Below are 56,736 nucleotides of genomic sequence, written 5' to 3'. Positions count from 1 at the left end.
CACCGCAGGGTTGGCAAACGACGTGGAAGCCGTGAACCAATAGGCGGCCGTGATGTAAAGGCCGACCAGCCAGGGGATGGCCGTCCGCTGAAACCGGATGCCGGCCAGGATCGTCGCGACCAGCCCGAACGCAGCGACCGCTTCGGCGAACCATTGCGGCCCTCCGGTTCGGACCTTCGTCGAGAGGTCGAGCAGCGGCAGGCCGAACATCAGATGCGCCGCCAGCGTTCCCGCGATGCCGCCAGCGATCTGCGCGATCACGTAAAGCGCGGCCTCGTTGACCGGCAGCTCGCGCTTGCCGGTGAAGACGAGCGTCACTGCGGGATTGAAATGTGCGCCGGAGATCGGACCGAGCACCGTGATCAGGACAACCAGAATGGCCCCGGTCGGCAAGGTGTTGCAGAGCAGCGCAAGGGCGACGTCCTTGGTCAGCGTTTCCGCCATGATGCCGGAGCCGACCACGGTGGCGACCAGAATACCCGTGCCGAGCGCTTCAGCCGCGAGGCGCCGCGGGAGATCGAAACTGTCCATCAGCCGGCCTTCGGCGCCAAATCGGTTGCACCTTCGGAGCGGCCGATTTCGCGCAGCTTGATGCCGAGCGAAAGCTTGTCGATGCTCCTCAGCGGGAGGTTCACGAATGTAGCGATGCGGTTTCTCAGATAGCGAAACGCGGTGACGAATGCCGCCTGTTTCTCCAGTTCTGAACCCTCTGCCGCGGCAGGATCCTCGATGCCCCAATGTGCCGTCATCGGCTGGCCCGGCCAGATCGGACAGGACTCGCCCGCTGCGTTGTCGCAGACGGTGAAGACGAAATCCATCACCGGTGCATCCGGAGCGGCAAACTCCAGCCAGCTTTTCGAGCGCATTCCGTCGGTGGGATAGCCCGTCTGTTCCAGCGTGCGCAACGCCAGCGGATGAACTGCGCCTTTCGGGGCGCTGCCGGCGGAGAAGGACTGAAAGCGGCCGCCGCCGTCCTTGCGCAGGATCGACTCAGCCAAGATCGATCGCGCCGAGTTGCCGGTGCATAGGAACAAGACGTTAAACCTGTGATCAGACACGGCTTCGCTCCTTTCGTTTTGGCGAGCAGCACGATTGCAAGGTCTCGACGACGGGCTCGCAAACCTCCGGCCGTCCGCCGCAGCAATCGCGCAGCAGGAAGAGCGCGACGTCGCGGAATTCGCCGAGATTGGCGCGGTAGACGATCGAGCGACTGTGCCGCTCGGAGGACACGAGGCGGGCGCGGCTCAGAATCGACAGATGCGCCGACAGCGTGTTTTGCGGGACTTCCAACAGGCGGGCGAGATCGCCGGCCGCAAGACCGTCAGGCTCGTGCCTGACCAGCGTCCGGAACGCCTCCAGACGGGTCGGTTGAGACAGCGCGGCGAGCGCCAGGACGGCTTGCTCTGTTTCCATATATCCAGATTTATGGAAATTTCCGGCAACATGTCAACCCGAAATCCAGGCGACCTCGTATTTCCAATATTCTGGAATTATCGTTTGACAGCGGGGCTGCACAGGCGCATCATGTCGCGCATGAAGATCGACGACGCAGCAGCACGCTTGGAAGCCCTGGGGAATCGGACCCGCCTGCAGATTTACCGGGCGCTGGTCCGGGCCGGGCACGCGGGCATGCCGGTCGGCCGCCTGCAGGACAAGCTGAAGATTCCGGCGTCGACCTTGTCGCACCACATCAAGACGCTGGTCTCGGTCGGATTGGTCAGTCAGATCAGGGAATCGACGACCCTGATCTGCCGCGCCAATTTTGACGCCATGCGCGGGCTGGTCGATTTCCTGGCCGCGGAGTGCTGTGCGGAAGAAGCGGGATGCAAGGCTGCGCAGACCGCAGCCTGATTGATTTGGCCAGTTATTCCATAATTCTAGAAAGATGGAGGATTCGGAATGGACAAGACGGTAGCCATCATCGGGGCGGGGCCAGTCGGCCTCGCGGCCGCCGCTCATGTGCGCGAACGCGGCATGTCCCCTGTCGTGCTCGAAGCCGGGCCCGAGGCCGGGCATGCCGTGCGGCAATGGCAGCACGTCCAGCTCTTCTCGCCGTGGGAATACAATGTCGACAAGGCCGCAGCGCGCCTGCTTGCGCCGACGGGATGGAATTCGCCGGACCCAAGCTCCTATCCCACCGGCGGCGAGCTGATCGAGCGCTATCTCGCGCCGCTGGCCACGCGAACGCCGCTGCGCGAGACGATCCGGACCTCGAGCCGCGTCACGGCGATCAGCCGCGCCGGCTTCGACAAGGCGAAGACGAAGGGGCGGGACCAGGCGCCGTTCGAAATCCGCTACCAGAACGGCAAAGGCGACGAAGTGCTGCGCGCCGATGCCGTCATCGACGTCTCCGGCACGTGGTTCTCGCCCAATCCCGCCGGCAGCAACGGTCTGCCGGCGCTCGGCGAACGCGAATGCGCCGGCCGCATCGCCTATGGCATGCCGGCTGTGCGCGGCTCCGCTCGCAGCAGATACGCCGGTAAGACCGTCGCCGTGCTCGGTGCGGGCCATTCCGCGCTGGGCACGCTGATTGATCTCGCGCAGCTCGCCGAGTGGGCGCCCGGCACCAGGCCCGTTTGGCTGTTGCGCGGGGACGATCCGGCAAAGGCCTTTGGCGGCGGCCGCAACGACAAGCTTGCCGCGCGCGGCGAGCTGGGCTCAGCCTTCGCCGCGCTCGTGACTGCCGGAAAGATCGCGGTCGAGACCGGCTTCGCTGTCACTCACATTTCGGAGATCGAAGGCCGCCTCAGGATTTCGGCAGGCGCCGGCTCGGCTGCGCGGAGTGTGATTGCGGATGAGCTGGTGGTGTCGACCGGCTTCCGGCCTGATCTCTCGTTTCTGTCCGAGCTGCGGCTGCGGCTCGATCCGGCGATCGAGGCGCCCCTCGCGCTCGCGCCGCTCATCGACCCCAACGAGCATAGCTGCGGAACGGTGCGGCCTCACGGCGCGCGCGAGCTGGCGCATGATGAGCCGGGCTTTTATCTCGCCGGCATGAAATCCTACGGACGTGCGCCGACCTTCCTGATGATGACGGGATACGAGCAGGTCCGATCGATCGCCGCCGACATCGCCGGCGACAAGAAGGCCGCGGCACGGGTCGAGCTCGTGCTGCCGGAGACCGGCGTCTGCACCCGCGGCAGCGTGGCGTCCGCCGCCGCGGCGGGATGCTGCGGCGGTCCGGCCAAGGCCGAACCTTCGGCCTGCTGTGCCGCCGATGAATCCGTCAAGAAGGCGGGCGGTGCGGGGTGCGGCTGCTCATGAGTCGAGGCACTGCAGGCCCGCTCACCGTCGTCATCGCCCTCGGCACCGCGCAGACCATCGCGTGGGCGTCGAGCTACTATCTTCCTGCCATCCTGGCAGCGCCGATCGCGGGCGATCTCGGTCTTGCGCCGACTTACGTGTTCGGCGCGCTATCGGGAGCGCTCGTCATCTCCGGCCTGCTTGGTCCGCGCGTTGGGCACGCCATCGATACGTTCGGTGGGCGCGGCCTGCTTGCCGTCTCGAACCTCGTTTTCGCGGCGGGCTTGCTGCTGCTGTCCGTGGCCTATGGCGTAGCGGTGCTGATCGCAGCCTGGATCCTGCTCGGCATCGGCATGGGCATGGGCCTCTATGAGGCCGCGTTCGCGACGCTTGCGCGCATTTACGGCGCCAATGCGCGACGAACGATCACCGGCATCACCCTGATCGCCGGTTTCGCCAGCACACTCGGCTGGCCTCTCACGACATGGCTCGCCACGGAGTACGGCTGGCGCGCGGCCTGCCAGCTTTGGGCGGTGATCCACATCGGCCTTGCCTTGCCGCTCAACCTTGCGCTGCCCCGTGCCGCTCCGTTGCATCAGGAGGCTGGACCGAGCACGGGCGCAAGCCAGCAATCCGGCGGACAGAGCGAAACCTTCGCAATGATATTGCTGGCGTACATGTTTGCGGCCGCAAGTTTTGTCAGCTCCGGAGTCTCGGCCATCCTGCCAACCATGCTGGTTGCGTTCGGCGCCACGCCGGCACAGGCGTTGCTGGCGGGAGCACTGGTCGGACCGGCACAGGTCGGCGCCCGCCTTCTGGAAGCAGGATGGCTTGGCCGGTTTCATCCGCTGCTGTCGGCGCGGCTCGCCATGCTCATGAATCCGATCGGGGTGCTTGCGCTGGTCGCGGGCGGCCCTTTGCTCGCACCGCTCTTCACGGTGCTGTATGGCGCGGGCAACGGCATCATCACCATTGCCCGTGGTACGCTGCCGTTGGCGCTGTTTGGGCCGGTCGGGTTCGGTAGACGGGTCGGGATGATTTCGCTGCCTTCGAGGGCAACGGGCGCCTTCGCGCCGCTTGCGCTGGGACTGATGGTGGAGCATCTCGGCAGCAGCGCGCTCTGGATCGGCGCGCTGGCCTCGGTCTCTGCATTCTTCGCGCTTCTGCTGCTTCGTGGGGATCACACGACATGAGTCGCTGTCCGATGGGAGGAGAACATTCGTAGCTTGCGCGGCTGGCCGCTGATTGCGGTGATGTGTATCGGCCAGCTCGGCAATCTGCTGCCGCACGTGACCTTGTCCGCGAATTTGGCCCAGCATCTGATGCCGGTGTGGGGATTGTCCGCCGCCGAGGGCGGGATGATGGCGAGCGGCTACGCGTTTGGCTACATGCTGGCGGTGCCCGTGCTGACGACACTGACCGATCGCATCGACGCACGGCTCGTGCTCCTCGGCGGCTCTGTCGTCAGCGGACTTGCGACCGTCGCCTTTGGCATCTTCGCGCAAGGCTTCTGGTCGGGGACCATCATCTGGTCGCTGGCCGGCCTTGGTTTTGCCGGTGCCTACATGCCGGGGCTCAAGGCACTGACCGACCGGTTGCCCGCCGGCGACACCTCGCGGGCGGTCACGCTCTACACGTCGAGCTTCTCGGTGGGGGTCGGCCTGTCGTTCCTGATCGCCCAAGTCCTCGCCGACGGCTGGGGATGGCGGACCGCGTTCTACGTGACCGGCATCGGTCCCATCGCGATGGTGGTCGCGTGTCTCTTGATCGAGAGCCGCAGTCCCGCTCCAAGATCAGGACGCCTTTTGAACTTTGCGCCCGTCTTCGCCAACCGGGAGGCGCTCGGTTACATCTTCGGCTACGGCGCGCACTGCTTCGAGCTCTACGGCATTCGCACCTGGCTGGTCGGGTTCTGGACCTACGTCGTCGCGCATCAGGGTGCGCCCTCATGGCTGAGCCCGGTCCTGATGAGCTTCTGCTTTGCAGTGATCTCCATGCCGGCCAGCATCCTCGGCAACGAGGCCGCACTGAAATTCGGGCGACATCGGGCGATCACGGTGGTGATGATCGCCTCGGCTTGCGTTGCCCTCGTCATCGGCCTGAATGCGACGGCTCCGGCATGGGTGCTTGCGCTGCTGCTGATGATCTATGGCCTGACGGTGCCGGCAGATTCCGGTGCGTTGACGGCCGGCATGTCGGCTGCGGCTGTCTCCGAGCATCGCGGGGCGACTCTGGCCCTGCATTCGACCGCCGGGTTCGGCCTATCGGCGATCGGAGCCTGGGGAACCGGGGTTGCCCTCGATGCCGCTGGCGGCCCCCAGAGTGCAGAGGGCTGGCTGCTGGCCTTCATCGTGCTCGCGGCCGGGATCGCGCTCGGCCCGCTCGCGCTGCTATGGTCGCGGACGGCGCGGTCCGACGAGCTGGTATCGAAGTCGCGATAGGCGAGGCAGGATGCGGGCGGTCGGCCTGACAGGCCTCGGAGCCTCGGTCACGAATGCTTGACTTTGATCAAAGAATGCATTCGGCCGCAGACTATGGTACTCAGGCAACGTTGCGGTTCCCAAAGGTATCCAAAAGGTTAAAAGCACGTTTCATGCGGATCGTTCGGACCATCCTGGCATTCGCCATCGCCATCTCCCTGGCGATGCTGCCGGCTGGCGCGTCCGCTTCCGGCCTCGCGATGTCGTCGGGTGACATGAAGGCGGCCATGCAGGTCGGCGGCGACGACGATATGTCGGTGCACGATTGTTGTCCCGACATGAAGGGAACGGGCTCCGACACCGGCTACCAATGCGGGATGGGCTTCTGCTGTGTCGGCGGCACCGTCGCACTGGCGGACATTCGTCCCCTGGCGTTCGAATTCCTTGCCGTCGCGGCAGCGGAAACCGCTATTCCTGCCGATCAGGTCGTCGACTCGCGCGGCGGCAGTCCTCCCTTCCGGCCTCCTCGAATCTGATCTCTCAAGACGCGCGCGGGCACGCCCCGCGCGGCGATGACTGATGTGCGCATTCATGCGTCGCGGTCGAGATCAATTCATGAGGACAGGACAATGCTTTCCAAGTTCAGCACCGCGGCTGTTGCCGCCACCCTTTCGCTCGCCGCTTCAGTCGCCTTGGCGGGTGCCGGCGATTACGCTTTCGAGCCGGTCAATCCCGAGATGAAGAAGGGCGACGACGTCACGCTCGCCGTTCGCCTGACCAACAAGCAGACCGGCAAGCCAGTGCTTGATGCCGTCATCTTCAAGACGCGCGTCGACATGGCTCCGGACGGCATGGCCGAGATGGAATCGGCGGTCGCGCCACTGCCCTCCAAGGAGCCGGGCGTCTACGCCTTCAGGACGGACCTGCCGATGGCCGGCCGCTATCAGGTCACGCTCTCGGCGAAGGTGCAGGGCGAGCCTGAGACGGTCACCGGCAAGGTCATCGTCAAGGCGATCAAGTGAGCTTTCGGGCGCCGTCGGACGGTGCCCGAACTTCTCTTTCCCATTCACATGGACGCGCGCTCCGAGCGCGCGAAACAACCATGAAGACGTTGCGTCTCTTGACGACTCTCGCGCTCGGCAGTGGCCTCGCCCTTGGCGCGTACTGGTTCTCGAACGAAGGGCGCTGGTCGGTCCATGCCGAGGTGACCCCGGCTGCAGCGCCAGCGGACCGGACTCCGCTCTACTATCGCGATCCGAGCGGCGCGCCGCTTTGGTCCGCCGGGCCAAAGAAGGACGACCGCGGGCGGGACTATCTGCCGGTCTACGATGACGACAAGGCCGCCCAGGCAGAGCCGAAGCCACCGCAGGCGGCTTCATCGCGAAAAATCCTCTACTACCGCAATCCGATGGGGTTGCCCGACACCTCGCCGGTGCCGAAGAAGGATCCGATGGGGATGAACTATGTCCCCGTCTACGAAGGCGACGACGCCGATGACGGCACGGTGAAACTGTCGCCCGGCAAGATCCAGCGCAGCGGCGTGAAGTCCGAGCCGGTGGCGCGGCGATCGGTCCAAGTCCTGGTCAAGGCGCCCGGTACGATCCAATTGGACGAGCGCCGCGTCTCGGTGATCGCGATGCGGGCCGAGAGCTTCGTGCAGAAGATCGCGGACGTCACCACCGGCTCCCGCGTCAAGGCGGGCCAGCCGCTGATGGAGATCTACAGCTCGGCGGTCGCCTCCGCGGCGGCCGACTATCTCGCGACCATCACCTCCAAGACCGTCGGCGGGGTCGAGATCTACGGCCGCGGCTCGCGGCAACGGCTGATCAATCTCGACGTCCCCGAGCGGGTGATCGCCGAGATGGAGAGAACGCGTGTCGCGCCCGTCACCATCCATTGGTCGGCGCCGCGCGACGGGATCGTGCTCGAGCGCAACGCGATCGAAGGCATGCGCGCCAATCCCGGCGACGTGCTGTTCCGCATCGCCGACACCTCGCTGGTCTGGGCGCTGGTCGACGTCGCCGAGCGCGATCTCGGCAACATCGCGGTCGGGCAGTCTGTCGCGGTGCGCGCGCGCAGCTTCCCCGGCCGAAGCTTCACCGGCAAGATCGCGGTGATCTATCCGCAGGTGAACCGCGAAACCCGGACGGTTCGCGTCCGCATCGAGCTCGCCAATCTAGATGCGATGCTGCTGCCGGACATGTATGTCGATGCCGACGTCGACACGGCCGATAGCGCGCTTGTCCTGGCGATCCAGGACAGCGCGGTGCTCGACACCGGCACGCGGCAGGCCGTCCTCGTCGACAAGGGGGACGGGCGCTTCGAGCCGCGGGAAGTGAAGCTCGGCCGGCGCGGCGGCGGCTTTATCGAGGTGCGCGACGGCCTTGCCGAAGGCGAAGCGGTGGTCACATCCGCCAACTTCCTGATCGATGCGGAAAGCAATCTGAAGGCCGCGCTCAAAGGCTTTGCCGAGGCTGCGCCTCAAGCCTCCGACGCCGGCCATGCGACGGGAGAGCACAAATGATCGCCCGCATCATCGCCTGGTCGGCGCGCAACCTGCTGCTGGTGCTGTTCGGCACCGGCTTTGCGGCGGCCGCCGGCTTCTACGCGCTGCTTCATCTCCCGCTGGATGCGATCCCCGACCTCTCGGACACCCAGGTCATCGTCTACACCGAATATCCCGGCCAGGCGCCGCAGGTGATCGAGGACCAGGTCACCTATCCCTTGACGACGGCGATGCTGACCGTGCCGAAATCGAAGGTGGTGCGCGGCTTCTCCTTCTTCGGCGTGTCGTTCGTCTACGTGATCTTCGAGGACGGCACCGACATCTATTGGGCGCGCTCGCGCGTGATGGAGTTCCTGAACGGCGCCACGTCTCGGCTTCCCGTCGGCGTCACCCCGACCATCGGGCCCGATGCGACCGGCGTCGGCTGGGTCTATCAATACGCCGTGATGTCGAAAGAATTGAACCTCGCCGACACGCGCACGATTCAGGACTGGAATCTGAAATTCGCGCTCGCCAAGGCCGAAGGCGTGGCCGAGGTCGCCAGCATCGGCGGCTTCGTCAAGCAGTACAACGTGGTGCTCGACCCGCAGCGCATGCGCGACCGCGGCATCAGCATGCAGAAGATCCGGGAGGCGATCCGTGCCAGCAATGCCGACGTCGGCGGCCGCACGGTCGAGCTGTCGGAGTTCGAATACGTCATTCGCGGCAAGGGCTACATCAAGAGCATCAACGATCTCGGCAACATCGTCCTGAAGACCAGCAACGGCACGCCGGTGCTGCTGCGGGACGTCGCCAATGTCGAGCTCGGACCCGACGAGCGGCGCGGCATTGCGGAGCTGAACGGCGAGGGCGAGGTCGCAAGCGGCATCGTGCTGCAGCGCTTCGGCGTCAACGCGCTCGACGTCATCGAAAACGTCAGGAAGCGTTTCAAGGAGATTGCGAGCAGCCTGCCGAAATCGGTCGAGATCGTCCCGGTCTACGACCGCTCGGGCCTGATCTATTCGGCGATCGACACGCTCAAGCACACGCTGTTCGAGGAGAGTATCGTCGTCGCGCTCGTCTGCATCGTGTTCCTGCTCCATGTCCGCAGCGCGCTGGTCGCGATCTTGATGCTGCCGGTCGGCGTGCTGATGGCGTTCGGCGCCATGAAGCTGCTGGGCCTGGGATCCAACATCATGAGCCTCGGCGGTATCGCGATCGCGATCGGCGCCATGGTGGATGCCGCGATCGTCATGATCGAGAACGCGCACAAGCACCTTGAGCGCGCCGAGCCCGGTCAGTCGCGTGTCCAGATCCTGATCGACGCGGCATCCGAAGTCGGCCCGGCGCTGTTCTTCAGCCTCCTCATCATCACCGTGTCGTTCATGCCGATCTTCACGCTGGAATCGCAGGAGGGGCGGCTGTTTAGCCCGCTGGCGTTCACGAAGACCTTCGCGATGGCGGCCGCGGCCCTGTTGTCCGTCACGCTGGTGCCGGCGCTGATGGTGATCTTCGTCCGCGGCAGGATCGTGCCGGAGAGGAAAAACGTCATCAACCGCTTCCTGATCTTTATCTACCGCCCGGTCATCAAGGGCGTGCTGCGCGCCAAGACGCCGGTGATCCTGGCTTCGCTGGTCGTGCTCGCCGTTACGATCTGGCCGGCGCGGCAGCTCGGCACCGAGTTCATGCCGACGCTGAACGAGGGCACGCTGCTCTACATGCCGACGACGCTGCCCGGCATCTCCGTCACCAAGGCGGCCGAGCTGATGCAGACGCAGGACCGCATCATCAAGTCTTTTCCGGAGGTCGAATCGGTCTACGGCAAGGCGGGACGGGCGGCGACCGCGACCGATCCGGCCCCGACCGAGATGTTCGAGACGGTGGTCAGCCTGAAGCCAAAGGAGCTTTGGCGGGAAGGCGTCACCATCGACGGCCTGATCGCGGAAATGGACAAGGCACTGCAGTTTCCGGGCGTCTCCAACGCCTGGACTATGCCGATCAAGGCGCGCATCGACATGCTGTCCACCGGCATCCGCACCCCCGTTGGCGTCAAGGTGATGGGCACCGACCTCGTCGAGATCGACCGGCTGGCGAAGCAGGTCGAACGGGTGATCAAGACGGTGCCGGGCACCTCATCGGCCTATGCCGAGCGCGGCATCGGCGGCTACTATCTCGAGATCGTCCCGGATCGCGAGGCGCTCGCCCGCTATGGCATCCTGATCCAGGATGTTCAGGACACCATCGCGGCGGCGCTCGGCGGCCAGACCGTCACGACGACGGTGGAGGGGCGGCAGCGGTTCACGGTGAACATGCGCTATCCGCGCGACCTGCGCGACAATCCCAAGGCGATCGCCAGCGATATCCTGGTGCCGATGCCCGCAGGCGGCGCGGTGCCGCTCGGCGAGGTCGCGAAGGTCGAGCCGGCGCGGGGGCCGACCTCGATCCGGACCGAGAACGGCCAGCTCGCGACCTACGTCTACGTCGACATCCGCGATCGCGACATCGGCAGCTACGTCGCCGATGCGCAACGCGCCGTGACTGACAGCATCCAGTTCCCATCAGGATATTACGTGGTCTGGAGCGGTCAGTACGAATATCTCCAGCGCGCCGCGGCGCGCCTGAAGATCGTGGTGCCGGTGACGCTGACGATCATTTTCCTGCTGCTGTACCTGAATTTCAGGGCCATGACCGAAACCCTGATCGTGATGCTGTCGCTGCCCTTCGCGCTGGTCGGCGGCATCTGGATGATGTGGTGGCTCGGCTTCAACATGTCGGTCGCCGTCGCCGTCGGCTTCATCGCGCTTGCCGGCGTCGCCGCCGAGACCGGCGTCGTGATGCTGATCTATCTCGAGCATGCACTGGCCGAGATCAAGGCGACGTGCAGCGCCGAGGGCAGGGGCCTCACCCGGCAGGATCTCCACGAGGCGATCATGGTGGGCGCGGTCGAGCGCGTCCGTCCCAAGATGATGACGGTCGTCGCCATCATGGCGGGCCTGCTGCCGATCATGTGGAGCACCGGAACCGGGTCGGAGATCATGCAACGAATCGCGGTGCCGATGATTGGCGGCATGATATCGTCGACGCTGCTGACGCTGATCGTGATCCCGGCGATCTTCGGGTTGGTGAAGGGTGTCCGCCTGCCGCCCACGCGCGAGGACAGAGAACAACCGGCTGAGATGCCCAAGCCGATCGGCGCCAGATTGCGCGTCGTGGAGCCGGCCGGATGAGGCGAGCCGTGACGCACGATCATATGTCAGGGCGACGGAGTGACAGAAGAGGAAGCCGAAGATGAAGCAACGCGCATACCTGATGACCCGCCGGTCCCTTGTCGGGCTGATGGCCGCGGCAGCTTTTGCAAGGCCCGCCGCGGCAGCATCCGACGCAGCCGCGCTCACGGTGCACCGGGATCCGAGCTGCGGCTGCTGCGCCGGCTGGGTGCAGCATCTGCGGGACGCAGGATTTACCGCCCAGGTGGAGGAGACTCCCGACCTCGAGCCGATCCGGGCGCGTCTCGGCGTCCCCTCGAACCTGGTCGCGTGTCACACGGCAGAGGTCGCTGGCTATGTCGTCGAGGGGCACGTGCCGGCTGCGGCCGTGCGACGCCTCCTCGCGGAGCGTCCGAACGCGAAGGGAATAGCCGTGCCGGGCATGCCGGTCGGATCGCCGGGCATGGAAGGCGGCAAGTCGCAGCGTTACGAGGTCGTGCTGTTCGGTGCCGACGGTCAGAAGCCGTTCATGCGCTTCATCGGCGCGCAGGAAATTGATTGAGAGTGCTGCGCGAGGCTAGAGTGCGATGACATGAGCCCTGATCGCGCAATGACGGAGGTGCGCTCCCTCTCCCGCTCGCGGGAGAGGGTTGGGGAGAGGGTGCTTCCGCAATGGGACAATCCCCAAGAGGAGAAAGCCCTCACCCGGCGCTTCGCGCCGACCTCTCCCGCAAGCGGGAGAGGTTGCACCGAGCCCGTGGCAATCGATTCAACCTAAGGTCATTCTGCCTAGCCACCACTACGGCTGCGGCGGATAGCGCTCGAAGGTCGGCAATTCATGCGCATGCTCCATCCAGCGCAGGCGCTCGGCGACCTGGATCTGCATCGTGGCAGGCACGGCCTCGGGATCGTCGTAGGTCGCGCTCTGGATGTCGATGACCCCCGGCAGCATGCTGGCATTGACGTAGAACAGTCCGGTTCCGCACGCGCTGCAAAAGTGCCGCCGCCCGTGTTCCGAGGAGCGGTAAACCTTCGATTCGCCCTTGGTCACCTTGACCGCGCCGTCCGGGTACATCGTCCAGCCGACGACCGGAGCCCCGGCGTGTAGCCGGCAATCGCGGCAGTGGCAAAGCGCGTGCACGATCGCCTCGCCTTCGACCTCGTAACGGATTGCACCGCAGTGACAGCCGCCCGTGATTGTGCTCATGCGTTCCTCCGATCGAAGATGACTTCAGATCGATAGCTCTCGAGCCTTTTGGCTTCAACAACGCAACCAATTCGAGATTGCGTCCTACTGTCGCCTGACAGCTGCTGCCATTGCGCAGTTCGTCGGCTGCCGTTCCCGGAAACCGCGGTGATTCAAGCCGAGCGGCCGGCCGCAAGCTCGCGCGTGATCCACTCGGCGAACACGCGGATGGGACGGCGCTGCTGGCCTGCGCGCGGAAACACGAGATGGTGGCCGACATAGCGGATATCGACCGAACGTCGGGCGAGCGGCGCGACCAGCCGCCTGGTCGCGATCTCGCGTTCGGCCAGCAGGGTTGATTCCAGCGTCACGCCGAGGCCGCTCGAGGCCATCGCGATCGCCAGGAAGCTGCGATCGAAGCGCATGCCGTGAATGGCCGGCGCTTCGAGGCCGTTTGCGCTGAACCATTGATGCCACTGCACCTGCTTGACTTCAGAGCGGATCAGCACCTGATCGAATAGGTCCTTCGGCTTGCGGATCTTCTTCGCGAGCTCGGGCGTGCAGAGCGGCGTCACCGTCTCCTCGCCCAGCGGAATGATCTCGACCCCTTCGGCCCTCGGCTTGCCATAGACGATGTCGATGTCGAAATCGTCGTTGCTGAACCTTGCATATTCGGTATTGGCCGCCAGGCGGACCTCGAGTTTGGGTTCGGCGGCCATGAAGCGGGCAAGGCGCGGGGCGAGCCACTGCGCGGCAAAGCTCGGTGCGCAATGCACCCGTAGCAATTGCGGGCCGCGGCCTGCGACCTCCTCGATGCCGCGGCGCAGATTGTCGAAGGCGGCGCCAGCATGACGCATCAGGTTGGCGCCCGCCGGCGTCAGGCGGATCGCCCGGGCGCTGCGTTCGAACAGGATCGTGCCCATCGCGCTTTCGAGCTTGCGAATGGCGTGGCTGACCGCGCTCGGGGTGAGGTGAAGCTCGTTCGCGGCATCCCGGAACGAGCCGGTGCGCGCGGCCGCCTCGAAGGCGCGGATGGAGGATATCGGGATACTCGACAGCAGCATCCGATGAGTGAACCAAATTCACCTATGCAAGACAACAGCGCGTTTGCGAGGGAAGCAGCAGCGGCTTAATCAACGGGATCAAGACCGGGCCCTGCGGCGCCCGGCAAGAGCGAGCCAGGGAGGAGCCAATGCTGCTACGCGGCAAGACTGCCATCATCACCGGCGCGGCCTCGCCGCGGGGGATCGGCCTTGCGACCGCGCGCCGCTTTGCAGCCGAAGGCGCCCGGGTCGCCATTCTCGATATCGACGGCCCGGCGGCGGAAGCTGCCGCCCGCGGCCTCGAGCCGGTCACCGGCGAGCCGCATCTCGGGCTGGCCCTGGACGTCACCGACAAGCAGGCCTGCATCAAGGCCGCCGAAGCGGTCGCCGCGGCATTCGGCCAGATCGACATCCTCATCAACAATGCCGGCGTGACCCAGCCCGTGAAGCTTCTCGACATCACGCCGGAAGATTGGGGCCGCATCCAGGACGTCAACCTTAAGGGCATCCTGTTCCTGTCGCAGGCCGTGATCCCCTACATGCGAAAGCGCAAGAGCGGATCGATCGCCTGCATGTCGTCGGTCTCCGCCCAGCGCGGCGGCGGCATCGTCGGTGGCCCGCATTATTCGGCGGCCAAGGCCGGCGTACTCGGGCTGGCCAAGGCGATGGCCCGCGAATTCGGACCCGACGGCATCCGCGTCAATTGTGTGACGCCGGGCCTGATCGGCACCGACATCACGGCGGGCAAGTTCACCGACGAGATGCGGGCGAAGATCCTCGAGGGCATCCCGCTCGGCCGGCTCGGCGAAGCCGCCGATGTCGCCGGCATCTACACCTTCCTCGCCTCGGACCTGTCGGCCTACGTCACCGGCGCCGTCATCGACGTCAACGGCGGCATGCTGATCCACTGAGCGGGAAGGGGAGACACATGGCGACACCGACACTCGAAAACGCGCCGACGCTGGCGCAGCGCGCCCGCTACATCCGCCGCAACGCCCTGTTGATGGGCGAGGTCCAGGGCCAGGGCTATATCGCCCAGGCGCTCGACATCGCCGACGTGCTGGCGGTGGCCTATTTCCACGCGATGCGTTTTCGCGCCGAAGATCCCGCCTGGGAAGGCCGCGACCGCTTCCTGCTGTCGAACGGACATTATGCGATCGCGCTCTATGCGGCGCTGATCGAGGCCGGGATCATTCCCGAGGCGGAGCTCGAAACCTACGGCTTCGATGAGAGCCGCCTGCCGATGTCGGGCATGGCCTCCTATACCCCGGGCATGGAGATGTCCGGCGGCTCGCTCGGTCTTGGCCTCGGCATCGCCGTCGGCATGGCGCTCGGGCTGAAGCGGAAAAAATCGGCCGCGCGCATCTTCACGCTGTTCTCCGACGGCGAGCTCGACGAAGGCTCCAAATGGGAAGCCATCATGTCGGCATCCCATCACAAGCTCGACAACCTCATCGCGATCGTCGACGTCAACAATCAGCAGGCGGACGGTCCCTCCAAGCAGATGCTCGGCTTCGAGCCGCTGGTGGACAAGCTCGAGGCGTTCGGCTGGTTCGTGCAGCGCGTCGACGGCAACGATCTCGACGCGGTCGTCGCCGCCTTCGATGCCGCGATGACACATGGCGAGCCGAAGCCGCGCATGATCGTCGCCGACACCCTGATGGGCAAGGGCGTTCCCTTTCTGGAGCAGCGCGAGAAGAACCATTTCATCCGCGTCGAGCCGCATGAATGGCAGCTCGCGCTCTCGGCCCTGAACGCGGGAGAGCAGCCATGAAGTCCGCCGGATCGACCCCATGGGCCAAGCCGCGCCTGACGACCTCGGCCATGATCGCCTCGATCGCGGCGGAAGGCCAGCGCACCCGGCCGGCTCCGTTCGGGCACGCGCTCGTCGAGCTCGCCCGCGGACGCGAGGACGTCGTCGGCATGACCGCCGATCTCGGCAAATACACCGACCTGCACATCTTCGCGCAGGCCTTCCCCGATCGTTATTACCAGATGGGCATGGCCGAGCAGCTGCTGTTCGCCGCAGCCTCGGGGCTCGCGGCCGAAGGCTTTATGCCCTTCGCAACGACCTACGCGGTGTTCGCCTCGCGCCGGGCCTACGACTTCATCCATCAGACCATCGCCGAGGAAGACCGCAACGTGAAGATCGCCTGTGCGTTGCCCGGCCTGACCTCCGGCTACGGCCCGAGCCATCAGGCGGTCGAGGACCTCGCGCTGTTCCGCGCGATGCCCAACATGACGGTGATCGATCCCTGCGACGCGCATGAGATCGAGCAGATCGTGCCGGTCATCGCCGCGCATCGCGGACCGGTCTATATGCGGGTGCTGCGCGGACAAGTGCCGCTGGTGCTCGACGAGTACAATTACCGCTTCGAGCTCGGCAAGGCTGCGCTGCTGCGCGACGGCACCGATGTCCTGATCATTTCCTCGGGCATCATGACCATGCGCGCGCTGGAGGCGGCCCAGGCCTTGTCTGACGACCGCGTCAGCGCTGCCGTCCTGCACGTGCCCACGATCAAGCCGCTCGATACCGCGGCGATCCTGCACGAAGCGGGCAAGCCCGGCCGCCTCGTCGTCGTCGCCGAGAACCACACCGTGATCGGCGGCCTCGGCGAAGCGGTGGCGACGCTGTTGATGCGCTCCGGCGTCCATCCCCCATTCCGGCAGATCGGGCTGCCGGACGAGTTTCTCGCCGCCGGCGCGCTGCCGACGCTGCACGACCGCTACGGCATCTCGACCGCGGAAGTGAAGCGACAGATCAAGGCCTGGCTGCGCTAGCAGCCACCTCTTTACAATCGAAGCGACCGACATGCTTCGCAGCATTGCTGCGGAGAACGAGGGCTGCTGTCCAAACGCCCGGCGAGGCTATGTTCGGGCCTCTGTGCGTTCAGTCCGCATCAGCCGTTGCTTCACCGTCCGCGCGATCGCAGCCGGCGCCTCCTCGGGGATCGCAAAGCACGAGCTCGCGTTGATCTCGCAGAGCACGTAGGTGTCTGCGCCGGCCGCATCTTTCGGCCCGTACAGGAAGTCCGCATCCCAGATCACCGGCAATGACGACTCATCGATGCCGAGCGTTGCCATCATCTGCGGCGTCCATTCGTCCTCCATCGCTCCGCGCAGCGCCTGGAATGGCGGAGCATCAGGCCCGTGCATGATACGCGGCCCGGGCTGCGCCTCAGGCGCCTCCGGTCCCTCCGGCGGCGGCGGGATCAGCGCCTTGATCTTCTGGTGTCCGAAGCCTGCGACTTTGGCGCCGCTCATGTAGCAGCGGATCATGCCGTCGGGCAGGCGCGGATGAAACGCCTGGTCGATGATGCAGCCGCCCCAACCGAAATAGGGCTCGCACCGTGCGAGCAGCGCATCGATCGGCATGTCCTCCGGCGTGCTGCCGCGCTGCGCATGCAGCACGCGAACCATGCCTTCGGTATCGGGCAGGGCCTCAACCTTCCAGACCCCCTGGCCGCCATTGCCGCGGTTCTGCTTCAGCACGCGCGGGCCGCTGGCACGAAGGCGCGCCGGAAACTGGCTGCGGAAGCTTATGGCGGTGTCATAGCGGTGCGTGTCGGCGCCCCAGCCCAGATGCCGTGTCCGGTAGAGCACCTCCTTGACGCCCATCTTCAGAATGATGTCCGGATGCGCGCTCACCCATGGCCCTTGCGCCGCGACGTCGCGCAGCAGGGCGTCGAGCTCGGCGCGGGTCTTGCCCTGCTGGATCGGATCGACCCAGACCAGCACGCCGTCGGCTGCAAGCAATTGGTCGCGGACCGCGCCCGCAAAGCTCTCGTCATAGATCACTGGGAAGGCGTCGATGCCAGCGGCGGCGAGCGCTTCGAAGACGCGGACGAAGCGGCTGTTCTGCGCCGTCGCCTCGCGCCGCGCGGCCGCGTCGCCGCGCGAGAGGATGGCTATAGTCTGGCGGGGAGAGGGGTGACGTTCGGTGTCCATGCGCAAGCTCCACGGATTTGCGTGCTGCGCAGAGCTTGGACCTGGGTCTCACGGGGAGTCTGCATCGTCCCCACGCCGACAATGTATGTGAAACCGCCTCGTCGTTTCAAGATGGCGGCTGGCGGGTTCCTTCAAAGGGTGAACTCTTCGTGACGTGACGCGGCCGTGCGCCGGTTGACAGTTCTGCCCTGCGGGTTTTTAGTCAGCGCGACGGGGATGTGCGATCTCCCCGCGAGGCGACATGCCCAAGCATCGCGTCCTGATCACCAAGGGCGCAGCATGTTCACACACCGCAACTCCATTCCACGACCCTCTCGGCTTGCCGGCATCCGAACCGCCATGGCATGCGCCTCCGCGGCGAGTCCGCTGTGTGTGGCGGAACGGCCGGAGCGGCCTCACTTATCCGATTGGGGCAGGGACACACCCAGAGCTCAAGGGAGCTGATCCATGCATAAGACGGTTTCGGCACTGATCGGCGTCGCTGCCTGCTTCATCACGAACGCTCACGCGCAGGGCATCGACTGGCAAAAGGTCGATGAGGCACTGGGCCGCAAGCCAACCGTTGCGGACGATGTCCATCGCTACGGCTTCCCGCGCACCGATCTCACCGTGACGTTGGATGGCGTCACGATCAAGCCGGCGCTGGCGCTTGGCGGCTGGCTGGCGTTCAAGCCTGCGCATGGCGGAACCATGGTCATGGGTGACCTCGTGCTGCTTGAGACCGAGATCAATCCAGTGATGGCTAAGATGATGGCGAGCGGTCTCGAGATTACCGCCGTGCACAACCATCTGCTGCGCGCAAGCCCGGCGACATTCTACATGCACGTCGCCGGACACGGCGACCCTATCAAGCTGGCGTCGGCAATCCGTGATGCGCTCGCCGAAAGCAAGACGCCCCTGACGGTCGCCGCAGCCGGGAATCCGCCCTCTATCGATCTCGACACCGCAAAGCTCGATCAGATCATCGGCGTCAAGGGGCAGGGCAATGGCGGCGTCTACCAGTTCAATGTGAAACGGCGCGACCCGATCACGGAGAACGGCATGCTGCTAACCCCCGTCGGTCCAATGGGCGTCGCGACCGCCATCAATTTCCAGCCGACCGGCGGCGGCAAGGCCGCCATCACCGGCGATTTCGTGCTGACCAGCGACGAGGTGAATCCAGTCATCGCGGCGCTGCGGACGCATGGCATCGAGGTGACGGCGCTGCACAGCCATATGCTGAACGAACAGCCGCGACTCTTCTTCATGCACTTCTGGGCCAATGACGACGCGATCAAGCTTGCTGAAGGCTTGCGCGCGGCGATCGACAAGACCGCCAGCACCAAGAGCTGATCCAAGGCACAGAAAATGCACCGTGAGGCGTTTCAATGATTGAATGTCTGACGTGTTGGGGCAGCCGACGATGCGCGCCGCTTTGGCCTTTGCGTCGCGGGCGTCGGCACGGGCCGGTCTCGTCCTGGCCGCCTATGCTGGCTGTGCTGATGGGAGGAAACGCCATGGCCGAGAGCCTGAATTTTGACGACGCTCCTGCAGGAACAGCGCCGGCAGGGTCCGAAATTTCCGGCCTTCTGTCGATGGCGGGACCCATGGAGAGCCAGCCGGCGATACAGAAGCTGCGCGCCATCCTGCCGCCGCAAGAGCCCATCGCACATGCCCGCGAGTGGGCGAAGTCGCACCGCCCGAGATATTGACCAAGGCCTGATCCGGCTTGCAGGGCGAGGACAATCTCGGTGATTGTGGACGACGTTCGAGCAGCATCAGCTTGCCGACACGGCTTCGCTTACGCCGTCCTCATTGTCCGCGAGGATCGTCTCCGATAGCAGCGCAGCAGCCTTCTGCAGGGGAGCTATGAACCGATCCAGCTCGGTGAAGCTCACCCGTGCCACGGGAACAGACACACCCAGGCACGCGATCAGCTCGCGATCCGGTGAGAGGATGGGAACGGCACAGCCGACCACGCCTCGCACATATTCTTCATTGGTCTTGGCCCAGCCGCGCTTGCGGGTCTCATCGAGCACCTTCATCAGGTGCTCGACGTCCACGATCGTGGTTTCGGTGTATCGCGTCAGCGTGAGCGCGTGGCACAGCTTCTCGCGCGCGCGTTCCGGCAGCCGGCTCATGTAGATCTTGCCGGTCGACGTGCAGTGGAGCGGGGCCGCTTCGCCGGGATTGAATTGCAGGCCTTGAGGTTGCGATACGCGGACGCTGTCGACGTAAGCAACGACGTTGTCCCGCACGACGCCGATCTCGCATTGCTCGCCGATTTCGGCGGCGACGGCGCGGAGCACCGCGTGCCGGCGGGCGGTACGGAAAGCTGCGCCGATGACGCGGGCCGACAGCGTGACCATTTGATTGCCGACCACGTACCGCTTCGTTCCCACGGCTTTCTGAAGCAGCCCGCGCTGCTCCAGATTTCCGATGAGCCGATGCGCAGTCGGCAGCGGCAGGGACAGCGCAGCGGCGATGTCCGCGACCGAGGCTGCTCTGGTCTGGCTGGCGACATAGCCAATGATCGCGAAGGCGCGGTCCAATGGCCCGTCGGTACTCGGCTGCTGCATTTCGCCAGTCTCCACCCGAAGTACAAATTATCATTTTTCGGAATGAAATATACTGGAATATGAAAATTTGTATAGGCACTTTTGTGTCGTGCCCATATCGTTGGCGCTGCTCGGTGGTGAACAGGATTTGTGCAGTGCGAGCCACCGGGGAAGTGCTTCAGGAGATCGGGATGTCAGGCCATTACGACGTCGATGCCGTGCGGAGGGAGTTTCCGGCTGCCGAGCGGATCACCTATCTCGATTCCGGCTTCCAGACGCCGCTTGCGCGCCCCGTCAAAGCGGCGATCGATCGTTTTCTGAGCGAAGGTCTCGAGACCGCCGGCCCGAAGAGCGTCTGGCTCGATCGCGTCGAGCAGACGCGCGAAAAGCTGGCGCGGTTTCTCGGCGTATCGGGCGACGGGATCGCCTTCACCAAGAACACCTCGGAAAGCATGAACATCGCCGCGAATGCGCTGCCGCTGCGCGCCGGTGACAAGGTCCTGATGATCCACGGCGATCATCCGAACAACGCCTACGCGTTCCTCAATCTGCGGCGCAAGGGTGTGACCGTCGCATTCGTGCCGATGACGGAGATCGTGAACGCCGACAGTCTTCGTCCCTACATCGATGCGAGCACGAGGGCGATCTCGATCTCGCAGGTGACATTCCATGCCGGCCATCGTTTCGACATCGAAAGCATCGGCGCCCTCTGCGCGGAGAAGGGGCTCCATTTCGTCGTCGACGTGATGCAGGCGATCGGTGTCGTGCCAATCGATGCGAAAGCCATGCGCGCGACCTTCATCGGTTCGGGCAGCCATAAGGGGCTGCTCGTGCCGCAAGGGCTGGGCCTGCTCTATTGGGACAAGTCGAGGGCTGAGCTCGAGCCGACCTATCTTGCGGCTGCGAGCCTCGCTGAAGTCCCGGCCGATCTGATCGCCCGGCCTGACAGGCTCGATCCGGCCCCGAGCGCGCGCCGCTTCGAGCTCGGCAATTTCAATCTTCCGGCGATCCATGCCCTCGATGCCTCGCTCGACATGATCGAAGCGCTGGGCGTCGAGAACATCCAGAACCATTGTTTCGATCTCGGCGATCATCTCATCGCCCGGCTCGATGTGCTGGGCGTTCGCCTGGTCGGCCCTCGCGCGCGGCAGCATCGCGCGCCGCACATCTACGTCATTGCGCTGCCCGCGGCCGAATGGCTCGGCCATTTCGAGGAGAATAACGTCCGCGTGTCTCCGGAGCGGGACGGCATTCGCGTGTCGTTCGGGATGTTCAACACGATTGCCGACGTAGACCGCCTGATCGAGGTCATCCAGCGGCGCGGCGTGAAGCCATCATCGAGAGCCGCATAGGCTGTCCAGCAAGGAGACGTACATGACGAAGTTTGCATGTGTCTTGAGCATTCTGTCGGTCATTGGCGGCCTCGGCAGCGCCGCTTCTGCCGCCGACAGCCCCACGCTGGCCAGGATCAAGTCGAACGGCGCCATCACCATCGGTCATCGCGAGGCCTCGATCCCGTTCTCCTATCTCGGTCCCGACCAGAAGCCGATCGGGTTCTCGCTCGACCTCTGCGCGGCCATCGTCGAGCGCATCAAGGCGGAGACCGCCTTACCCAATCTCAAAGTCAATTACGTTCCGGTGAACTCGTCCAATCGCATCCCGCTGATCCAGAGCGGCACCGTCGACATCGAGTGCGGCGGCACGGCCAACGACAGGAAGCGGCAGGAGCAGGTCTCGTTTTCCGTCGCCACCTTCGTCAGTCAGCCGCGCTGGCTGGTCAAAGCGGATAGCGGCCTGAAGACGGCCGGCGATCTCAAGGGCAAAACCATCGTCGTCACCCAGGGCTCGAATGCCGTCGGCTTCGCGCAAGGCGTGAATGCGAAGGAGCAGCTCGGCTTCAACATCGTCCAGGCAAAGGACCATGCCGAATCCTTCCTGATGCTGAACACCGGCCGCGCGGCCGCGTTCATGGAGGACGACATTCTGCTCGCCGGCCTCAAGGCCGCAGCTCCGAAGCCGGATGCGCTGATATTTCTCCCCGAGGGTTACGCCAAGATCTATTATGGCCTGATGTTCACGAAGGGCGATACCGGCTTCAAGGCGCTGGTCGACGACGTTCTGTCGAAGCAGATGGCATCGGGCCAGTTCGAAAAGACCTACGCCAAATGGTTCACCAGGCCAATTCCGCCCAAGAACGAGAACCTGGCGTTTCCGCTGACGGTCGAGCTCACGGAACGGATCGCGCGTCCCAGCGACGCGGTGGACTAATTGCGACGTCGGCGGAGAGTGTCCCGCAAACCGAGCCCTGAGGTTCGCCATGTTTGCAGTGCTTCTTGAACAGACCGCAGACGGCCAGCGCTATATCGACTGGCTCGTGTCGGGCCTCGGCTGGACCCTCGCGCTGGCGTTCTTCGGCTGGTGGATTGCCTTCGCGGTCGGGATCGTCGTCGGCATCGGCCGCACTGTGCAGAACCGAGCCGTCGCGGCACTTGCCCGCCTCTATGTGGAGATCTTCCGCAACATCCCCGTGCTGGTGCAGATGTTTCTCTGGTACTTCGTCCTGCCGGAGATTCTTCCCGCCTCGCTCGGGAACGCCATCAAGCAGATTCCGCCACCCTGGGGATCGTTCTTTCCGGCACTGGTGTGCCTCGGTCTCTACACCGCCGCCCGGATCGCCGAACAGGTGCGTGCCGGGATCGAGGCCCTGCCGAAAGGTCAGGTCGAAGCGGCAAGCGCGCTCGGGCTCAGCAGGTATCCGACCTATCGCTACGTCATCGTGCCGCAGGCGCTGCGCCTGATCATTCCGAGCCTGACCAGCGAGGTGATGGGCATCTACAAGAACACCTCGGTCGCGCTCACGATCGGGCTGATGGAGCTGACGGCGCAGGCCCGCCAGATCAGCGAAGCGACATTCCAGACCTTCACCGCTTTCGGCGCCGCGACGCTTGTCTACCTCGCGCTGGCGCTCATCGCCTATCAGGGGATGGCGTTGATCGACAGGGCCGTGCGCATTCCGGGGACGAGCCCTGCGGACGATGCAGTCAAGCCCGGCGCGACGCACGCCATCCAACCGCTTGATTCCCTGCCTGACGCGATGGAGGTCGTGAAGTGACCAGCCTCGATTTCTCCGTTGTGCTTCAGGCGTGGCCTTACCTCTGGTCGGGCCTGCTGTTTTCCCTGGCGCTGACCGCCGTTGCTTTCGTGGTCGGCCTGGTCCTCGGCACCTGCCTGGCCCTCGTGCAGCACTTCGAAGTGCCCGTGCTCGGCAAGCTCGTGCGCGGCTATGTCGCCCTGATGCGCTCGATCCCGCTGATCCTGGTCCTGTTCTGGTTCTTCTTCCTGGTGCCGATCGTGCTCGGTCATCTCGGCGGAAGCGGGCGACCGGTCCCGATCGGCGCCACCTGGACCGCCTTCATCACCTTCGGCCTTTTCGAGGCGGCCTATTACTCGGAGATCATCCGCGTCGGATTGCGCGCCGTGAACCGGGGTCAGTTCGAGGCCTGTCAGGCCCTCGCATTGTCGACCTTCGATACCTATCGCGCCGTGATCCTGCCGCAGGTGCTTCGCGTCGCCAGCCCGATCATCCTGAGCCAGACCATCATCCTGTTCCAGGATACCTCGCTGGTCTACGTGCTCTCGCTCACCGATCTGCTTGGCGCAGCCTCGAAGCTGGCGCAGCTCAATGGCCGTCTGGTCGAGATGTATCTGGTGATTGCGGTGGTCTACCTCGCGATCAGTTCGGCGGCATCGCAATGCGTAGCGTCCTTGCGCAAGCGATATGCGATCGCGGGACTACGCCGCTAGCGCTGCGCACGGTCATCCCAGTCTTTGGAGAGGAAAAATGCTTGAGTTCGCTGAGGGGAATCGGGCGTCCATCGTCACCGTTGAAAATTTGGTGAAGCGGTTCGGCCATTTCACGGCCCTGAACGACGTCAATCTCACGGTCGCGGTCGGCGAGAAGATCGTGCTGTGCGGCCCCTCCGGCTCGGGCAAGTCGACCTTGATCCGCTGCATCAACCACATCGAAAAGCACGATGCGGGGCGCATCGTCGTCGACGGCATCGAGCTGTCGGACCGGATGACCGACGTCAACGGCGTTCGTCGCGAGGTCGGCATGGTGTTCCAGAGCTTCAACCTGTTTCCGCACCTCTCGGTCGTCGAGAATTGCATGCTGGCGCCGATGAAGGTGCGGGGCCTGTCCCGCACTGATGCGCATGAGCGCGCGATCGGTCTGCTCCGCAAGGTGCGCATCCACGACCAGGCGAACAAATATCCGGGGCAGCTCTCCGGCGGCCAGCAGCAGCGCGTCGCCATCGCGCGGGCGCTGTGCATGCAGCCGAAGATCATGCTGTTCGACGAGCCGACCTCGGCGCTCGACCCGGAGATGGTCAAGGAGGTGCTCGACACCATGGTGGAGCTCGCGAAAGACGGCATGACCATGGTCTGCGTCACGCACGAGATGGGCTTTGCCCGCGAGATCGCGGACCGGGTGGTGTTCATGGATCGCGGCTCGATCGTCGAGGAAGCCGATCCCGAAACCTTCTTCCGCGCGCCGAGGACGGAGCGGGCGAGGGATTTCCTCGGCCAGATCATCCATTAAAGCGCGATGCGATTAGGATGAATCGTCATCGCGCATTAGGTTATTGTTTTGAAGCATGATCTTTTCGGAAAACCGCTTCACACTTTTCCGGATCATGCTCTAGCGATCCGTCTCGATCTGCGAACCGATCGAGGGCGCATCGCCGGTTGCGGCATTGTTTCGAACCAGCCTACTCATGCCGCCAGATTCTCACCGCCGAAATGACCAGGATCACGGCCAATCCCGGCAGAAGAATCGAATTCGGGACGACGCCGAGAAGCAGGCCGCCTATGAATGTCCCGACGACCGACCCGATGGCCATTGCAAGCATGAACTGCCAATTCGCGCGGAGCACCGAAAAGCTCTGGTCGCGACTATAGCGCGCAAATCCCACCAGCATGGTCGGCAGGCTCACCGCGAGCGAGAGGCTGCCCGCGAGCTTCACGTCCGCGCCGAACAACAAGATCAGGGTGGGGATCAGGAATTCCCCTCCGGCAACGCCGAGCAACGATGCCACGATCCCGATCGCAAAGCCCGCTGCTATGCCCGCGACGATCAGGCTCACGCCTGTCAGCGCCGGTGGGGTTGCCGCCTCGTTGCCATGTGCGAACAGAAGCATGCCGGCGATCAGGAGCAGCAGGACGGCAATGATCCTGTACAGCGTCCCGGACTCCAGACGCGTCGCCCAGGATGCCCCCGCATAGGCGCCGACGAGGCTGCCCGCCAGCAGGTTCAGGATGATCGGCCAATGGGCATGTATCTCCGCGAACGGAACGGCGCGTGCGCGAAACGGCAGTGCGCTCGCCACCACGATCAGGCTCGTCGCCTTGTTCAGAATCACGGCCTCGAGGCCGCGAAATCCGAACAGGCTGATGAGCAGGGGCAGCCGAAATTCTGCACCGCCGAGACCGATCAAGCCGCCCAGAGTGCCGATGATTGTGCCCGAGCCGAACGCGGCAGGATTGTTTCGCATGGACACGGAAAGATGCGCCAAAGACAACACCCGCGACGGACGGCTCCGTGCGGGTGTGATCAACTCTCGATGATGCCAGTATGCCCCTGTTTTGCCCGACGAGTCAAAGGTACGCACGCGTCCCCGGCGGTATCGTTGCGGTCGGCGGAAGAGCGTAATGATTTCAACGCCCCGCTACTGTGCATGGGGTTGTTTTCGCACTTTTTGTTGGCGGCCGCGCTCACCGCCGGCTGCGCGGTGCCTCGGCCTTGGCCGGCGGCTCGGTCTGCGGGGCGCAGGTCGCAGCCTGGAGCGAGCCTTGCGCCTGCTGCATCAAGCCGGGCTCGGGCGCGAGCGCCTTCATCAGGATCAGGCCGGTCGTGGTCGGGGAATCGATGATCAGGCGGTCGGCCGCGGTGACCTCTTCGTCCTCCGGCAGCTCGCTATGCTGCGCTTCCGTCATCAGGTCGAGCTCGATCACCTTGCGGCCCGCGGAGCGGTCGTTGATGGCGTAATAGGCGATCTCGTTGCGGGTGTAGAACGACACCGAGGTGTAGGCCTGGCTCACCGGCACGGTGAGCTTGATCGGCCCGCCAGACAGATCATAACGACAGATCGCCAGCGCGAAGGCCGGATCCATGAACGGCATCGGCGAATTGTTGGGATCGGCGAGCGGAAGCTGGGTGACGGCGTTCACCCTGGTCATCGGCGTCAGCCGCGAATAGGCATCCTGCGTGGCAATCCGCGGCAGCGCCAGCACGCTGACGAGATGGACCACGAGGCCCAGCACCACGCCGGCGACGACGGTGAAGACGAGCCGGATCATGAGCAGCCCACCGTAGTGATGCTCGGCATCGGCGCATCGCGCTGGGTGCGCGTTCCAACGCCGACCGGCGTGTCGTAGAGACGCAGCATCAAGGCGTAGCGCTCGATGCCGCCGGTCGGCAGCCAATTGCCGGCGCGCGAGCGCGAGGCGATCCGGATCTCGAACGAGCCGTCGGAGGAGCGCACGATCTCCTGGCTGGTGAAGCCGTAGCGCTGCAGCGAATTGGCGACGAGATGGCCCTTGCGGTCGTAGAGCGTCAGCGTCCAGAACCGCGCCGGCGGCGTCACGCCGGAGACGACCACGTCGCAGCGGCCGTCGAGCGCCTTCTTCCTGTCGTCGGTGGTGGCGGTGAAGGCGACACCGTCGCCGGTGCCGATCGGCAGCTCGCCGTTGCGGACGATGGTGGCGCGCGAATAGGGATCGACGTCGGCGGTGCCGGTGCGCGGCCGTGCGGTCCAGGGGCCGATGGTCAGCGCGCCGATCTCGGTGCCGCGCGTCGTGGTCATCCACGTCGCGCCGACGCCGACGACCGTCGCGAGAAGAAGCGCCGTCAATGTGGTCAGGATCAGCCGCACTTGCTTTCGATCAGTTCTTGCGCGGGGCAGAGGTGTTGGCGTTGTCTTCCGCATAGTTCTGCGGGAAGGCGAGCGCGCTCGTCGACGAGGACGGCCTGGCCGGCTTGCTGTCATTCGCCGTCGATTTGTTCGCGGCCTTGGCCGCATCATCCAGCAGCTTCTCGACCCGCACCAGGATGTCCGCGCCGCGCTTGGTCAGCACCGGCGGCGGACCGGGCTTGGTCTCCAGCACCTTCGGCGCCGCGTTGGCCTGCGCGTTGCTCACATGCTGCGGCGGCAGCTTCTGGCCCATGCCGATGCCGGGAATCTCCCGGACCTCCACGCCCTGATGCGCCACGAGCATGATGTCGTGCCAGGTCTGCGCCGGCAGCGAGCCGCCGGTCATGCGGTTGGTCGGCGAGTAATCGTCGTTGCCGTACCACACCGCGCAGGTGAAATTGCCGGTGAAGCCGACGAACCAGGCGTCGCGATAGGCATTGGTCGTGCCGGTCTTGCCCGCGGTCGGAATGCCGTCCAGCGCGGCGCGCCGTGCGGTGCCTTCGCTGACGACGTGGCTCATCATGCCGGACATGTCGGCGGCGACGGAAGCCGGGATCGCCTGCCGCGGCTTCGGGCCGTCGCGGTCCCAGCGCCAGACCAGGTCGCCCGCGCCGGTGCGCACTTCCAGCACCGCATGCGGCGTCACCGCCTTGCCGCGATTGGGGAAGGTCGCGTATGCGACCGCGTGCTCGAGCACGTTGACCTCGTCCGAGCCGATCGGCAGCGACGGCGTGTCGGGCAGCGGCGCCTTGATGCCGAAGCGGCGCGCGACCTCGACGATCTTGGCGCGGCCGACCTTGGCGGGGTTCTGCGTCTTGGGCTCGTTCTTCCGGCCGATCTCGATCGACAGCTTCACCGGCACGACGTTGATCGAACGGGTGATCGCCTGCGTCAGCGTCACCGAGCCGGAATAGGAATGGCCATAATTCTGCGGGCACCAATTGCCGATGCAGACCGGGCCGTCGACCACGATCGAGTTGGGCGTGTAGCCGTTCAGCAGCGCGGTGGTGTAGACGTAGGGCTTGAACGAGGAGCCGGGCTGGCGATAGGCGTCGGTGGCGCGGTTGAACTGGCTGGCGCCGTAGTCGCGGCCGCCGACCATCGCGCGGATGCCGCCGTCGAGATCGGCGACGACGGTCGCGGCCTGCGTCGCGTGATAGTCGCGGCCGAACTGGCGCAGCTGGTTCTCGACAGCGTCTTCGGCCGCCTTCTGCACGTTGGCATCGATCGCGGTGCGCACCACGAAGACGCGCTCGGTGTAGGACTTCGGGAAGGTATCGACCAGCTTGCGCATCTCGTCGAAGGCGTAGTCGAGATAATAGTTCGGCGAGGCCTCGTCGCGGCGGTCGACCGCGAAGGCCGGGTTGCGGCGGGCGCCGAACACCTGGCCCTCGGTCATGAAGCCGGCATCGACGAGGTTGTCCAGCACGACGTTGGCGCGCGCGCGGGCGGCGGGCAGGTTGATGTGCGGGGCGTACTTGGTCGGCGCCTTGAACAGGCCGGCGAGCATCGCCGCTTCCGCCAGCGTCACGTCGCGCGCGGACTTGTTGAAGTAGAAATGCGCCGCGCCGTCGACGCCGAAGGTGCCGCCGCCCATATAGGCGCGGTCGAGATAGAGCTTGAGGATCTCGTTCTTGGTCAGGCGCCATTCCAGCCAGATCGCGAGGAAGGCCTCGTTGACCTTGCGTTCGATGGTGCGCTCGTTGCTCAGGAACAGGTTCTTGGCGAGCTGCTGGGTGATCGAGGAGCCGCCCTGGCGCACGCCGCCGGCTTGCGCGTTGGTGACGAGCGCGCGCGCGGTGCCGGCGATGTCGATGCCGAAATGCTCGTAGAAGCGGCGGTCCTCGGTCGCCAGCGTCGCCTTGATCAGCACGTCCGGAAAGTCTTCCAGCGGAATGGAGTCGTTGTGCTTGATGCCGCGGCTGCCGATCGGGTTGCCGTAGCGGTCGAGGAAGCTCACCGCGAGGTCGGACTTCTTCAGCCAGTCCTCGTCCGCGGTCTCGCGGAAGGCCGGGATGGCGAGGGCGAGCATCACGACGAGGCCGCCAAGCCCGAGGGTTGCGGCCTCCGAGAATGGCTCGATGAACACCCAGCGCTTCCACCGCCCGACATAGAAGCGGTCCATGAAGGTCGAGTAGCGCTCGTAGAGCTCGCGGATGCCCTTGGCCGAGGAGAACAGCGAGGAGTCGATGCGCGCATCGAGATCCAGGAAGAAATTCCGGATCCTCTGCTTCCAATGCGGTGGTATGATCTGGCGCACCTAGAACCCTTGCGGCTTGCTTCGAAAGCGTTCAAGCACCCGGCCGGGGCGGCATCGAGACGTCTTGCGGGTATGTTGCGGCAAACCCAAGGCGCCCGGCCAGCATCCGAGGGACTTGCTGTTCCTTCTAGCCGAGCGGGGCTCATAAACCAATGGCCACGCTCGCTATTTTGAACAACAGGCCTAATTGACCCCCGGTTCATTACGGGCCTCAAAGGGGCCTCGCTTGCACCATTGCCGCCGCGCGCCCTAGATGGCGTTGCCGTAGCTCTTTCGAACTGTTGTTGAGGCGCATGACCGCAGCTCCCAAACGATCTCAAGGCCAGGAAGGATTCTTCTGGAAAACCAAGACGTTGGAACAGATGTCGGAGCGCGAGTGGGAAAGCCTGTGCGACGGCTGCGGCCGCTGCTGCCTGAACAAGCTCGAAGACGAGGATACCGGGCAGATCTACTTCACCCATATCGGCTGCAAGCTGCTCGACGGGACGAGCTGCGCCTGCAAGGACTATCCGAATCGTTCCGACAAGGTTCCGGACTGCGTCCGCCTGACCCCGGCCAATGTCCGCACCCTGAACTGGCTGCCGCCGAGCTGCGGCTACAAGCTCGTCGCCGAAGGGCGCGACCTCTATTGGTGGCATCCGCTGGTTTCGGGTGACCCCAACACCGTGCACGAAGCCGGCGTCTCCGTGCGCGGCCGCGTCGAGGGCAGCGAGGAGGAGGTCCCGGACGAGGAGCTCGAGGACCACATCGTGCAATGGCCGGCGACCTTGCCGAAGCGAGCGCGCCTGAAGAAGCGACCTTGAACAGCTGTGCGCAGCGGTCGCATGCAGATGCGCTTCACATTCAGGGGTTGAGGTGCTAAGCTGGTTGTAGATTCTGCTATGGCTATATTCAGGTTGTTTTGAATTGCTGAAGGTACCCTAGGATTTTCGGGGGCCCCATGATTACCGATCCGGTTCACCCGATACCGACCGACGACGAGAACAAGCCGCTGAAACCAACCACTGCGCTCTGCCTTTCCGGCGGAGGATATCGCGCGATGGTGTTTCATGTCGGCGTCCTGTGGCGCCTATATGAAACAGGACTGCTGAAGAACGTCAGGCGCATATCGAGCGTTTCCGGCGGGTCGATCACTGCCGGCATGTTGGCGCTGGCATGGCCGGGCCTCAGCTTCACACCCGACAGCGTCGACAGCGATTTCATTCCGAAATTCGTCGCGCCGTTGCGCGCCTTCGCCGGCATCACAATCGATGCCGAGTCGGTCATCCTGGGCGCGCTGTTACCAGGCAGCATCGGCGATCGGATTGCCGAGGCGTATGACGATCACCTGTTTCGCGGCAAGACTCTGCAGGATATGCCTGACGAGCCGCGCTTCGTGATCAATGCGACGAACGTGCAGTCAGGCGCGCTCTGGCGCTTCATGAAGCCCTATATGCGCGACTACCGCGTCGGCGAGGTGAAGAATCCAGAAATTCTGCTGGCGCAAGCCGTGGCGGCGTCCTCAGCTTTTCCTCCGGTCCTCTCTCCCTTCGAATTGCGCCTCAAGGACAGCGATTTCGTGCCCGGTACCGGGCTCGACCTGCAGCGGCCTCCATTTACAACGCGCGTCGTTCTCAGCGATGGCGGCGTCTACGACAATCTCGGCCTTGAGACCGCATGGAAGCGCCACCAGACCGTTCTGGTCAGCGACGCCGGCGGCAAGATCGAGGCTGAGGAGGAGCCGGAGACGGATTGGCCGCGGCATTCCTACCGGATCCTCAATCTGATCGACAATCAGGTGCGTTCGCTGCGCAAGCGCCAGGTCATCGACTCCTTCAAATCGGGAACGCGCAAGGGCGCCTACTGGGGCATCCGCACCGACATCGCGAATTACGGGCTGGCCGATGCTCTGCCGTGTCCTTTCGAGCGTACATTGCAACTTGCGGAAGTGCCGACACGTCTGAAGCGGTTGGACGCGACGACGCAGGAAAGACTGATCAACTGGGGCTACGCCGTGTGTGATGCAGCCCTGCGCAAGCATCTCGCGGCGGTCGGGCCGCCGCCCGCCTTTCCCTATCCGCAGTCTGGTGTCTGAGGAAGACGACAATGGCGGACGACAAGGGGCGTAAGCGGCGTGCAAAACCGCAAAGCGGCACACCCAAGAGCCGCGGGCCGACTTGGCCGGTCTCGGCCGACGGAAGACCCAAGCAGTTCTCTGTTCCGCCCGAAGTGGTCGAACATATCCTCCTGGGTCCCCGCGACGACAGGCGCGTGCTGCAGGACTCGCCGCTGCTCGGCGATGTCTGGGCGGCTTACGCTCTCGATCCGGGCATCGCCCAGGACGTTCTGATTACGCCGCACAAGAATGCGACCGCGGTGAGCGTGGCCCGTACCATCGCAGGCGCGCTGAAAGTGCCGGTCGAATCTGCGCCGCCTGGCCGGCCTCCAACAAAGGCCAAGGTCGCCTATTTGCAGGGGCTCGTCGGTGCGCGGCTCTATTTCGACCAAGTGCTGCGCATCCTCGTGCCGCGGACACAATGGTGGCGCGAGCCGAAGGTGGCCGAAAGGATCGAAGGCGTGGATGCCGGCGATAATGAGGGGACGATCAAAAAGCTGCTCCAGCAAGGGCCGAAGAGATCCAACGCGCTGCGCGAACGCACATTGGACAATGCCACGTCGCTCCAAAGGTATATCGCGCTCGCCGGATTGATCTACTGGATTTGCAAGCTGGAACGTCCCGTCGGTTGGGACGAACCACTGGAGCCACTGACCTTTGAGCAGGCATTGGAACGATACCGGGACTATGCTGACGAGATTCTCTCCGGCATGTTCGCACTTTATGAAGTAGTCAAAGCGGACGAGAATGCTCGGCAGCAGAACGACGGCGTCGATACCAGGAGCGAGCCGGCGGAAGAGAGACCAACTTGTATTTTCCAGGTATCGCTCAACCGATCGGCCGTTCCCGCGCTCGATCGGTCGGTGCCAGCGGTCAAGGCCGACGCTGCGAGGTCGCTGTTCAACGTCCAGTGCAAGAACATCGTTTGGGCAGTTCTTGATTCCGGTATTCAAAACAATCACGACGCGTTCATGACGTCCGGCGAGAAGCCGACGTCGCGTGTCAGGAAAATCTTCGACTTCACGAATATTCGCGAGATCGTTAGCAGTGAGACGGGTGACGTCGATGCTCAAACCCGCGAAAAGCTGATCCGAACGTCCGGGCTCGCTGAAGCCGAGGTGGACGTCAATCTAGAGAAGATTGCCGAAGACTTCGAGAAGGAGCGCCCCATCAACTGGGCGACCGTCGAAAGGCTAATCACGGTCAAGAGGCCGGATCCAAACGACAAGTCTGAAAAGCTGCCCAGTTCGCACGGGACCCACGTTGCCGGAATCATCGGAGCGGACCAGAAGGACGGCAAATACGCTGGCGGCATGTGCCCGGACATCGGACTGTACGATTTCCGCGTGCTGGGTGCGAGCCTGGAGGAGACCGAGTTCGCCGTTATCGCTGCCATGCAGTACATCCGTTACGTCAACGAGCGGCACAACTACATCATGATTCACGGCGCGAATCTCAGCCTCTCAATTCCCCATAACGTGCGCAATTTTGCATGTGGGCGGACGCCGATTTGCAACGAATGCGAGCGTTTGGTCGAAAGCGGAGTGGTGGTCGTGGCCGCAGCGGGCAATCGCGGCTTTCAGAAATTCGAAACGAAGGACGGTCCGTTCGAAAATTACGCCGCCTTCAGTATTACCGATCCAGGAAACGCCGAGGGCGTCATCACGGTTGGATCGACCCACGGGAATTGGCCGCATACATACGGAATCAGCTTCTTCTCGAGCCGCGGTCCAACCGGCGATGGCCGCGCGAAGCCGGATCTCGTCGCGCCCGGTGAGCGAATTCTATCGACCGTTCCGAATGATGATTGGGCTCCGGAATCGGGCACCAGCATGGCGGCTCCCATGGTCAGTGGAGCCGCGGCGATGCTGCTCGCCCGATACGAAGAGCTGATCGGGCAGCCGCGTCGGGTCAAACGCATCCTGTGCGAGAGCGCGACGGATCTTGGCCGCGAGCGCAGCTTTCAGGGGCACGGCATGCTCGACGTGTTGCGGGCTCTTCAATCGATCTGAGGAGGAATGCGATGCATTTTAGCCTTGACGTCTTGCGTGCCCGCAAGGGCGATTGCCTGATCCTTCATTTCGGAACAGCTGACGATCCGCATCTGATGCTGATCGATGGAGGACCTGCCAAGGTCTATAAGCCACATCTGGCGCCGAGAATCGTGCAGATTCACCGTTCGCGCGAATTGGAGCCGAATGATCCCTTGCCGATAGACGTTGTGATGATCAGTCATATCGACGACGATCACATCAGGGGCATTCTCGAACTAACGGCGGATCAGCTGGGCAACAGTCCCGATCTCCGTCTCAAGGTCGCCAGCCTGTGGCACAACAGCTTTGACGATCTGCTTACGACTGCGCCTGAAGAACTGTTGTCCGGATTTGGGCCGGCGCCATTCGAGGCAGGCACTGCGCGCAGGCCGGATTTTGACGCAATTGAGCCCGACGAAGAGTCCGACGAGGAAGAGGTGCATCAGACGGTGGATGTTCTCGCCGGCATTTCGCAAGGCCGTCAATTGCGTGATGATCGGGAAGTCTTGCAACGTCGGTCGCCGGCACGTCGGCAATGGAAACTGAACCACAAATTCGACGGCGAGCTGATCGTCGCAACCGAGGATACGGAAGCGGTGACGTTGGATGGCGGCCTCAAGATGACCGTGGCCGGACCGATGCAGCCGGAATTGATGGCCCTTCAGGAGGCCCACGATAAATGGCTGCGGGAGCAAAAGCAGGGGAAGAAAAGCCCGGAAGCAATGCTGGCGGCATTCGTCGACAAGTCGGTGCCCAATCTCTCCAGCATCGTCGTTTTGGCTGAAATGGGCGGCAAGAGCATGCTGCTGACCGGCGACGCGCGTGGCGACAAGGTCTTGGAGGGACTTGAGCTAGCCAGGTTGCTCGCCCCCGGAAAGACGCGCCACGTCAATCTTCTCAAGGTGCCGCACCACGGCAGCGACAACAATATGGAGACGATCTTCTTCGAACGTCTGCCTGCCGATCACTACGTCTTCTCAGGCGATGGCGAGCACGGTAACCCCGAACGAGCGACCCTGGAAATGCTGCTGAAAGCACGGGGCGTCGACGCCGAATACACGATCCACCTAACTTACCCGATTGACGAGATCGATATAGAGCGCCAAGCCGACTGGGAAAAGGAGCAGGCGAAGGAGAAGGCGCGCAAGAAAAAAAATCCGGCAACCAAGAAGCCGGTTCGAGAAAATTGGTCGCCGGAAAAGCACAGCCTCGGCGCTCTGTTCCGGACCAATCCCAAGTTCGGCAAGAAAGTGGTCATCGTTGATCCCGGCAAACCGCATCTGATCAACTTGCTGGACCCGATCGAGCTTTAGTGGGCTGGGGGCGCTCAGGCTCCAAGTAGTACCTCAATACGGCGTCGCTCCGCCTGTCGATCACGGAGCCGCGAGGATGCGTCGGTGGGATGCACCCATGCGCCGCGGTGCCTGCCCGGGAAGAAATTTCCCCTCTATGTTGGGCTGCATAGAACGAATCCTTGGCGGTGTTGCACCGCGTCACGACGTCCGATCGAGATGAACAAGTTCGACCGGCAGAGCAATTCTGCCGATACCCAGACATTGCCTGACGATATTGCCGAAGAGCTGTCCCGCCTGCCGAGCGAGGTCATCAGCGTCGACGATGCGCCCTCGATCGCCCCGCCGGCACCGCTGAGCTCGGATGAGGTCCGCACCATCGTCATCAGCCTGATGGTGACGATGTTCCTGGCCGCGCTCGACCAGACCATCGTGGCGACGGCGCTGCCGACCATCGGACGCCAGTTCCAGGACGTCTCCAATCTGTCCTGGGTGATCACCGCCTATCTGCTCGCCTCGACTGCGGTTGCGCCGGTGTTCGGCACGCTCAGCGACATCTACGGCCGCCGCGTCATGATCATCATCTCGCTCAGCCTGTTCGTCGCGGGCTCGGTGCTGTGCGCGATCGCGCCGAATATGCCGATGCTGATCCTGGCACGCGGGCTTCAGGGCCTCGGCGGCGGCGGCATCATGCCGGTGGTGCAGACCGTGATCTCCGACGTGGTGAGCCCGCGCGAGCGCGGCCAGTACCAGGCCTATTTCTCGAGCGTCTGGATGGTCGGCGGCATCCTCGGCCCGGTCATCGGCGGCGTGTTCGCGGAGCATCTGCACTGGTCGATGATCTTCTGGATCAACCTGCCGCTTGCGGCCGCAGCACTCGCATTGCTGCTGCCGAAGATGAAGAAGATCCCGGTGTTCCACCGCAAGCGCAAGGTCGACTGGCTCGGCGGCCTCTTGCTGATGGCGTCCGCCGTGGTCTTCATGCTGGTGCTGACCTGGGGCGGGACGCGCTATGCTTGGCTTTCGCCGACGGTGCTGGCGATGGTGGGCGGTGCCGTCGCGCTCGCGGTGACCTTCGTGTGGCACGCCCGGCGGGCCGACGAGCCGTTCCTGCCGCTGCCCTTGTTGACGGGATCGGTGGCGCCGTTCGCACTGACCGCGGGCGGCTGCGGCCTCGGGGCGATCACCGGCCTGACCGTGCAGCTGCCGCTCTATTACGAGCAGGTCTATCATCTCACCGCCAGCGAGGCGGGGCTTGCGCTGATCCCGCTCGCGGCGGTCTCGACCGTCGGCGCGGCCGTCGCCGGCCGCACCATGGCTCGGGCCAAGCACTACAAGCGCGTCGCCATCATTGGCACGTCATGGGCCGCGCTGTGCGGTCTCGTTCTCACGGTCACCACCTTGCCGCTCTGGGGCCTGCTGCTGCTGATGGCCGCGTTCGCGCTGGGACTCGGCACGACTTTTCCGGTGTGCGTGGTCTCGCTGCAGAATTCGGTGGCGCGTCCGCAAGTCGGCACCATTACCGGCGCGATGAACTTCTTCCGCTCGCTGATGTCCTCGTTCACGGTGGCGGCCTTCGCCGCGATCCTGCTCATCGCGCTCGGCACCGACGTCCCGCTCGCCGGCGAGCATCACGCCGCGGGCGCCGTCGCGATACCCGCCGACGACATGCGGCACGCCTTTCGCTACGTGTTCGGCGCCGCCACCGCGCTGATGACGATCGCTGCGCTGTGCCTGATCGCGATGGAGGAGCGGCCGCTGGCCGGACCGTCGGCCAAGCAGCCCGTGGAGATGGCCGAGTAGGCTAGCCGCCTCGATCGGCGTAAGGCTCGTTTGCGACATTGCCCTCGGCGGCCTTTCGCGCCGCCGCTGCAAGATGGGTCTTGAGCTGCGCCAGCGCGTCGGGGGACCAATCATGGACATCGGTGACGGCGACCCAGGCATCGACGTAATGTTCGGGCGCATAGACATGGCCAAAGCCCATCGGCGTATTGGTCGCGACCGCCATGTCGAGGGCGAGCTGCAGCATCGTCACGACTGGATACCATCGCAGCTCCGGTGACACATCCGGCCCGCGCGGCGCCGTCATCCAGTCAGGGGCCCGATAGGCGTCGTGATAGGCGAAGAAGGTGATCGCGTCGCTCGCATATTGCAGATAGACGACGCGCATCGGACCCCAGGGCGCATCTGCCGGCACCGACGGTCCATTCTGGTTCATGAAGCGCACGAAGCGGCCGTCGCGGAATTCCGGCAGCCAGGCCGGCGTGCCCGGATTGCGGTTTGCCGTGATCGAGCGCCAGATGCGACTTTCGAACGGCGCGCCGCTCAAAAGTGCCCCCGCAATCGGATCGCCGATCATCTCAAACAGCTCTGCGGATTTTTCCGAGTTCATCGCGCCGAGGCTCAGTCCGTGCAGGTACAGCTTCGGCCGCCGGTTCTTCGGCAGCGTCGTCCAGTAGCCGTAAATTTCCGAAAACAGGGCGCGCGCCGCTTCTGCACCGGATTCGGGCTGAAACAGCAGCGTCAGCGGACTGTTGAGATAGGAATACTGCATCGCGACACTGGCGACGTCGCCATGGTGGAGATATTCGACGGTGTCCATCGCGGCAGGGTCGATCCAGCCGGTTCCGGTCGGCGTAACGACGATGAGTGTGTCGCGTTCAAACCCGTGCTGCCGCTTGAGCTCGTCGAGCGCAAGCCGGGCGCGCGCTTGCGCCGTCTCGGCGCCGCCAAGGCCGACATAGACCCGCACGGGCTCCAGCGCGGGGCTTCCTGTAATGGCGCTGATCTCCGTTGCGGTCGGCCCCGAGGCAATAAATCTGCGCCCCATGCGTCCAAGCTGCGTCCACTTCACCAGCGAGGCGGCACTTCCCGTTCGTTCGGGCGCGGTCGGCTGCGGCCGCTCGGGCTCGAGCAAGGCGTCGACTTCGCGAAAGGACACATCGAGCGCGTTGAACGCCGTGCGGATCAGGACATTGCTGGCGATTGACCAAAACAACAGGCCCGCGGCGAGCACGCCGATGACGTTCGCGATCCTCCGCGGAATGACGCGCCTCGCACGCGCGGCGATGAGGCGCACGGCAAGCGCGAACAGCCGCGCCAGCACCAGCAGCACGACGAACGTCATCACGGCGATGGCGCAGACCTTGAGCGGATGGGCGGTCTCGACTGGCGCCATCTTCATCACGGTGCGGATCGAGTTCTGCCATCCGGCCGCCCGCCACAGAAAAACAATGACGACGAGCAGGCAGGCGGCCGCCACCAGCGCGTTTGCGGTCGATCTCAGGCGCGCCGGCGGCTCGGGCAATTCCAGATAGTGCCACAGCCAGCGCCAGACGTTGCCGGCGAGATAGCCGATCCCGAAGCAGGCGCCGGCGATGGCGCCCTGCGTGAGATAGCTCCGCGGGATCAGCGTCGGCGTCAGCGCGGCTGCGAAGAACAGGGCACCGAGCATGAGGCCGACGCCGGAGAACGACAGCAATTGCCGCCGAATGAGCCACGCCAGTTTGCCGAAAGCACCCACCGCGCGATTCAACCTCAGCTATTGCCTGACAGACCACTCTTGCGCGGCAGCACGATCGTGAATTCAGTAAACTTGCCCGGCTCGGTCGCGACGTCGATCGTGCCGCAGTGCTGCTTCACGACGATGTCGTGGGTCATCGACAGCCCGAGGCCGGTGCCTTCGCCGGCTGGCTTGGTGGTGAAGAACGGATTGAACATTTTCTCCTTCACATCGTCGGCAATGCCGGTGCCGTTGTCGCGGATCGTGATCTCGACGTCATCGCCGCGATCGCGCGTCGCGGCGGTCACAATCGGCTCGTAACCGGCGGCACCGTCGGCCTTGCGCCTGATGACCGCGTGGAAGCCGTTCGAGATCAGGTTCAGGAGCACGCGGGTGATTTCCTGCGGAAACACTTCGGCCTGTCCAGCCGCTGGATCGAGCGCGCGCTTCAGCGTCACGTGGAATCCGGGCTTCTCGGCGCGTGCGCCGTGATAGGCGAGATTCAGGCTCTCCTCGACCAATGCATTGATGTCGCTCAGCCCATGCTCGCCGCCGCCTTCGCGCGAATGCAGCAGCATGTTCTTGACGATGGAATCGGCGCGGCGGCCGTGCTGCACGATCTTGCCGAGGTTGTCCTGCAGAAGCCCCGTCAGCTCGTCGACCTCGCCGCGGACGTTCTCGGGGAGCGGGACTGGCGCGAGCACCCCGTTCAGCTCCTCGGTCAGCTCGGCAGACAGCGAGGCGAAATTGTTGACGAAGTTGAGCGGGTTCTTGATCTCGTGCGCGATGCCGGCCGTGAGCTGGCCCAGTGACGCCAGCTTCTCGGTCTGGATCAGGCGGTCCTGCGCGGCGCGGAGATCATCGAGCGATTTGGCGAGCTCGCTGGTGCGGTCCTGAACCTCGTTGAACAGGCGCGTGTTCTCGACCGCGATCACGGCCTGGTCGGCAAAGGTCTTGAGCAGGTTGATGGCTTTGTCCGGAAAATAACCGGGCTCCCGCCGCGTGACGGCGATGGTGCCGATCGCAAGGCCATCGCGCAGCATCGGCACCACGAGGATGCTGCGATAACCGCGTGTTCGCGCCAGCTCCTTCATGGCCTCGGTAAGATCAGGCTCGTTCTGCATGTCGCTGCGGAAGGCATACTCGCCGCTGCTCGCCACCCGACTGTGAATGCCCGATGAGGACAGCGGCGTCGGAAATGAGTTCAGCAGATCCGCATTGCCGGCCTCATTGTCGGTCGTGAAGGCGGCCAGATGCAGCATGCCGTCGACGACGCGGGTTACAGTGGAGGAGTGCGCTCCGATCAGCGCCTTGGCGCTGTCGGAAATGGCCTGGAACACCGGCGTGACATCGGACGGTGAAGCCGCGATCACCTTGAGAATGTCGGCAGTCGCAGTCTGACGTTCCAGTGCTTCCTTGGTCGCGTTGAACAGGCTGACATTCTTGATCGCGATCACGGCCTGGTCGGCGAAGGTCTGCAGCAGGCGCACGTGATGCTCGGCGAAGTTGCCGGTCGCGCGTCGCGTCGCGATGATGATGCCGATGGCTTCGCCTTCGCTCATCAGAGGCGCGAACAGCATGCTGCGATAGCCGCGGGCCCGCGCGATGTCGCGCGCGGCCGGCTCGACCTCGGTGTCGGGCAATTGCGCCGCGGTACCATTGGCCACGAGCTGATAGGGCGGGAATTGTGCGAACGGCACCGGGAACGAGGCCTGGAGCACGCGGTCGCCCGCGGGATCCGTCGGGGTGAATGCCGCAAGGTGCACGGCGCCGTCGACACAACGCAGCACCGCGGTGGAGAAGCCGCCGATCAGCCGGTTGGCGTTGGTGGCGATGGCCTCGAATACCGGCTGCACGTCGGACGGGGAGGCCGCCATCACCTTCAGGATATCGGCCGTCGCGGTCTGGCGTTCCAGCGCCTCCTTCGTCTCGTTGAACAGGCGCGCGTTCTCAATCGCGATCACGGCCTGGTCGGCGAAGGTCTGCAGCAGCTGGACGAGGTCGGGCGCGAATGATCCTCGCTCGGCGCGGGTGACGCTGATCATGCCGACCGGCGCGCCCCGGTTCATCAGCGGCATGAATAGCACACTGCGGAAGCCGCGCAGCCGCGCCAGCTCCCGGTTCAGTTCAGGGACGTCGGCCGCCTCGCTGTCGGGAAACTGGATCGTCTGGCCCTCCCGCACCAGGCCAAAAGTCGGGAAGTCCGCTATCTTGCGCGGGAACGACGCCTTGAGCCCCGCGTCCGCCTCCGGATTGGTCGGCGTGAACGCCACGAGGTGAAGCTCGTCGCCGATGAACTGAAGCACGGTGGCGGAGAAGCCGCCGAGCAGGCGCTTTGCGCTGGCGGCGACCGCCGTAAAGACCGGCCGCGCATCGGACGGCGAGGCCGCGATGGTACGCAGGATCTCGGCGCTGGCGCTCTGGCGATCCCGAGCCGTCGCAAGCTCGGCCCGCAGCTGCGCAATCTCGGCGGTGGCCGACCGCAATCGGCGCTCGAGTTCCTCGATTTCCTGCAAAACGGTCGTCATTCCCGGTCCAGCTTGATGCCGCGGCGTGCGCGGCACCGGGCCGGATTATCACAACTTCTGCGGCCGGAGCCAGCGGCTCGCAGCCGTGCCCGCACCGGCTCCGCTCACGTGCCGGGCCGCGACACCTCGGTCTCCTTGGCTGTGATGAACTCCAGCAGCACCGGCACGCCTTCCCTCGTCTTCGCGATGCCGCGCTTGATCGCGGGCACGATGTCCTCCGGCCGCGTCACCCGCTCTCCGTAGCCGCCGAAGGCGCGGGCCATCGCAGCGTAGTCGCCGGAAATGTCGGTCGAGCGATATTTTTCGGTCGAGATCGGCATCACCTTCAGCTCGATCGCCATCGAGAAATTGTTGAGCAGGATCGACATGATCGGGATGCGCTCGCGCACCGCGGTCTCGAAATCCATGCCGGTGAAGCCGATCGCAGCATCGCCCCAGACGTTGATGCAGAGCTTGTCGGGCTTTGCCAGCTTGGCGCCCATCGCAAGACCGAGGCCGTAGCCAAGCTGCGTGGTTTTGCCCCAGCCGAGATAGGTGAGGGGCTCGACCGATCGCCAGAACGGCGAGAGCTGGTCGCGCGGGCTGCCCGCATCGTGGGTGATGATCGTATTCTCGATGTCAACGGTGTGCTGGAGATCCCACAGCACGCGGTAGGGGCTGAGCGGCGCGTCATTGCTGGTCAGCTTCGGCATCCATTTCGCCAGCCATTCCTTGTGCGAGGCTGCGATCTCGGCCGCGACGGCGGATGCATCGCGATCCGCGGTGACGGTCTTGCCGATCTCCTCCAGCAGCGCGTCGAGCACGAGGCCGGCATCGCCGACCAGGCCGATCTTCGCTTCGACGTCCTTGTTGAGATGATTGGGATCGAGCGTCGAATGAATGATGGTCTTTCCCTTCGGCATCGCGATGCCGAAATTGGTCTCGGTGAAGGAGCAGCCGATGCCGAAGATGACGTCGGCCTCGGCCAGAAACTTCGGCACTGCGCGCGGCACTGCGAGGCCGCCGGAGCCGAGCGACAGCGGATGCGTCTCCGGAAACGATGATTTGCCGCCCAAGCTGGTGGTGACGGGTATCGCCAATCGCTCGGCGAGCCGTTTCAGCTGCGGCCAGGCCTGCGCGTAATGCACGCCCTGGCCGGCATAGATCACCGGCCGTTTTGCGTTCACCAGCAGACTGGCGGCTTCCGTGACGTGAACGGGGTCGGCGCCGTAGCGGGTGCGCAACACCGGCGTGTAGTTCAGCGGCTCCGCCACTTCCTCGTTCCACATGTCCGAGGGGATCTCGACGATGACGGGCCCGCCGCGGCCGTTCTTCAGCTTGGTGAAGGCGCGGCGGAAGATGTTGACGACTTCGCTCGCGAGGATGATCGGCTCGGACGATTTCGCGAACGGCTTCATCGCCTCGCTGGAATTGAAGTTCGGCTCGATATGCGCCAGCCTTCGCTGATAGCCCATCGGCAGCACCAGCACGGGAACGGATTCGCCAAAGCATTGCGCCACGCCGCCCATCGCGTTCTCCGCGCCCGGCCCGTGCTGCATGCAGAAGGCGCCGATGCTGCGCCCCGACGTTACCCGCGAGATCGCATCCGCCATGTGGATGCCGACGCGCTCCTGCCGCACCATCACGGGGCGGATCTCGGCCTTGGCTGCGTGCTCGATGAGATGGTTGACCGGATAGCCGCAGAGGATCTCGATCCCCTCGCGCCTCATGATTTCCGCAATGGCGGTGCCGAGCTTCATGGCGTCTCTCTCCCTGGCAAGGCCGGTTGATCCGGCTTGTTGGCAAGAGAGGATCAGGAATTTCCGGGAGCGTAAAGCGCGGGCAGCGAGCGCGGCGGTAGGCCAGCTATGCGTCGCCAGCGTGTACCGGCTCCATCCTGCGATGGTCGCTGCAGCCGCTCGCGGTCGGCTGCAGCAGGCGCTGGGCCGCAAGCAGATCCGGTGTCCCGAACCCCTCGGTGAACTCGTGATAGATCGGCGAGAGCAGCCGGACAGCCTTGGATCTGCGGTCGGTGGCGATCCAATGTGCCGCGAGATCGGTCGCGATCCGCAATTGGAACGTCAGCGCGCCTATCCTGCGCGCTTCCGCGAGCGCTTGCTGGAACCGCTTTTCGGCGCGCAGCGGCTCGCCGGTGTGGAGAAGGATCGCGGCGTCAACTCTCTGGAGCTCCGGACGGCACCAGCGCTCGCCTTGGCGTTCCTGATGCTCGATCGCCCGCGTGATGGCTTCTTGCGCCTCCGCGATCCGCCCTTGCCTCAGATAGGCGCGGGCGAGGACCGCGAGATAGCTGCCGATCCGCATCAAGAACCGGCATTCTGTCAGTTCGTCGATCGCGGCTCGAATATCCTCCACCGCGCGTGGATTGCCCCGCAGGTCGCGAAGGCATGCGGAGAAATAGCGCTCGACCGGAACCCAGCGTGAGATGCGCTCGCGTTCAAGGTTGCGACGCAATCGCTCAGTGTAGCTCGCGAGCGCGTCAAGATTGCCGGTTTCGAGCGCAACGGGAAGGGCGGCGAGCCCAAATGCGTTCGACTGTGACACCCAATGGCCGCTGCGGTCCGCGGCATCGATGGCGTCCTTGGCGAGCCTCGCCGCGTAGTCCGCTTGCCCTTGCATCCACGCGACGAAGGGCAGATTGAAGCGGACGGTGATGAACCGATAGACTTCGTTCGCGTCCTTGCGCGAACGCCCTTCGGCCAGCGAGTAGGTCGCTGCAAGACGGTCGAGAACAGGGCGGCTCCTGCTCAATTCGCCGGCAAAAGCGCGAGCCCAGGCCAGCGCGCGATCGGCTTCGGACGTCGCCGTCAGATCGCGATCGCGGTCGGCGAGCTCAGTGGCCTCTTCAAGATAAGATATGGCGCGCTCGACCTGGCCGATCTGCAGCAGGTAGAAGCCGAACCCGACCAGCGCCCGCTGCTGATATTCGATGTTGCCGGCCCGCTTTGCAAAGAGGATGGCATCGAGCCAGGCAATCTCGTTCTCATTCGACATCTTGCGGGCGTAGAAGAGGCTCCACCCAAGGGCGCAGGCGAGTTTTGTCTTCGACAGATCGTCGCACGGGACGGTCTTGGCCAATGCGAGCGCGTCCGCATACCGCGCCTGCGCTTCCGACAGGATCGACGTCTCCGACCACAAGGTGATCGCCGCAACCGTGAGCCTGATCCCGAGTACGGCATCGCCGTGCTCGCCGAACGCCCATGAAAGAGCGGCGCGCAAGTCGGCGATGCGGCCAAGGTAACGCTGGGTCCAATCGGCCGGCTCGCGCCAGTTCCACTCCTCCTCGGACTGCTCGAACAGCGTGAGGACACGTTGCGCATGACGGCGCAGCGCCTGGTCGCAGGCAGGATCGGCCCGGCGCCGCTCGCTCGCATAGCGGCATGTGCTGTCGAGCAGGCGATAGCGCAGGCTCGCGCCATGTGCCTGCGCGCTCAGGAGCGATTTGGCAACGAGACTGCCGAGGCCGGTGACGACGTCGACCGGCGTGAGCCCTGCCGCTTCGGCGACGAAGACCGCGTCCTCGACCTCGAATGCGTCGCTGAACACCGAGAGCAGGCCGAACAGTCTGGCTTCCCGCTGCGACAGCAGTCTGAAGCTCCAGTCGATCGTCGCCATCAGCGTTTCATGACGCGGCGGCGCGCCATCGGCGGCGGGGGCACGAAAACCCAAATTCTGGTCGAGCAACTCCACCAATTGGTGAGGATTGAACCTGCCGATCTGGGCTGCCGCCAATTCGATGGCCAGCGGGAGGCCGTCGAGCGAGTGGCAGATTGCGGCAACGGCCTCGCAATCATCATCGACGAATTGGTAGTCCGCCCATTCGGCGGCGCGGCTGACGAACAATTGCACTGCCGGAAACCTGACGGCTTGATCTGGGGTCAGGGCGTGGCCGGGTTTGGGTGAGACCAGGGAGCCGAGCCGGACGACGTGCTCGGTGGCGGTGCCGAGCGGTTCGCGGCTCGTCGCAAGCAGCTTGGACGGCGATGCCTCCGCCATGAACCTGCCGGCGAAGATCGTTGCGGCTGGCAGGACGTGCTCGCAATTGTCCAGAATGACCAGCATCTGCCGCGGTTTCAGATAGTCGATGGCCGCAGCCAGGCTGTTGTCCGGATTGCCCCGGATGCCCAATGCCGTCACCAGTGCGGCGCCGAACAGCGTCGGGTCGGAGATCGTTGCGAGATCGACGAAGCACACGCCGTCGCGGCACTGTGACGCAAACGCCTGGGCGACGGCCAAGGCAACCGTCGTCTTGCCGATTCCTCCCGCGCCAGCCAGCGTCACGTGCCTGTTGCCGGTCAACAGACCGGTGATATCGTCGATTTCCGCTTCACGACCAACGATGCCGCGCAGCAATGGCGGACTGGACGAGGGGAGCGGTTCGGCGAGCGCAAGATCGTCCTCGACCTCGCCGGTGCTGATCTGCACGTGCGCGATGAACTTGTATCCGCGGCGCGCCACGGTCGCGATGTATACGGGCTCGATCTGGGTATCTCCCAGCGAACGCCGCAAGCTCCACATGTTGACCTTGAGATTGCTGTCGTGGACGAACGTGCCCGGCCACGCGGCCGCCATCAGCTCAGTCTTGCTGACCAGCTCGCCGCAGCGCTGCACCAGCAGCTGCAAAAGCTCGAATGCACGTCCACCCAGCTTGACGGGGCGCCCTTTGAGAAGGAGCAACTGGCGGCTGGGGATCAGTCGAAATGGGCCGAAGCAGTAGGTGAGCTCCCGCCGGCCGGTGCCCCGTTGTCGTGTCTCCGTGGCAGCCCGCATTGATCATTGCCAATCGATCGAACCGATCGAGTGGTATTATCATGCACTGCAATATTTTTGAAGAGAGCACCTCCGAGTTGTACGATTTGCCGCAGGACGATCGCGACAGAGCGCTCACGCGGGACGGTTCGGCTATTTTTTAGGCTTGCCAAGAACGGCCATGCGCATGACTTCGACGCCGCCGTCGGCAAGTTCCGGCAGCTTGGCGAACCAATCCTTCACATAAGGCATCGCGTTGTGTGCGTCGAAATTGGCCTGGCTGGCGAACACTTCGTAGAAGATGAAGTGGCCGGGCTTGGCGCGGTCTTCCTGAAGGAAATAGACCAAGTTCTTGGGATCGCTGCGGAGGAGGTCGATCAGTGGCAAGGTGGCGGCGCGTAGCATGTCTTCTTTTCCGGGTTTGGCGCGCACCTGGGCCACCACGGAATATGCACCCTCCGGGATCTCCCGATAGTGCACGCGCGGCGCTTCCTGAGCCACGGCCGGAAGCGTCGCCAGCGCCGCAGCGGCGATCAGCAGGGCGGCAAGCGAGTTGCGGACGAGAGTTTGCATGGTGAAGTCCTCGACATCTGATCGGATCGCAGAGTGACCAGCCAGGGCACTGACAGCCGCCCCCGCCGCACGACAGTCTAGCGCACGACCTTCTGTTGCCGTTTTGCCAAGGCCTCGCTGAAGCGCTTCTTGACCGGGCCCAGCGCCTTGACGAATTCGAGCTGCTCGCCCTCCGGTCCCTTGCAGTAGATCAGCTCCCAGCCGTTCGAAGGTTCAGCGGTCACCCGGTTCGTGTTGGTGTTGCGGGGCGCGGCCTTGCGATCCGCCTCCGTCATGACGCGGATGGTGCGGTTCGCTCTCACCTGAGTCATGCCGCGGCGCGCCGATTCCGCTTCGAGATCGGCAATGAACTTGTTGAAGTCGACATCGTCGCGAACATAGAAGCAGATGTGCATCATGCGCGGGAAAGCAGGGCTCATGTGCTCCACCGGTTCGGCGAAGCTCTTCGCGCTGCCCATGGGCTGATCGGCCTCGCGATATTGCAGCAGCTCCAGCACCATGTTGTCGAACTGGATGAAGCGCACATCGAGGCGCTGTGCCCCGCTGCGCAAGTCGGGCACGCCGATGGTTCGCGGATTGACCCCGCGTGCGTTCGCCTCGATCTCCTGGTCGGCCAGCAGCGTGTTCTGCACCCCGTCGCCCTGGAAGTCGCCGTGCCGGAACACCTCGGTGCCGCCAAGCACCTCCGTGTAGAACTGGTACGCCCGCTCCATGTTCTGGACCGTCAGCCCGAAATGCTGGACGCCCTGGAGCCGCGCGCCGAGCGGCGCCTCGTCGCGCTCGGCATCCTGTGTCGCGGCTCGTGCGTCGATTGCCGTGCCGGCTATGATGCCGGTGACGACGGCGGCGCCGGCGGTTTGAAGCAGGGCGCGGCGACCCATCTCGGTGGTGTTGTCGGTTTCATCTGTCATGTTGCTCTCCTTGGTCGTTCGGTGGATTGGTTAATCAGCGGTGGGAAGCGGAGCTGCGGGGCTGACCAGCCCCTCGGAGCGCAGCTCGCGCCAGAACTCCGCCGGGATGGCTTCCTCGAGCGCCGCGCGATCCTCGGCGATGCGGCTTGGGCGGCTCGCACCGGGAATGACGGCGGCAACCACGGGATTGGCGAGCGCGAACTGCAGGCCGGCCGCCTTCATGCTGATCCGATAGCGGTCTGCGATCGCCTTGATCCGCGCCACCTTCTTGAGGATTTCGGGAGGCGCCGGCGCATATTCGAAGTTCGGGCCGCCGACGAGCGCGCCGGAACTGTAGGGGCCGCCGACCACGATCGCGAGCTCGTGCTCGGCGGCCATCGGCATCACCCGCTGCAGCGCCCTTGCATGGTCGAGCAGCGTGTATCGGCCCGCGAGCAGGAAGCCGTCGGGGCGCGGCTCTTCGAGCGCGAGCAGCAGCTCGATCGGCTCGACCCGGTTGACACCTAGTCCCCACGCCTTGACCACGCCTTCGTCGCGCAGCCGGTCGAGCGCCCTGAAGGCGCCCTTGCGGGCGCTTTCGAACACCGAGAGCCACTCGTCGCCGTAGAAATCCTGCGCAACGTCGTGCACGAAAGCGACGTCGATGTGGGAAGTCGCGAGCCGCTTCAGGCTGTCCTCGATCGAGCGCAACGTTCCGTCCCGGGAATAATCGTTCACGATCCGGTTCGGGCGGCCGTACCTGAATACGCCGCCCTTCTCGCCGAGGTCGCGGGCATCGACGTCCTCGATCTCGTCCAGGATCAGGCGGCCCACCTTGGTGCTGAGCACGTAGTCGTTCCGCGGCCGGCCGGCGAGTGCGGCGCCGATGCGGATCTCCGCAAGCCCCGCGCCGTAGAACGGCGCGGTGTCGAAATAGCGAATGCCGTCGTCCCAGGCTGCGTTCACCGTCGCGAGCGCTTCCCGCTGCGGGATGTCGCGGAACATGTTGCCGAGCGGCGCCGCGCCGAACCCTAGTCGTCCCGGCAGAATATCCTTGAGGGCCATGTTGCTAGTCCTTGTCTGCGAGGGCCAAGTCCGTCGGTGTGCGGCGCAGCCGATCTCAGTCGGTCGCTGACGTGTCTGCGCTTCTGATGAACGCCGCGACCTCGCGCGGATGCGACAGCATGACGGCGTGGCTGCTCTTCATCTCCGTCACCTTCGCGCCGGAACGCTTGGCCATGGTGCGCTGTGCCGTCGGCGGGATCATGCGATCCTCGCTCGTCACCATGTAATAGGTCGGCTTCGTCTTCCACGCCACGCGATCGACCTTGGTCTGCACCGCCTGCAATCCCCAGGGCAGCTGCGCGGCGCCCATGAAGCGGGTCGTGGCCGGGTCGACATCGGCCGCGAAAGAGGTGGGGAATTTTGCGCGGTCGACGAGCAGATAATTGCCCTCGGTGACCAGCGGAGCTTTGTGCTCGCCGGCGGGCACCGGGGCTTCCGCCAGCGTGCTGACGGACTCTCCGGCGTCAGGAGCAAAGGCAGCGAGATAGACCAGGCTGCGAACCTTGGGATTGTCGCCGGCTTCCGTGATGACCATCCCACCATAGGAATGCCCGACCAGAATGACGGGATGCCGCGCCTTGGCGATCACGCGCTCGGTCTCGGCGACATCGTCGCGAAGCGTGATCGTCGGCTGCTGAACGACGAGCACCTCATAGCCCGCCTCCGAGAGGATGCCGTAGGTGTCCTTCCAGCCCGAGCCATCGACGAAGGCGCCGTGCACGAGAACAATCGAAACATTCCTGTCGGCCGCGGCCGCGGGGGCGGCGGTTGCGATCGACAACGCGGCAAGCGCGGAGGTAAGCGGCTTCATGTCAGGCTCCTGTCCTCTATACGGCGAAATTGTCGTTGGTGCGCCTTCACTAGCGCACGCCCGCATTGCGATATTTCCGATTCCTGCGCGATGACGCACGCATCTTGCTGAGGTGCGAGGGGATCAAGCTTGCGAAGCCGAACACGTCTGGCGCCAAGCCTTTGCCTTGGCTGGCTTTTACCTCTTTTAACCGTGCCGCCTCTGGACTTCGCTGGCGCAGCTTGTGAGTAATTCGCGATCGGCGTGGCAGTGACCGGGGCTGCAACTCACCACCGGATGGAATGATCGCTCGCGCGATACGGGCCGGGAATCGCCGCAACGAAGCGGAGGTCGTAATGGCGCTCGTGACGCATGGAGATCACAAGTACAAGAACAGCGAGAAGCTCGCGGGGGTCAATGATTGGCCGGGGCTGAGCATCGAGCATCGCAAGTTCGAGGCAGGCTGTCAGGCAACGCCCGTTCCCATCTGCACCGAGCTCGTCATGCTGCTGTCGGGCGGGGGCATGGTGTGCCGTGCCGGCAACGGCGAAATCCAGAAAAGTCTTGCGCGTCCGGGCATGACTTATCTCGTGCCCGTGGGGACGCAGGAGAGCCATCTCGAGCTTTCGGACCGGATGGAATGTCTTCATCTCTATCTGCCGTCGACACTGCTTGACCACAGCGCGCTTGCGGATTTCGGCATCGATCCGGCCAAGGTCGAGATCGCCTATGCTCACGGCCTGGCGGACCAGGTGCTCTTCCACCTCTGCTCGCCGCTTCGCGATCTGCTCCATCGCCCGCGCCACCCGACCGACGCGCTGTTCGTGGAGGGGATCCAGGTCACCCTCGCGGCGCATCTCCTGGGCAATTACACGATCGACCGCTGGCGCGCGCCCGACAAGTCGCCGGCGCTCGACGCGCGACGCCTGCAGCGCGTGCTGGACTATATCGAGGCGTCTCTCGGCAGCGATATCAGGTTGGAGGATCTGGCGACCCAAGCCTGCCTCAGCCCCTATCATTTTTCCCGGCTGTTTCGCGAGGCGACCGGACTGTCACCGCACCGTTATGTCACCGATCGCCGCGTCCACGCCGCGCGAGAGGAGCTCGCGCGCGACCACCTGTCGCTGGTCGAGATTGCCCTGGAGTTCGGTTTCGGCTCGCAGGCCAATTTCACGCGCGTATTCCGCAAGGCCGCAAATCTCACCCCGGGGCAGTATCGCGAATTGTGCTGTGGCCAGGCCGAGGTGAAAGCCGATCGGCTCGAAAGCCATTCCGCAGGGATTGCGCATGATCCAGCAGGATTCGGAAATACGGCGCAATGGGCGTCGAGCATTGCTGTTGCAGCGACCAGGTAGGCGAGAGGACATATCGGCATGATCGAGCTCAAGGTGAACGGGATCAAGCGCCAGGTCGACGTCGTGCCCGAGATGCCCCTGTTGTGGGTGCTGCGTGACGAACTGGGCATCACCAGCGCCAAATACGGCTGCGGGGTCGCGCAATGCGGGGCCTGCACCGTTCACATCGACGGCAAGGCGGTGCGGTCCTGCCAGGCCCATATCGGCGAGGTCGCGGGCAAATCGGTCGTCACGCTCGAAGGCCTGCACAACAAGGACCAAAATCCGGTCTTGCAGGCCTGGATCGCGCATCAGGTGCCGCAATGCGGCTACTGCCAGACCGGTCAGATCATGCAGGCCATCTCGCTTCTTGCATCGATCCCAAAACCGACTGACGAGCAGATCAACCAGGTGATGTCCGGCAATCTCTGCCGCTGCGGCACCTATCCGCGCATTCGTGCGGCGATCCATGCGGCCGCCGCAAACAAGATGGCGGAGAAGTGAGATGGGCGACATGCAAACCCTTTCGCGTCGGGCTTTCGTGTTCGGCTCTGCCGCGGTCGCCGGTGGCATCGTTTTCGGTGCCTATGGTCCGGCCGAAGCGGCCGCGCCGAGTGCCGATGGCAATCCGCTGGCCGCCGGACTCGGCCCGAATTCCGTCACCTTCAATCCATGGGTCGAGATCAGCCCCGACAAGATCACGCTGATCGCGCAACACGCCGACATCGGTCAGGGTGTCGGCTCGGTGCAGCCGATCATGATCGCCGAGGAGATGGACCTCGACCCCGGCCAGTTCGAAGTCCGCTTCGCCGGCCCGAGTCCCGCTTACTTCAACACCGGATTCAAGGAGGAGCTGGCGCCGTTCCTGGCCGCGGACCAGAGCCCTGCGGCCGAAGCAGCACGTGCTGCGGCGCTGGAAAGTCTTCGCAAATCCGGCCTGCAGATGACGGGCGGCTCGAGCACGATCCCGGACACCTATGAGAAGCTGCGCGTGGCAGGGGCAGTTGCGCGCGAGACGTTGAAGGCAGCTGCGGCCAAACGTTCGGGCGTCGCAATCGCCGACATCCGCACGCAATCCGGCCACGTGATCCTGCCCGACGGAAGCAAAATTCCGTACGTCTCACTGGCGGCCGAGGCCGCAAGAATTCCGCCGGTGCTCGATGCGCAGCCGCGCGATCCCTCGACCTGGCGCATGCTGGGCAAGCCGATGACGCGCCTCGACGTGCGCGCCAAAGTTATGGGCGAATTGCAATTCGGCATCGATCAGAAGATGGAGGGCATGCTCTACGCCTCAGTCAAGCTGAACCCCGGCAAGGGCCAGCCGCTGAAATCCTACGACGCCAGCAAGGCGCGCGCGATGCCGGGCGTGAAGAAGATCCTCGAGATCAAGAACGGCGTTGCGGTGATCGCCACCAACAGCTGGTACGCCATGAAGGCGGTCGACGCGATCGCTTGCGAGTGGGCGCCGTCGGCCTATCCCGCCGAGCAGGCCGATCACTGGAAGGTGCTGGAATCCTCGTTCAAGCCCGAATTCCTCGGCAAGGAGTGGCGGACGATCGGCGACGTCGAAGCGGGCCTGAAGAGGGGCAAGCTCGTCGAAGCCGAATATCGCGCTCCTTACGTGGCACATCAGCCGCTCGAGCCCTTGAACGGGGTCGGTCTCGTCACCGACAAGGGCCTGGAAATCTGGGTTGGTCATCAGAGCCCGCAGGCGGTGCAAGCGATTGCGGCGAACGCTATCGGCCTCAAGCCGGAGCAGGTCATCTTCCACAATCAATGGACCGGCGGAAGCTTCGGCCATCGTCTCGAGTTCGAGAACGTCCGCGTGCTCGCGGAGATCGCCGACCAGATGCGCGGGACGCCGATCAAGCTCGTCTTCTCGCGCGAGGAGGACTTTCTCCAGGATATTCCGCGGCAGATTGCGATCGCGCGTCACAGGGGGAGCGTCGCCAACGGCAAGATCGTTGCGACCGACCTGCAATTGGCATCGACGGCGCCGTTCAAGGGACTGCTCGAGCGCATGGGTGCACCCTCGAAGGATCCCGATCCTCAATTGGCCGCCGGCACGTGGAACGTCTATTACGACATCCCCAACTTCCGCGCCATCAGCTACGAGGCGCAAGGGCTGTCGCCGTGCACCACCTGGCGCTCCGTGGGAGCGTCCACAGCCGGCTTCTTCACCGAAAGCTTCATTGACGAATTGATCCACGCAGCCGGCCTCGATCCCATGAAGGCGCGCATCGCGATGTGCAATGTGCCGCATTATCGCAAGCTGCTGGAGACGGTCGCGGAGATGTCGACCTGGAAGGGGCCGCTCGGCAACGGCAGGGGCCGCGGCGTCGCCTTCGTCGAGTCGTTCGGGACACCGGTTGCCGAGGTCGTCGAGGTGACGGCGACGGACCGTGGCATCCGGATCGACAAGGTCTGGGTCGCGGTCGACGTCGGCAAGGTGATCGATCCCGTCAATTTCGAGAACCAGGTCCAGGGCGGCGTCGTCTGGGGCCTAGGCCACGCGATCAATTGCGAAATCACCTACTCAAAAGGCGCGGCGCAGCAGACCAATTACAATCACCATGAGGCGATGCGGATCCACCAATGCCCGGTCATCGAAGTTCGCGGGCTCGAGAACGATCCGAAGGTGAGGGGCCTCGGAGAGCCGCCGGTGCCACCCGCCGCGCCTGCGCTTGCCAATGCGATCTTCGCGGCGACCGGAAAGCGCATCCGCGAAATGCCCTTCAACAAGTTCATCGATTTCGTGTGAGACACGCCATGCAGAGATCTCTGATCGCGTTGGTCTTGGCAGCGTCGGCCGTCGCCGGCCTGACCGGGATCGTCGCCGCGAAGGACGAGGCCGCCAAGGACCTGCTGCCGCCCGGTAGCGTCAGCCGCGCCGAGGGGCTGGAGGCGTGGAAGCGGATCGAAGCCGTCGTGACCCATCCACGGTGTGCCAACTGCCATGTCGATGCCAAGGCGATACCGATCTGGACGCCGGCCGGCGAAACCAAGCCTCGCCCGCATGGCATGAACATCCATGGCGGCGAGAGCCGCATCGGAGCAGAAGCGATCCCGTGCTCGACCTGCCACATGACCTCGACCCAGGCGAACGAGCCGGCGCCCTCGCCGCCGCGCGCCGGCATCGATTGGCAACTCGCCCCGGTGGCTTTCATCTGGTTCGGCAAGAGCGGCGCCGAGATCTGTGCCCAGATGAAAGATCCCAAGCGCAACGGCGGTCGCGACGCCGCTGGTCTCGTCGGGCATTTGCGGCACGATGCCTCGCTGAGCGGCTTCATCCCGCGCGGCTGGGCGCCTGGCGCCGGCCGCTCAACGCCGCCCGGCACCTTCGAGGATCACGTCAAGGACATGGCGATGTGGGGCGCGGCCGGACAGCCCTGTCCGAATTGAGGCGGTCTCCGCACCGCGGCAAGGCGATCCCAGATAGCATTATCGAAAGGAGAAAACCATGACCCAACACGTCCTCTTCATTGTCACCAACGCAGCCGTGATCGGACCGCATAGTCGCAAGACCGGCTTCTTTTTCGCCGAGGTTGCCCATCCTTTCGAGGTGCTCGACAAGGCTGGGATCGCGGTGGAGTTCGCGTCGCCGGCCGGGGGGTGGACGCCTTACGATGCATATGACGAGAAAGATCCTGCTCAGAAGGATTTCCTCGCCAGCAAAGCCTTTCGCCGCCTGAATCACAGCCGTAAATTATCCGAGGTGGATGCCGCCGACTACGACTCCATCCTGATACCCGGCGGTCTTGGTCCCATGGTGGACATCCAGCGCAATGCGGCGGTCCAAAGTGCCGTTGTGCGAGCCTGGAGCACCGGCAAGCTCGTCGCCGCTGTCTGTCACGGGCCGTGCGCGCTGCTTGGCGTCGACCTCGGCGATGGCGTCCCGTTCGTGCGCGGCAAGAAGCTGACATCCTTTTCGAAGAAGGAAGAGTACGACTATGCGCGCGATGACGTACCTTACGAGCTCGAGGATGCGTTGAGGGCAGAGGGTGCCGAGTACTCGTCCGCGGCCAATTGGCAACCTCACGTCGTCGTCGATGGCCGGCTCATCACGGGCCAGAACCCCGCCTCTGCCGGAGCGCTCGGAAAAGAGTTGCTGGCCGCCCTCAAGGATAGGAGCAGCGGCGCGAAAACCTGAAGATTCGCAAGGACGAATTCGAGCGGGATGGGCGCGGCATCTGAAGCTGTGCTTACATCCCTCTTTGCAGCAGGGCTATCGCATTTGGGAGTTTCCCCGGCGGCCATCCTTCGAGACGCCCGCTATGGGCGGGCTCCTCAGGATGAGGGCGGAGTGCGCGGCAGCCATTTCAACGAGCACTGATGCTGACTAGCCTCATCCTGAGGAGGCGCGTCAGCGCCGTCTCGAAGGACGAGGCGTGCGCGCAGGCCGCCGCCACAAGTCATATCCGATTGCTCTGCTATTTGCAGCTCTGGCAGATCATCAGCTTTCGCTTCAACGCCTCATCTTCTTGATCGAGACCATCCGGATTGGACCTGGCGTCCCTTGCTGCGCGCGAACGCGCAGGCGGCGTCACGCGGCTCGGAGTGCCAACGTCATCGACGGTGCCGACGCTGAAGCCATCGTAGTCGGCGGCCGGATTCGGTTGAGGCCGGCCAATCACGGAAGGCTCCCTGCTGGACGTCGCTGCTGGAGTTCCGTTCGTCGTTACCCGGGCGGGCTTGGTGGCACCCGGGCGTGGCGGCGATGCATCGGGCGGAGCAAGCGAAACCGGCGGCGCGGCCGAAGTTTGGCCTCTCGCGCTGTCGTGCGACCAGGCGACGATGAATGTAAGGCCGAGAGCCAGGAGCATCACGCGTCTCATCAGCATCCTCTCGGCAGCGCTGGTTGATCGATTGACAACATGGCTCGTCGAGCCCGTTCCGCCGGAGAATATCAGCACCCAGAGGGCCGTCAAAGCGCCGTAGCCTGGATGGAGCGAAGCGCAATCCGGATTATTGTTTCCGCGAGCGCTACGCCGTCTCCTGCAGCGCCCGCCGCAGCTTTCGGATGATGACGCCGCGGGCGCGGTCGTCGGCGGCGGCTGCGACGCGATCGTTGATGTCGAGCATCAGCTCGGACATCTCGTTGTGCCAGTCGAGACGCGTCACGGCCTCCGGCGACAGTCGCCGGCGACGATCGGCGTCGAGCACGCGCGGTTCGGGTGCCGCGAGCTCGAAAGTGTCGTCCAGCATCGGCTGGTAGATCCTGGCCGCGGGAATGATGCGCTCGGCGACGCGCTCGGCCAGGCCCGCAACCGCCGCTTCCTCGCCGTGGACCAGGAACAGCCCGCGCGCGATGGGACGACGCGCCGCGATCCAGCTGGCCATGCCGGCTCCGTCGGCATGGCCCGAATATTCGTCGATCATGCGGATGCGGGCAGCGACCTTGATCTCGTCGCCCTGGATGCGGACGGCCTTGGCCCCGTTCTGAAGGAAGCGGCCGAGCGTGCCGTTGGCCTGGAAGCCGGCCAGAAGCACGGTCGCGCGCTCGTTCCACAGCCAGCGCTTCAGATGATGGCGGATCCGGCCCGCATCGCACATGCCGCTCGCGGCGATGATGATGTGAAATCCGGACAGACGCATGATCGCCTTGCTCTCGTCCGCGGTCTCGGTGAATTTCAGATGCGGCGAGTTGAGCAGGCGCGTGGCGTCGACCGACGGATCGAGGCTCTCGGAATGGCGGCGGAACACTTCGGTCGCGCGGATCGCGAGCGGTGAATCGAGGAAAATCGGCGCCGTCGGAATCTCGCGGTGCTCCATCAGGTCGACGAGATCGACGATCAGCTCCTGGGTGCGCTCCACCGCGAAGGCGGGCAGCAGCAGCGCGCCGCCGGCCGCCGCGGCATCGCGCACCTCGGCCGCGAGGTGCTTGCGGCGAAGCGCAGGTGTCGTGGCCTCGCGCACGCGGTCGCCATAGGTCGATTCCGAGATGACGTAGTCGAAATCGCTCGGCGCTTCGGGATCGGGCTGGAGCAGCTTGGCCTCCGGCCCGACGTCGCCGGAGACGAGCACGCGCAGCGGCCGCGCCGCGCCTTGCTCGGCGATTTCCAGCTCGATCGAGGCGGAGCCGAGCAAATGGCCGGCGTTCCAGTAGCGTGCGCGGACGCCGGGGATCACGTCGGTCCAGCGTTCGTAGTCGACGGCGCGGAACGATCGCAGCGATGCGATCGCATCGGCCTGCGTGTAGATCGGCTCGACCTCCTTGCGCCCGCGCGAAGCATTGCGCCGGTTGAGCTGCTTGACCTCCGATTCCTGGATGTTGCCGGCATCGGGCAGCATGTAGGAGCAGAGGTCGATCGTGCCGCGCGTCGCCAGGATCGGCCCCTCGAAGCCCGCGCGCACGAGCTTCGGCAAGAGACCGCTATGGTCGATGTGAGCGTGCGTGAGCAGCACCGCATCGATGTCGGCGGGGCGAAACGGAAAGGCGCGATAATTGAGCTCCTTCAGCGTCTTCTGGCCCTGGAACAATCCGCAATCGACCAGGAAACAGCCGCTTGCGGTCTGGAACAGATAGCTCGAGCCGGTCACGGTGCGGGTGGCACCGCAGAATCGAACGGTGATGCTCATCTGTCATTCTCCG

At 64.5% G+C, this 56,736-nt stretch carries 50 protein-coding genes (2 of these 50 running past the window's edge); 29 read left to right on the top strand and 21 right to left on the bottom strand.

Annotated features, from left to right (window positions below; translation table 11 throughout):
• The 3 genes in view from I6F24_RS01565 to I6F24_RS01555 are tightly spaced (each overlapping or abutting the next) and all read right to left on the bottom strand, a layout consistent with a single transcriptional unit that may run on beyond the window.
• Positions 1–531 carry the 5' portion of an MIP/aquaporin family protein gene (locus tag I6F24_RS01565; protein ID WP_036005890.1) on the bottom strand. 171 nt of this gene lie to the left of the window's left edge, so only the first 531 of its 702 coding nucleotides appear in the window; it begins with the start codon at positions 529–531; its stop codon lies beyond the left edge, outside the window.
• A complete protein-coding gene (locus I6F24_RS01560) occupies positions 531–1,058 on the bottom strand; it encodes an arsenate reductase ArsC (protein WP_225127215.1) in 528 nt (175 codons plus the stop codon). Before I6F24_RS01560 ends, I6F24_RS01565 begins: the two co-directional genes overlap by 1 nt.
• Entirely contained in the window at positions 1,051–1,413 is a 363-nt protein-coding gene (locus I6F24_RS01555; RefSeq protein ID WP_225127214.1) for a metalloregulator ArsR/SmtB family transcription factor, read from the bottom strand. Before I6F24_RS01555 ends, I6F24_RS01560 begins: the two co-directional genes overlap by 8 nt.
• A 120-nt stretch (positions 1,414–1,533) precedes the next feature.
• Between I6F24_RS01555 and I6F24_RS01550 the strand changes: the two genes are divergently transcribed.
• The 9 genes from I6F24_RS01550 to I6F24_RS01510 all read left to right on the top strand — a co-directional run bounded on the left by I6F24_RS01550 (position 1,534) and on the right by I6F24_RS01510 (position 11,913).
• Positions 1,534–1,851 carry a metalloregulator ArsR/SmtB family transcription factor gene (locus tag I6F24_RS01550; protein WP_036005951.1) on the top strand — a complete coding sequence of 106 codons (318 nt, stop codon included), beginning with the start codon at positions 1,534–1,536 and terminating at the stop codon, positions 1,849–1,851.
• Positions 1,852–1,899: 48 nt separating this feature from the next.
• Positions 1,900–3,261: an NAD(P)-binding domain-containing protein gene (locus I6F24_RS01545; RefSeq protein WP_225149867.1), complete on the top strand. Its 1,362-nt coding sequence runs from the start codon at positions 1,900–1,902 to the stop codon at positions 3,259–3,261.
• The gene (locus I6F24_RS01540) at positions 3,246–4,433 is read left to right on the top strand and encodes an MFS transporter (RefSeq protein ID WP_225111723.1); all 1,188 of its coding nucleotides are present in this window, start codon (positions 3,246–3,248) and stop codon (positions 4,431–4,433) included. The genes I6F24_RS01545 and I6F24_RS01540 overlap by 16 nt, the downstream gene beginning before the upstream one ends.
• Before the next feature lie 60 nt (positions 4,434–4,493).
• Positions 4,494–5,681: an MFS transporter gene (locus I6F24_RS01535; RefSeq protein ID WP_225150099.1), complete on the top strand. Its 1,188-nt coding sequence runs from the start codon at positions 4,494–4,496 to the stop codon at positions 5,679–5,681.
• 53 nt (positions 5,682–5,734) lie between these two features.
• Positions 5,735–6,196: a hypothetical protein gene (locus tag I6F24_RS01530; protein WP_346656661.1), complete on the top strand. Its 462-nt coding sequence runs from the start codon at positions 5,735–5,737 to the stop codon at positions 6,194–6,196.
• Between the two features lie 93 nt (positions 6,197–6,289).
• The gene (locus I6F24_RS01525) at positions 6,290–6,682 is read left to right on the top strand and encodes a FixH family protein (RefSeq protein ID WP_109144389.1); all 393 of its coding nucleotides are present in this window, start codon (positions 6,290–6,292) and stop codon (positions 6,680–6,682) included.
• A gap of 80 nt (positions 6,683–6,762) precedes the next feature.
• Positions 6,763–8,184, top strand: coding sequence for an efflux RND transporter periplasmic adaptor subunit (locus I6F24_RS01520; protein ID WP_225149865.1), 1,422 nt, complete (start codon positions 6,763–6,765; stop codon positions 8,182–8,184).
• The gene (locus I6F24_RS01515) at positions 8,181–11,372 is read left to right on the top strand and encodes an efflux RND transporter permease subunit (protein ID WP_225127209.1); all 3,192 of its coding nucleotides are present in this window, start codon (positions 8,181–8,183) and stop codon (positions 11,370–11,372) included. The genes I6F24_RS01520 and I6F24_RS01515 overlap by 4 nt, the downstream gene beginning before the upstream one ends.
• Positions 11,373–11,433: 61 nt before the next feature.
• Complete coding sequence (locus I6F24_RS01510; RefSeq protein WP_225139486.1) at positions 11,434–11,913, top strand: DUF411 domain-containing protein; 480 nt, start codon at positions 11,434–11,436, stop codon at positions 11,911–11,913.
• 237 nt (positions 11,914–12,150) lie between these two features.
• Here the strand turns inward: I6F24_RS01510 and I6F24_RS01505 are convergent, their stop codons facing one another.
• Positions 12,151–12,558, bottom strand: coding sequence for a GFA family protein (locus I6F24_RS01505; RefSeq protein ID WP_036023206.1), 408 nt, complete (start codon positions 12,556–12,558; stop codon positions 12,151–12,153).
• A gap of 152 nt (positions 12,559–12,710) precedes the next feature.
• Positions 12,711–13,598, bottom strand: a complete 888-nt coding sequence (locus tag I6F24_RS01500; protein WP_036023232.1) for a LysR substrate-binding domain-containing protein — start codon at positions 13,596–13,598, stop codon at positions 12,711–12,713.
• Between the two features lie 131 nt (positions 13,599–13,729).
• On the opposite strand from I6F24_RS01500, the gene I6F24_RS01495 reads away from it, so the two are divergent.
• Genes I6F24_RS01495 through I6F24_RS01485 form a run of 3 tightly spaced genes read left to right on the top strand, consistent with a single transcriptional unit; the run spans position 13,730 to position 16,361 of the window.
• Positions 13,730–14,491 carry a glucose 1-dehydrogenase gene (locus tag I6F24_RS01495; RefSeq protein WP_036023208.1) on the top strand — a complete coding sequence of 254 codons (762 nt, stop codon included), beginning with the start codon at positions 13,730–13,732 and terminating at the stop codon, positions 14,489–14,491.
• A gap of 17 nt (positions 14,492–14,508) precedes the next feature.
• On the top strand, positions 14,509–15,354 hold the full coding sequence (locus I6F24_RS01490; protein ID WP_036023210.1) for a transketolase: 846 nt from the start codon (positions 14,509–14,511) through the stop codon (positions 15,352–15,354).
• Positions 15,351–16,361: a transketolase family protein gene (locus tag I6F24_RS01485; protein WP_036023211.1), complete on the top strand. Its 1,011-nt coding sequence runs from the start codon at positions 15,351–15,353 to the stop codon at positions 16,359–16,361. The genes I6F24_RS01490 and I6F24_RS01485 overlap by 4 nt, the downstream gene beginning before the upstream one ends.
• A gap of 87 nt (positions 16,362–16,448) precedes the next feature.
• Here I6F24_RS01485 and I6F24_RS01480 read toward each other — a convergent pair whose 3' ends face one another.
• On the bottom strand, positions 16,449–17,528 hold the full coding sequence (locus tag I6F24_RS01480; protein WP_225149864.1) for a Cj0069 family protein: 1,080 nt from the start codon (positions 17,526–17,528) through the stop codon (positions 16,449–16,451).
• A gap of 447 nt (positions 17,529–17,975) precedes the next feature.
• On the opposite strand from I6F24_RS01480, the gene I6F24_RS01475 reads away from it, so the two are divergent.
• The gene (locus I6F24_RS01475; protein WP_036023215.1) at positions 17,976–18,860 is read left to right on the top strand and encodes a DUF1259 domain-containing protein; all 885 of its coding nucleotides are present in this window, start codon (positions 17,976–17,978) and stop codon (positions 18,858–18,860) included.
• 164 nt (positions 18,861–19,024) lie between these two features.
• Positions 19,025–19,219 (top strand): hypothetical protein, encoded by a 195-nt coding sequence (locus I6F24_RS01470; RefSeq protein WP_225111727.1) that lies wholly within the window; start codon positions 19,025–19,027, stop codon positions 19,217–19,219.
• 66 nt (positions 19,220–19,285) lie between these two features.
• Here I6F24_RS01470 and I6F24_RS01465 read toward each other — a convergent pair whose 3' ends face one another.
• Positions 19,286–20,086, bottom strand: coding sequence for an IclR family transcriptional regulator (locus I6F24_RS01465; protein WP_036005860.1), 801 nt, complete (start codon positions 20,084–20,086; stop codon positions 19,286–19,288).
• A 170-nt stretch (positions 20,087–20,256) separates the two neighbouring features.
• Here I6F24_RS01465 and I6F24_RS01460 point away from each other — a divergent pair, with 170 nt between their 5' ends.
• The 5 genes from I6F24_RS01460 to I6F24_RS01440 are packed head-to-tail and all read left to right on the top strand — an operon-like array spanning position 20,257 to position 24,665.
• Positions 20,257–21,417 (top strand): aminotransferase class V-fold PLP-dependent enzyme, encoded by a 1,161-nt coding sequence (locus tag I6F24_RS01460; protein ID WP_109145870.1) that lies wholly within the window; start codon positions 20,257–20,259, stop codon positions 21,415–21,417.
• Positions 21,418–21,439: 22 nt separating this feature from the next.
• Positions 21,440–22,333 (top strand): amino acid ABC transporter substrate-binding protein, encoded by an 894-nt coding sequence (locus I6F24_RS01455; RefSeq protein WP_036023221.1) that lies wholly within the window; start codon positions 21,440–21,442, stop codon positions 22,331–22,333.
• A gap of 49 nt (positions 22,334–22,382) precedes the next feature.
• Positions 22,383–23,177 (top strand): amino acid ABC transporter permease, encoded by a 795-nt coding sequence (locus I6F24_RS01450; RefSeq protein ID WP_225149863.1) that lies wholly within the window; start codon positions 22,383–22,385, stop codon positions 23,175–23,177.
• Complete coding sequence (locus tag I6F24_RS01445; RefSeq protein ID WP_036005852.1) at positions 23,174–23,869, top strand: amino acid ABC transporter permease; 696 nt, start codon at positions 23,174–23,176, stop codon at positions 23,867–23,869. Before I6F24_RS01450 ends, I6F24_RS01445 begins: the two co-directional genes overlap by 4 nt.
• Positions 23,870–23,906: 37 nt before the next feature.
• Positions 23,907–24,665 (top strand): amino acid ABC transporter ATP-binding protein, encoded by a 759-nt coding sequence (locus tag I6F24_RS01440; RefSeq protein ID WP_036023225.1) that lies wholly within the window; start codon positions 23,907–23,909, stop codon positions 24,663–24,665.
• Between the two features lie 169 nt (positions 24,666–24,834).
• Here the strand turns inward: I6F24_RS01440 and I6F24_RS01435 are convergent, their stop codons facing one another.
• The 4 genes from I6F24_RS01435 to I6F24_RS01420 form a co-directional block, all read right to left on the bottom strand.
• A complete protein-coding gene (locus tag I6F24_RS01435; protein ID WP_036005848.1) occupies positions 24,835–25,617 on the bottom strand; it encodes a sulfite exporter TauE/SafE family protein in 783 nt (260 codons plus the stop codon).
• 220 nt (positions 25,618–25,837) lie between these two features.
• On the bottom strand, positions 25,838–26,422 hold the full coding sequence (locus tag I6F24_RS01430; RefSeq protein WP_036005846.1) for a DUF1254 domain-containing protein: 585 nt from the start codon (positions 26,420–26,422) through the stop codon (positions 25,838–25,840).
• Positions 26,419–26,997 carry a DUF1214 domain-containing protein gene (locus tag I6F24_RS01425; RefSeq protein ID WP_036005844.1) on the bottom strand — a complete coding sequence of 193 codons (579 nt, stop codon included), beginning with the start codon at positions 26,995–26,997 and terminating at the stop codon, positions 26,419–26,421. The genes I6F24_RS01430 and I6F24_RS01425 overlap by 4 nt, the downstream gene beginning before the upstream one ends.
• Before the next feature lie 10 nt (positions 26,998–27,007).
• The gene (locus I6F24_RS01420) at positions 27,008–29,296 is read right to left on the bottom strand and encodes a PBP1A family penicillin-binding protein (protein WP_036005842.1); all 2,289 of its coding nucleotides are present in this window, start codon (positions 29,294–29,296) and stop codon (positions 27,008–27,010) included.
• Between the two features lie 293 nt (positions 29,297–29,589).
• On the opposite strand from I6F24_RS01420, the gene I6F24_RS01415 reads away from it, so the two are divergent.
• The 5 genes from I6F24_RS01415 to I6F24_RS01395 all read left to right on the top strand — a co-directional run bounded on the left by I6F24_RS01415 (position 29,590) and on the right by I6F24_RS01395 (position 36,519).
• The gene (locus I6F24_RS01415; RefSeq protein WP_036042979.1) at positions 29,590–30,099 is read left to right on the top strand and encodes a YcgN family cysteine cluster protein; all 510 of its coding nucleotides are present in this window, start codon (positions 29,590–29,592) and stop codon (positions 30,097–30,099) included.
• A 137-nt stretch (positions 30,100–30,236) separates the two neighbouring features.
• A complete protein-coding gene (locus tag I6F24_RS01410; RefSeq protein ID WP_109144373.1) occupies positions 30,237–31,370 on the top strand; it encodes a patatin-like phospholipase family protein in 1,134 nt (377 codons plus the stop codon).
• Between the two features lie 11 nt (positions 31,371–31,381).
• A complete protein-coding gene (locus tag I6F24_RS01405) occupies positions 31,382–33,403 on the top strand; it encodes a S8 family peptidase (protein ID WP_225149862.1) in 2,022 nt (673 codons plus the stop codon).
• An 11-nt stretch (positions 33,404–33,414) separates the two neighbouring features.
• The gene (locus I6F24_RS01400) at positions 33,415–34,737 is read left to right on the top strand and encodes a hypothetical protein (RefSeq protein ID WP_225149861.1); all 1,323 of its coding nucleotides are present in this window, start codon (positions 33,415–33,417) and stop codon (positions 34,735–34,737) included.
• Between the two features lie 198 nt (positions 34,738–34,935).
• On the top strand, positions 34,936–36,519 hold the full coding sequence (locus I6F24_RS01395) for an MDR family MFS transporter (protein ID WP_225149860.1): 1,584 nt from the start codon (positions 34,936–34,938) through the stop codon (positions 36,517–36,519).
• Between the two features lies 1 nt (position 36,520).
• Here I6F24_RS01395 and I6F24_RS01390 read toward each other — a convergent pair whose 3' ends face one another.
• The 8 genes from I6F24_RS01390 to I6F24_RS01355 all read right to left on the bottom strand — a co-directional run bounded on the left by I6F24_RS01390 (position 36,521) and on the right by I6F24_RS01355 (position 48,831).
• Positions 36,521–38,170 (bottom strand): alpha/beta-hydrolase family protein, encoded by a 1,650-nt coding sequence (locus I6F24_RS01390; protein WP_225150097.1) that lies wholly within the window; start codon positions 38,168–38,170, stop codon positions 36,521–36,523.
• Positions 38,171–38,253: 83 nt separating this feature from the next.
• Complete coding sequence (locus I6F24_RS01385) at positions 38,254–40,746, bottom strand: GAF domain-containing protein (protein WP_225149859.1); 2,493 nt, start codon at positions 40,744–40,746, stop codon at positions 38,254–38,256.
• A gap of 104 nt (positions 40,747–40,850) precedes the next feature.
• On the bottom strand, positions 40,851–42,539 hold the full coding sequence (locus I6F24_RS01380) for a thiamine pyrophosphate-requiring protein (protein WP_225150095.1): 1,689 nt from the start codon (positions 42,537–42,539) through the stop codon (positions 40,851–40,853).
• A 52-nt stretch (positions 42,540–42,591) separates the two neighbouring features.
• On the bottom strand, positions 42,592–45,420 hold the full coding sequence (locus tag I6F24_RS01375) for a winged helix-turn-helix domain-containing protein (RefSeq protein ID WP_225149858.1): 2,829 nt from the start codon (positions 45,418–45,420) through the stop codon (positions 42,592–42,594).
• 225 nt (positions 45,421–45,645) lie between these two features.
• Entirely contained in the window at positions 45,646–46,065 is a 420-nt protein-coding gene (locus I6F24_RS01370; protein WP_225149857.1) for a putative quinol monooxygenase, read from the bottom strand.
• A gap of 77 nt (positions 46,066–46,142) precedes the next feature.
• A complete protein-coding gene (locus tag I6F24_RS01365) occupies positions 46,143–46,976 on the bottom strand; it encodes a VOC family protein (RefSeq protein ID WP_225149856.1) in 834 nt (277 codons plus the stop codon).
• Positions 46,977–47,006: 30 nt separating this feature from the next.
• Complete coding sequence (locus I6F24_RS01360; protein WP_225149855.1) at positions 47,007–48,020, bottom strand: aldo/keto reductase; 1,014 nt, start codon at positions 48,018–48,020, stop codon at positions 47,007–47,009.
• A gap of 55 nt (positions 48,021–48,075) precedes the next feature.
• A complete protein-coding gene (locus I6F24_RS01355; RefSeq protein ID WP_036005822.1) occupies positions 48,076–48,831 on the bottom strand; it encodes an alpha/beta hydrolase in 756 nt (251 codons plus the stop codon).
• Between the two features lie 335 nt (positions 48,832–49,166).
• On the opposite strand from I6F24_RS01355, the gene I6F24_RS01350 reads away from it, so the two are divergent.
• The 5 genes from I6F24_RS01350 to I6F24_RS01330 are packed head-to-tail and all read left to right on the top strand — an operon-like array spanning position 49,167 to position 54,294.
• A complete protein-coding gene (locus I6F24_RS01350) occupies positions 49,167–50,165 on the top strand; it encodes an AraC family transcriptional regulator (RefSeq protein ID WP_225149854.1) in 999 nt (332 codons plus the stop codon).
• An 18-nt stretch (positions 50,166–50,183) separates the two neighbouring features.
• A complete protein-coding gene (locus tag I6F24_RS01345) occupies positions 50,184–50,648 on the top strand; it encodes a (2Fe-2S)-binding protein (RefSeq protein WP_036023261.1) in 465 nt (154 codons plus the stop codon).
• A gap of 1 nt (position 50,649) precedes the next feature.
• On the top strand, positions 50,650–52,905 hold the full coding sequence (locus I6F24_RS01340) for a molybdopterin cofactor-binding domain-containing protein (RefSeq protein ID WP_036005819.1): 2,256 nt from the start codon (positions 50,650–50,652) through the stop codon (positions 52,903–52,905).
• Between the two features lie 8 nt (positions 52,906–52,913).
• A complete protein-coding gene (locus I6F24_RS01335; protein WP_225127189.1) occupies positions 52,914–53,546 on the top strand; it encodes a hypothetical protein in 633 nt (210 codons plus the stop codon).
• A 58-nt stretch (positions 53,547–53,604) separates the two neighbouring features.
• Positions 53,605–54,294 carry a type 1 glutamine amidotransferase domain-containing protein gene (locus I6F24_RS01330; protein WP_225127187.1) on the top strand — a complete coding sequence of 230 codons (690 nt, stop codon included), beginning with the start codon at positions 53,605–53,607 and terminating at the stop codon, positions 54,292–54,294.
• An 833-nt stretch (positions 54,295–55,127) separates the two neighbouring features.
• On the opposite strand, the gene I6F24_RS01320 is transcribed toward I6F24_RS01330, so the two are convergent.
• The gene (locus I6F24_RS01320; RefSeq protein WP_225127183.1) at positions 55,128–56,723 is read right to left on the bottom strand and encodes an MBL fold metallo-hydrolase; all 1,596 of its coding nucleotides are present in this window, start codon (positions 56,721–56,723) and stop codon (positions 55,128–55,130) included.
• A 3-nt stretch (positions 56,724–56,726) separates the two neighbouring features.
• Positions 56,727–56,736 carry the 3' portion of a thymidine phosphorylase family protein gene (locus tag I6F24_RS01315; protein WP_225111882.1) on the bottom strand. It continues 1,517 nt past the right edge of the window, so the window shows 10 of its 1,527 coding nt (coding positions 1,518–1,527); its start codon lies beyond the right edge, outside the window; it ends in the stop codon at positions 56,727–56,729.

Source organism: Bradyrhizobium sp. BRP23, from assembly GCF_020194135.1.
In the GTDB taxonomy this organism is placed as follows: Bacteria; Pseudomonadota; Alphaproteobacteria; order Rhizobiales; family Xanthobacteraceae; genus Bradyrhizobium; species Bradyrhizobium yuanmingense.
The sequence above is the reverse complement of the archived record's forward strand: the minus strand, read 5'-3'. Positions and strand labels throughout refer to the sequence as shown.

What these genes read in the sequence shown, in the direction of transcription:
- I6F24_RS01450 (WP_225149863.1), top strand. Translation starts at nt 22,383, where the DNA reads ATGTTTGCAGTGCTTCTTGAACAGACCGCAGACGGCCAGCGCTATATC.
- I6F24_RS01340 (WP_036005819.1), top strand. Translation starts at nt 50,650, where the DNA reads ATGGGCGACATGCAAACCCTTTCGCGTCGGGCTTTCGTGTTCGGCTCT.
- I6F24_RS01370 (WP_225149857.1), bottom strand. Translation starts at nt 46,065, where the DNA reads ATGCAAACTCTCGTCCGCAACTCGCTTGCCGCCCTGCTGATCGCCGCT.
- I6F24_RS01555 (WP_225127214.1), bottom strand. Translation starts at nt 1,413, where the DNA reads ATGGAAACAGAGCAAGCCGTCCTGGCGCTCGCCGCGCTGTCTCAACCG.
- I6F24_RS01355 (WP_036005822.1), bottom strand. Translation starts at nt 48,831, where the DNA reads ATGAAGCCGCTTACCTCCGCGCTTGCCGCGTTGTCGATCGCAACCGCC.
- I6F24_RS01485 (WP_036023211.1), top strand. Translation starts at nt 15,351, where the DNA reads ATGAAGTCCGCCGGATCGACCCCATGGGCCAAGCCGCGCCTGACGACC.
- I6F24_RS01495 (WP_036023208.1), top strand. Translation starts at nt 13,730, where the DNA reads ATGCTGCTACGCGGCAAGACTGCCATCATCACCGGCGCGGCCTCGCCG.
- I6F24_RS01390 (WP_225150097.1), bottom strand. Translation starts at nt 38,170, where the DNA reads ATGCTCGGTGCCCTGTTCTTCGCAGCCGCGCTGACGCCGACGCTGATC.
- I6F24_RS01335 (WP_225127189.1), top strand. Translation starts at nt 52,914, where the DNA reads ATGCAGAGATCTCTGATCGCGTTGGTCTTGGCAGCGTCGGCCGTCGCC.
- I6F24_RS01525 (WP_109144389.1), top strand. Translation starts at nt 6,290, where the DNA reads ATGCTTTCCAAGTTCAGCACCGCGGCTGTTGCCGCCACCCTTTCGCTC.
- I6F24_RS01320 (WP_225127183.1), bottom strand. Translation starts at nt 56,723, where the DNA reads ATGAGCATCACCGTTCGATTCTGCGGTGCCACCCGCACCGTGACCGGC.
- I6F24_RS01440 (WP_036023225.1), top strand. Translation starts at nt 23,907, where the DNA reads ATGCTTGAGTTCGCTGAGGGGAATCGGGCGTCCATCGTCACCGTTGAA.
- I6F24_RS01385 (WP_225149859.1), bottom strand. Translation starts at nt 40,746, where the DNA reads ATGACGACCGTTTTGCAGGAAATCGAGGAACTCGAGCGCCGATTGCGG.
- I6F24_RS01480 (WP_225149864.1), bottom strand. Translation starts at nt 17,528, where the DNA reads ATGGACACCGAACGTCACCCCTCTCCCCGCCAGACTATAGCCATCCTC.
- I6F24_RS01505 (WP_036023206.1), bottom strand. Translation starts at nt 12,558, where the DNA reads ATGAGCACAATCACGGGCGGCTGTCACTGCGGTGCAATCCGTTACGAG.
- I6F24_RS01405 (WP_225149862.1), top strand. Translation starts at nt 31,382, where the DNA reads ATGGCGGACGACAAGGGGCGTAAGCGGCGTGCAAAACCGCAAAGCGGC.
- I6F24_RS01520 (WP_225149865.1), top strand. Translation starts at nt 6,763, where the DNA reads ATGAAGACGTTGCGTCTCTTGACGACTCTCGCGCTCGGCAGTGGCCTC.
- I6F24_RS01530 (WP_346656661.1), top strand. Translation starts at nt 5,735, where the DNA reads ATGCTTGACTTTGATCAAAGAATGCATTCGGCCGCAGACTATGGTACT.
- I6F24_RS01470 (WP_225111727.1), top strand. Translation starts at nt 19,025, where the DNA reads ATGGCCGAGAGCCTGAATTTTGACGACGCTCCTGCAGGAACAGCGCCG.
- I6F24_RS01415 (WP_036042979.1), top strand. Translation starts at nt 29,590, where the DNA reads ATGACCGCAGCTCCCAAACGATCTCAAGGCCAGGAAGGATTCTTCTGG.
- I6F24_RS01365 (WP_225149856.1), bottom strand. Translation starts at nt 46,976, where the DNA reads ATGACAGATGAAACCGACAACACCACCGAGATGGGTCGCCGCGCCCTG.
- I6F24_RS01330 (WP_225127187.1), top strand. Translation starts at nt 53,605, where the DNA reads ATGACCCAACACGTCCTCTTCATTGTCACCAACGCAGCCGTGATCGGA.
- I6F24_RS01460 (WP_109145870.1), top strand. Translation starts at nt 20,257, where the DNA reads ATGTCAGGCCATTACGACGTCGATGCCGTGCGGAGGGAGTTTCCGGCT.
- I6F24_RS01490 (WP_036023210.1), top strand. Translation starts at nt 14,509, where the DNA reads ATGGCGACACCGACACTCGAAAACGCGCCGACGCTGGCGCAGCGCGCC.
- I6F24_RS01435 (WP_036005848.1), bottom strand. Translation starts at nt 25,617, where the DNA reads ATGCGAAACAATCCTGCCGCGTTCGGCTCGGGCACAATCATCGGCACT.
- I6F24_RS01430 (WP_036005846.1), bottom strand. Translation starts at nt 26,422, where the DNA reads ATGATCCGGCTCGTCTTCACCGTCGTCGCCGGCGTGGTGCTGGGCCTC.
- I6F24_RS01545 (WP_225149867.1), top strand. Translation starts at nt 1,900, where the DNA reads ATGGACAAGACGGTAGCCATCATCGGGGCGGGGCCAGTCGGCCTCGCG.
- I6F24_RS01400 (WP_225149861.1), top strand. Translation starts at nt 33,415, where the DNA reads ATGCATTTTAGCCTTGACGTCTTGCGTGCCCGCAAGGGCGATTGCCTG.
- I6F24_RS01535 (WP_225150099.1), top strand. Translation starts at nt 4,494, where the DNA reads ATGTGTATCGGCCAGCTCGGCAATCTGCTGCCGCACGTGACCTTGTCC.
- I6F24_RS01350 (WP_225149854.1), top strand. Translation starts at nt 49,167, where the DNA reads ATGGCGCTCGTGACGCATGGAGATCACAAGTACAAGAACAGCGAGAAG.
- I6F24_RS01515 (WP_225127209.1), top strand. Translation starts at nt 8,181, where the DNA reads ATGATCGCCCGCATCATCGCCTGGTCGGCGCGCAACCTGCTGCTGGTG.
- I6F24_RS01360 (WP_225149855.1), bottom strand. Translation starts at nt 48,020, where the DNA reads ATGGCCCTCAAGGATATTCTGCCGGGACGACTAGGGTTCGGCGCGGCG.
- I6F24_RS01455 (WP_036023221.1), top strand. Translation starts at nt 21,440, where the DNA reads ATGACGAAGTTTGCATGTGTCTTGAGCATTCTGTCGGTCATTGGCGGC.
- I6F24_RS01345 (WP_036023261.1), top strand. Translation starts at nt 50,184, where the DNA reads ATGATCGAGCTCAAGGTGAACGGGATCAAGCGCCAGGTCGACGTCGTG.
- I6F24_RS01395 (WP_225149860.1), top strand. Translation starts at nt 34,936, where the DNA reads ATGAACAAGTTCGACCGGCAGAGCAATTCTGCCGATACCCAGACATTG.
- I6F24_RS01550 (WP_036005951.1), top strand. Translation starts at nt 1,534, where the DNA reads ATGAAGATCGACGACGCAGCAGCACGCTTGGAAGCCCTGGGGAATCGG.
- I6F24_RS01465 (WP_036005860.1), bottom strand. Translation starts at nt 20,086, where the DNA reads ATGCAGCAGCCGAGTACCGACGGGCCATTGGACCGCGCCTTCGCGATC.
- I6F24_RS01475 (WP_036023215.1), top strand. Translation starts at nt 17,976, where the DNA reads ATGCATAAGACGGTTTCGGCACTGATCGGCGTCGCTGCCTGCTTCATC.
- I6F24_RS01510 (WP_225139486.1), top strand. Translation starts at nt 11,434, where the DNA reads ATGAAGCAACGCGCATACCTGATGACCCGCCGGTCCCTTGTCGGGCTG.
- I6F24_RS01410 (WP_109144373.1), top strand. Translation starts at nt 30,237, where the DNA reads ATGATTACCGATCCGGTTCACCCGATACCGACCGACGACGAGAACAAG.